Raw genomic sequence first — 57,671 nt, forward strand, 5'->3', positions numbered from 1 at the left:
CAAGTTTGCAGGAAATCGTCCCGGAAGAGAAATTCGGAAGAGTTGCGAGCCTTGATTATTTAGGTTCGTTTGCCTTGCTACCAGTGGGTTATCTGCTGACGGGCTGGTTAGCAGAAGGGGTAGGGGAAATAGAAACATTGGTAAGCTTATGCGCTATTATATTATTAATCTCGGTGGGGTTATTGTTTCATAAGGGGATTAGAGGTTTTAATTAATTAGGAATCCTTTAAAAAGATATCAAAAATGGATAGAGCAACAGCGTGAATCTATAAGCTGTTGCTCTATCCATAAAAAAGCCCTACTTTCCTTTCTTCACTTCATGAAGCCTGTCCGGGAAGTTCGTGAACATTCCGGTGACACCCCAGTCAATAAGCTTCTTCATCGTTTCCTTATCATTGACGGTGTATGGATGGATGGCTAGTCCGTTATTGACTACTTTTTGTACATATTCCTGGTTCAGATACGTATAGTTCGGGCCAACGCCGATTGCATATTGCTTAATGGCAGCAATTTCAGCATCGGTAATCACGGCATTGCTTCTGTAAGAAAGCAATTGAACGAGCTTTATGGATGGATCCAGTTCTTTCGTTTTTAGCAAACTGGCTGAACTGAAAGACTGAACTAACAGCGTCTTTTTATTGACTTTGTATTCATTTACGAGACGTAATAGTTCTTTTTCCATTCCGGGATACACTTCTGGTGACTTCGTTTCGATATAATAATTAGCATTCTTTCCAAACTTCTGAAACACTTCTTCCAGCGTTGGCACTTGTAATCCCACATAGGCTGGATTTGCGTATTGCGGATACTTCTCGTTAAACCAGCTGCCTGCATCCATCTGCTTAATTTGTTGTAAAGTGAAATCTTTTACCCGGCCAGTACCATCTGTTGTCCGATCTACCGTTTCGTCGTGCATGGCAATTAATTTGCCATCCTTCGTCATCTGTAAGTCTACTTCAATATAGTCCCCGTGCATTTTCTCGCCCATTTCATAGGCTGTAATCGTATGTTCCGGAGCATAGCCGGAAGCACCACGATGGGATACATTTACGATATCCTTATGTTTTTGCTTTGCCATTCCAGTTTCCCCACCTGACATCACACCAATTCCGATTACCAGCGCCCCAAGCGCCGACATCCATCTTCTTTTCAATTTACACATCTCCCATCTCTATTAAACTACTTTTCAAGCGTAGCAACGGAATATTAATTTTTATCCCTTCAAAGGTAAAAGTTTAATAGCAAGAATATTACGAGATGGTGAAATAGTTAGTTAGTACTCTAATTTAGTAGGGGCTTTGTACCTGTTTTCTATTCATTTACAGTCTATTTACATTTCTTTCGTTTTTCCTTCATATACCATTATTAGACTTATTTTGATAAAACTATTATTTGGGGAAAGAGGATGAAGATGAAAAGGGTAGGATTAAGAAAACCTCTGGTAATGTTTCTTGCTTTTATTTTAAGTTTTACAGGAATTTTCACACCTGTTGCCTTCCAAAAAAGCGTGTCGGCCGCGGAAAAACAGGGACTGGTGATTACCGAGATTATGCCGAATAATAAGGGGGCAGATGATTACGAGTTTTTTGAAGTACATAACAACAGCGGGCAGCCGCTGAATCTAGCAGATTATAAATACTTTTATACATACAGCGATGGATCGGGATCGAACGTACCGCTTTCCGTCGGGGAACACACCATCGACCAGGGGCAGACTCTTGTATTCTGGTATAACAAAAGCGGTAAAAATAAAGCGGATTTTCTTACTCACTATGGTGCAGATATAAATGCGGAGTCTATTTTAGAATTCAAAGGTACGGGTTTCTCCGGTTTTTATAATGGAGGAAACCGGTCGATTGTCGTTCAGGATAACAGCGGAAACGCGATCAGTGCATCAACCTATCTGGCAGACGATATCGGTGATGGGTTGTCCGCGCATTTTAAGCTGCCTTCATCGGGCCATGACATGGAAACATTCCTGAAGAAATCTGAGCCGACTGTTGGCAAGGTTGATCCGTTACAACTCGTCCAACCAGAACAACCTGCTGATAAAGAAGCACCCGTAATCACACACGAGCCGGTAACGGGAGGGAGTTCTGCAAATGATCTGACGATAACTGCAAAAGTTACCGATAACAATAAAGTGGATAGAGGGACACTCTTTTATAAGCAGGATGAAGAAGGTCCTTACCTGCAAGCACCAATGGCACTTTCTGCTGATGAACAGATATATAAGGCAGTCATCCCTAAAAACGAGCTTTGGTCTGAAACATTTTCCTATTATATAGAAGCAACAGATGGAATCAATACAAGCAAAACCGAAACCTATACCGCTGCAATCGAACAACCGCCTTACGATACACAAAAAGTTCCTCCATTACTTGTCACGGAAGTCGTTCCGGATTCAACCAATGTCGGTAAGCTTGATGGCTATGAGTTTATTGAGGTTTACAATAATAGTGATCAACCTGTAAATTTCAAGGATTACAAGATTCAGTACCGTTACCCGGCAGAGGGTTCGGAGGCAGATTTAGTGTGGCCTTCTGATAAAGAGGATGTCTTGATTCCTTCAAAGAAATCGCTTGTCTTTTGGATCATTAACGCTGATAACGGTTCGAAAACAGTCGCTGATTTTAACAAGCATTTCGGAAGCCAATTGATAGAAAATGAGAATATCGTCCGTATCCACTCCGGAGGCATGGCGAACGGCAGCCACCGTGGGATTGTCATTGCCACAAACACGGGCAAGGAAATATCGAGAGCTTTTTACAATGACCAGCCGAATGTGAACGACTCCGCCGCAAACAAAGGAATCCTTTACCGGTTCCCGACAGAAGGCTCCATCGATATGACCAAAATCAGCAGCGCAAAAGAACAAGCGACACCTGGTAAAGTGGCAGGTATTCAAATACCCAAAGCGCCTGTAAATACAGCTGCAGATTCAGAAAACCCGACGCTTCAACTGATCTCGCCAACACAAGCAGTGAAGGAAGAAAACAATTTGAAAATCAGCTTTGATGCGAAGGATAACCGAGGTGTTAAGACGCTGGCGTTCTATTACCGGACAAATGGTGCTGATGATTATAAGAAAATCTATCTTCGAGAAAATTATGATGATGGGCTTTACCATCATACCGTTTATTCGCCTGAACTGATCGGGAAGGACTGGATTGAATATTATGCAACCGCCTCCGATGGAGCCAACACTGTCTCTACTGAAAAACAAAAAGTAACGATTACAAGAGAAGTGTCATCGACAGGATTGCGGTTAAACGTAAAAGATCATGACCTTTTATCCGGCGAAAAGACAATAAAAGCAACCGATGACAGTGAACAGCCGAAGCTCTTAATCGACAACAAAGAAATCAATCATACCTTCAAATCGATGGAGAACAGGGCGTATTTTGCTTTTGATGTAAAGAAGACGAATCTTTATTTCCAAAATGGTGTGACCATGGGAGATGAGACATTAAAAATCTTTGATGATACCATAAACAGCTTTGAAACGATGTCGGTTCCAATCCCGCCAGATAAAATGCAAATCAATGAAGATACAGTCATCACCGTAAGGTCCGGGACAAAGGTTTCTCCTTTTGATCCGGTTTCAGAAGAGAACCGGGACGATTTTTATATTAAGAATGTCCGCCTTGTTTTGTCCGATGGCACAACGATTTATGATCCGAATTTTAAAGATGCCGACAAAGAACTTCCGATAGGAGACAGCGCCGGTTCGCATGTGTTTCTCGATTTCAGCTTCAACATACCTTCTGACAAATTCAATGCTGTTGCACATAAATGGGATACGAAGCTTGAAAAAGAAGGGGAACATGAAGTAAAGGCGGTTAACAGCGAAGGGAAAGAAACCAAAGCGAAGGTCCTCGTTGATAATACAGCCCCTGAGATTGAAACGAGCGTCTTGGAGGGACAGGAATATAAGGGAGACTTTGAAATAAACGCGACGATCAATGATGCGATCAGCAGCGTTGAAAGCTTTGAAGCCAATCTTGACGGGAAGAAAATCGAACTTCCCTTTAAGACTTCCTCCGCAGATCTGACTGCGGGCAACCATGTCTTTACGGTTACTGCGATTGATAAAGCAGGGAACAAATCCGAAAAGAAAGTAACCTTCTCGGTCGTAGAGGAAATGCCGCGCCAGCCTGAGGTTATTACTCCAAAGGACGGGGAAACAAATGTGAACCCTAACCCGAAGATGTCTGTTCGAGTAACGGATCCGACCAACGACAATATGGATGTTTCCTTTTATCAAGGGTTTAAGTACAATGCCGCAAACAAAGCAAATATGAAAGTCTCGCAGCATGCCTCTGATACAGAACCGCCGAAGGTTATGAAACTGGACGGGGAAAAAGCACTTTCCGAGATAGAGTTGGAGGCCATTAAAAAGCTGGACGGAACATACACGACAACCAGTTCCACCGAACAATTTCCATATCAGCGTTTCGAGATAAAGCTTGATGCCGCTGTGATGGATACAGACCAAATCGAGTTAAAGTGGAACGGGAAATCCCTTTCCGGCCGAAAAGTAACGATGTATGCCTGGAACCATTCTGAAGGAAAATGGATTGCCGTCGATTCAAAAGTAGCCGCTAAGGAAGATTTCCAATTAAAAGGAACCGTCTCAGGACCGGCATTTGTTAAAGACCGTGCTGTCCAGGTGATCGTTCAGGATGAAATAGCCGTTTCAAACAATTACGATTATTCATTCATTTGGATGTCCGACACCCAGTACTATTCTGAAAGCTATCCGCATATTTTTCAGAAAATGACAGACTGGGTCAGTGCGAACAAAACTAAAATGAATATTAAGTATGTGTTCCATACAGGCGACCTTGTTAATATAGCCGAAGATCCGAAGCAATGGAGCTACGCCGACCAATATATGAAGACACTTGAAAACGCAAAGGTCCCTTACGGAGTGCTTGCGGGAAATCATGATGTCGGTCATAAAACCGGAGACTATACGGAATATTATAAATATTTCGGTGAGAATCGCTTTAAAGATCAAGACCATTATGGCGAATCCTACAAGAATAACCGCGGACATTACGATTTGGTTTCTGCTAATGGAAATGATTACATCATGCTCTATATGGGCTGGGGCGTAAATGATGAGGACATCGCATGGATGAATGAAGTTCTCGCCAAGCATCCGGATCGAATGGCAATCCTTGCGTTCCACGAGTATATGCTTGTGTCCGGTAACCGCAGCCCGGTCGGAAATAAGGTTTTTGAAGAAGTGGTGGTTCCAAATAAAAATGTAATCGCAACACTGAGCGGACATTATCATGACAGCGAAACCTTAATCAGTAATCTTGATGATAACGGTGACGGAACACCTGACAGAAAAGTATACCAAATGCTTGCCGATTATCAGGGCGGACCTGAAGGTGGGCAAGGATTTATGAGATTGCTGCAAGTAAATCCAGCAGAAAACAGGATTTATGTGAAAACATATTCACCATATCTGGATAAGTATAATTTCTATGACCCAACCGTATACCCGGGGAAAGATGAATTTGTAATCGAACTTGGAGATCTGCAGCCAAAACAAAAACAAGTAGCCACTGATTATTTCGAAGCAGCCGTGTTCACAGAAAAAGAAATCGGCACAGTGAAAAATGTCGATAGCGGCAAGATTGCCACTCTTAAATGGAAGCAACTCGATAAAGCCAATAGCTACGCTTGGTATGTCAAAGCAACTGATTCCTATAAAGGAAAAGCGGTGTCAGATATTTGGCAGTTTACAATGAAAGGTAAGGCGAAAGAAGAAAGAGAAGAGGAAGGAGAACAAGAAACAGAAGAAAAGAGGGATAGTGAAAAAGAAAAAGATAGAGAAAGAGAAGCCGAGAAAAAAGAAAAAGATAGAGGAAAAGGAACGGAAGCAAGTGATAAAGAGGCAGAGATAGATAAGGAAAAGGCAGCTAAATAATAATGAATAAGACACCTTCCAAATAACCGGAAGGTGTCTTATTTTATATGCTTAGTATAATCTTGTCTAAAGCTGTTGCCTTTTATTTTTCTGAACAGTTGTACTCCTAACAAAACAGTCGTACATGATGCCCCGATGATTAAAAGGCCAACATAAAAGAGCAATAAAAAAGTGGCTAGATAAGAGAAGATGAATACTTCCATTGAATTCACACCTTTTAGTTTAGGGTATGTACAACAGATGAAAGATGGAAGCCTTTTAGGTAAAATTGGATACGAATTTGTCAAAATGTGCGCGGAAGATAGGGAAAGTGATTAAATTTGAAAATGAATTTTTCTTTCGTATCTGATTTGAACATCCGTTTTGTTCGGCTATCATTATCTTTAAAATGTTGATAAACTATGGTTAGTAAGGAGAGGTTTGTAATGAGTTCCATTAAACCTAATCCTAAGAAAATAACATATGCTGAATATTTAACATGGCCAGACGAACCGCGTTATGATAAAGGTTGCAACGGCGCACCGGATCTGATTATTGAAGTTTTATCTCCATCTACGTGGCAAAAAGACCGCATTGAAAAACTGAACATTTACCAAAAACATGGAGTAAAAGAGTATTTATTAATGTACCCCAATGAAAGAGTAGTGGAGCAATATATCCTCACAGAAGAGGACGTATATGGGACACCCTTTATATACAAAGAAGATGTTCTTCGTTCACTTATTCTTCGAGGATTTGAAGTGGACATGATTGATATATTTTCATAAGGGCCACATTTGCATGGGTGAATTTCTTGTGGTTGTATTCTAGTGTGAGTGACATGAAAGAGGATACACTCTTCGGAAATTGTGGAACGAATGCTACTTAGAGGAGAACTATGCCAATCCTAAGATCTTAGTCTGTTAATAAGGTGAATGAACTGTCATAGCCATTTGGTTATAACACGGATTTTTATTCAAAACTGTCAGCTTCTGCTTTTGACTCAAAAAGGATGATTTTACTTGATAACAAAAAATAAAATAACTCATACCCATGTTTCTTCCAATCTTACAGTCTCGGTGTTGGTCCTGGGAATCATATTCGCAGCAGCCAACCTTAGAGCCCCGCTAACAAGTGTTGGACCGATTGTCGATTTGATTAAGACGGAATTGAACATGTCCAATGCATCAGCAGGCATGTTAACAACCATCCCGCTGCTGGCATTTGCGGCCGTTTCCCCACTCGCTCCTAAATTCGCCCGCCGTTTTGGAACAGAGTACACGCTCTTTGGAGCAATGATTTTCTTGGCGGCAGGGATTGCTCTCCGCTATGTTCCCTCTATGGAAACATTATTTTTAGGTACAGCGTTGCTCGGTATAGCTATTGCCGTCTGCAATGTGCTACTGCCCGGTTTAGTTAAACGGGAATTTCCGAATAAAGTCGGTCTTATGACGGGTACATACTCACTTTCTATGAATCTATGGGCGGCGATAGCCTCAGGGATTAGTATTCCCATCTCTCAGGGATTCGGCCAAGGCTGGCGTTTTTCGCTTGTTTGCTGGATTCTTCTTTCCCTGGTTTCCCTTGTATTATGGCTGCCTCAGCTACGTTCAGCAAATATGCCAACGAGTTCTCATGAAAAGGGCGGTTCTGTATGGCAATCCGGCCTTGCCTGGAAAGTTGCTTTGTTTATGGGGTTGCAATCCACAGTCTTTTATACGGTAATAACCTGGTTCCCTTCCATGCTTCATGAACAAGGATTAAGCCATTCAGCAGCTGGCTGGCTTTTGTCATTGGCCCAGTTTGTAAGCCTTCCAGCTTCTTTCTTAATCCCAATTTGGGCAGGGCGTCTTGCTAACCAACGACGTCTGGTAGGTTTCATCGTCCTTTGTTTGCTTCTTACCTATGCAGGGCTGTTGAGCGGAAATCCAACATTTGCCCCATTATGCGCAGTGCTCGTTGGAATTGCCTTAGGAGCAGCATTCAGTTTGGCCACGATGTTTTTTGTTTTGCGGACACAAAACGCTCATCAAGCAGCTGAGTTATCCGGTATGGCCCAATCGATTGGCTATTTATTGGCCGCGATTGGACCGGCGCTTTTTGGGCTTATTCACGATTTCACTCATAGTTGGACGATTCCTATCATTATTCTTTGCGTAGCAGCGATTTTACTATTTATCGTTGGAATGGAAGCCGGCAGCAGTAGATATATAACCATTTCGGAGAATAGAAAAAAGGGAATATAAATGTAAATGAAGACTCTTTTTTGGTATATCATTTCCAAATAAAAAAAGTGCATCAACCCGATACTTGAGCCTCCCGACTTCCCTTATATTCCTTTAACTACGGGAATATAGCTTGAGGCACGTACATAAAATGAAAGGGAAAGGGAGGGGAAGCTCATGATTATTAAGGTCAGCGTTGCCAGTGCTTCAGTTGCCTTTGTTTGTTTGGCCGCTAAATTGATTCAGACACTCGGTGAAACCCAACGCACAATCGCTGAGGTGAGAAACAGCGTCTCTGGCCTGACAGAGGAATCCCAACGGTTGATCCATTCCGCCAACCAGGTCACTGACGATATCAAAGATAAGATCAAATCATTCGACCCCTTGTTAGAATCGGCCCAGGATGTAGGTGAAGTGATCCACAGTGTAACAGATACGGTTAAGCGGTCTGGTATCATTCCAAATAACGAAGCTCCGCCAAGCGAAACCGGTACCACTCATCATCATCCACAAGATGCAGCGAGTACTGTGTCCAGTAAGGACCATCCAGCAAGAACATCCAACTTTAAATCCAGTGAAGATGCCCCTGTAAACACAATCAGGTCCAAACAAAATGGAGGAGTAAAGATTAGGTTAAATTAACGGCTGATCACCACTTCATTGGCAGTATTGATGAGTTACCGGAATTTATCTTTTAGATACATACGAATGCTGCTTCCCGAGCGCAAGGGGATAAGCATTTGTATTTTTTTGTCTTTGGGTGAAAATTGGAATGAAAATCTATAAGGAATATCTTTAGCGCTTGTACATAAATTGGTTAAAAAGGAGGAATTGCTTCTATGCTTATTGAATTCAGTGTTGCTGCCATCGCTATTGCATTCATCTGGCTGGTCGTATTTCTAATCGGGTTGCTTCAAAAAGGAATGGTGACACTGGGAGAAACCAACAAGACCCTTAATGAGGTGAGGAACGCGGTTCAGGACCTGACACAGGAATCCAGGGAGCTGATCCATACAGCCAATCAAATCACGGTTGATGTGAAGCATAAAATGCGGACAGTGGATCCATTGCTGGAATCGGCCCAGGATGTTGGAGAAGTGATCCATAATGTCACAAACTCGGTCAAACAGGCAGCCAACTTCCGCGGAAACGCCATCCCGCCAGATGCCAATACAACTTCATCCAATCCTAAGAGAAATATACGATAACATTTTAAATAATCTCTTGAAAGATTATGACTCTATTTAAAGCCTTATCGCTGGGTTAGTTTTAACCTTGCGATAAGGTTTTTATTTTGCCCGCAAGTGAATTTACATACACGGATGAAAGAGGTATGTTAATATTTGTTTAAAATCCATTCTAGACTATTAAGTAAAGGTACATGACGGGGAGCGGAATATGAATCGATATTATTACATACTGCTAGTTATCTTGACTACTTCGCTTATGGGCTCGTCGTTCGCGGTCGGAAAAATAGGGTTAAATTATGTTTCTCCTATGCTGCTTGTCGGCTTGCGGTTTACGATTGCAGGTTTGATCATGGCAATGCTGGTCATTAAAAAACCACATCCTAAGTTGTCGTCCGATTGGGGAAGAATCCTTCTTATCGGACTCTTCCAGACAGCTGGAGTAATGGCGTGCATTTTTCTGAGTTTAAAAACGATACCGGCTGGAGAATCTTCCATTCTGACTTTCAGCAACCCTCTTATTGTTGTTATCCTGGCCAGTCTTTTCCTTGGCTCTAAATATCACTTTTCCCATTGGACGGGTGTTATCATTGGATTTGTAGGGGTATTTATTACTCTCGGCTTTCATTTACAGCTGAAGGAAGGAACAATGCTTGGAGTGGGCTCCGCTATTTCGTGGTCGATTGCCACAATCCTGATTAAAAAGTGGGGCAGCCGATTTAATATATGGGTGCTGACTGCTTATCAGATGCTGTTCGGTGGATTGGTTTTATTAGTGTTGGGGCTAACCGTTGAAACCCCTAAGCTGATCCTAAACCCGACTTCCGTTTTTATTATTTTTTGGCTTGCGATCATGGCTTCGATTGTCCAGTTTGCGATCTGGTTCTACTTGCTGAATGAAGGCGATGCAGGCAAAACGAGTGCATTTATCTTTCTAGCTCCATTTTTTGGAGTTCTAGCAGGGTGGGTATTATTAGGCGAAGTAATACAGTGGTATGTTTATCTGGGAGGCTTCCTGATTTTCCTTGGAATCTTTCTTGTGAACTGGACTTTTTCAAAAAAAGAGCAAGGCAGGAACCTCACATAAGTCTTTTAGTAGCAGATAAGAAATTATTTGAAAGTTTTCAAAAATGGGAAGGAATGGAATGGGCATATAGAGAAAGTATGATTAAGGAAATTTAAAGTAATAATAAGGAAATTCTTATTTACAAGATACATACGGATAATGTACTATAAATGAACAAACATAAATCTCCAACTTAATGATGGGTGGAAACAAGCTAGGCAATAGAACTAGATGTAAGCCAAAAAGCATGGTCAAAGACCTTCTTTTTGGCTTGTTTTAGTGAATAAAAGAACAGAAAATATTTAGGGTTTTATTCTTTATAAGCATTAAGTAATCATCTTATACTAATCTTAAAGAACTAGAAAATGGATAAAATTATCGAAAAGTAGACATATGCCAAAGGACGAATTATATGAATGTATGGGAAAAAGATCGTGAAAAAGAATTGGGCAGTTATATTGGAAGGCTGCTTCGGGAGAATTTCGGAAGGGGCCCGGAATCGGTTTTTGCAAGTATAAATAAGCCATTTATCACCGTTTATATTACAAACTTCTTATCCCCGATGGAAAAAGCTTTAGTCAATCAGGAACAGAGCATCTATGTTGAAAAAACAAGGGATATGTTAATGGAGACATTAATTGAAGAGATTAAAGCATACATAAAAATACATATAGGAATGGATATTGAGGAATTTTATTACGATTGGAATTTGGATTCGCCTTCTGGCATGTTTGTGGCCATAAGTGCGAAAAACAATCAATCTATTATAGATTCCTACGAGAATCAAGATGAAATTCATAATGAGATTGCTATAGTAAGTAAAGAGGCTGAAAAACAGCCCGATACTATTTATTCGTATTTCATTAATTCCCGTACATTACTTATAATCAGGACCGGCTTCCTTGTTAACATTGAGAAGGAATTAATTAAACTCGGTTTTCAGGATACCTTGAGAGTCACAAAACGAAACCTTGAGAAAAGACTTATCCACGAACATCGCCACAATTTTGAAGCATATTTGGATGCACAGTTAACGGATTTTTTTGTTGACTGGGACTTTGAAAGAGATCGAAGCAGCATCATCTTTATTTTAAAGCCAAATAAAAATATAGGGCGGTAATAAGCTAGGCAAAAGAACTAGATATAAGCCAAAAAGAAGAGTAATCCAGCTTCTTTTTGGCTTTTTTATTGGTAGGGATTAAGATTCGGTAGATTAACCTAAACCGAAAGACTATGAAAATCGACAGTGTTGCGACTGTAAATATGAGCGCGAGAAATAAAAAAAATGGCCTGAATAGTACTGGTCAATTACTAAGGAGTATTTGAATGGCGCATAGAATAATAGTCGATATCCATAAAAATGAGGATATAGCCAGAGGCAAGACGAAAAGGCAGAGAATTATCAAAATCACTTCGTTTTGGAAATGTAAATCAGGTTAGAATCATTACTGCCATTTCTGAACTGGCGCGAAATATAGTTTTGTATGCAGATTATGGACAGATTTCTATAGAACAAATGTTAGTAGAGCATGCGGTGGGCATAAAGGTAATCGCCAAAGATAGTGGCTGGGGAATAGAGGATGTAGCTAAAGTGATGAAGGATGGATATTCAACCTCTAGCGGTCTCGGTTTCGGTCTTCCCGGTGTTAGAAAGTTAATGGATGAATTCAAAATCGAGTCCAGAGTTGGAAAAGGAACAGAAGTTACCGTAATTAAATGGAGGGAAGAATGATGAATTTAAAAGCGAAGTATCGGTTATTGTAGCCCTTTAAACGAGTGAAAAGTTCTTAAACTACCGATAGTGAAATTTTTATAATGATTTGGTTTGGGCATCCATCAGTTATGAAATGAGTAAAGGGACCACTGGAGGAATTACCCACTTTGGCGTGCAGTTGATTGAAGAGGCAGAGAAACTTGGAATGATAATTGATGTTTCCCATTTAAACGATGAAGGATTTTGGAATGTTGTGGAGATTGCAAAGAAACCTATTATCGCTTCACATTCAAACTCTCGGTTATTAGCGGATACAATGCGCAATTTAACGGATGAACAGATAAAAGCTATTGCATCAAAAGGCGGAGTAGTAGGGATTAATGCGGTAAGTATAATCGTTGCCATGGAAGATGAAAACAGTGATTTGGAACATTATTTAAATCATATCGATCATATGGTTGATCTCGTAGGAATTGATCATGTTGGCATTGGATTGGATTTATGCAATGATTTTTTCAAATATATGTCTCCAGATGATTTAGTAAGCATGCCCCGTAAACCTTTTGATGTGATTGATGGACATCAAAACCTTCCGAGATTAATAGAGGGCTTGATTAAAAGAGGCTACAAAGATCAAGAGTTGGAAAAAATATTAGGTGGAAATTTACTCCGGATATTTTAATTTAGCGCGACAGACATCTTCCAGTAATGGGAAGGTGTCTGTCGCCTTTTTAAGTTGAAGGCGATGTTAATTAACTCTGTTGAAATTTGATGGAACGAACAATTCTCAATAGAAGCAGAGTATGACAAATTGAGATTATCAGGATTTACCAATTGAGGAATTGTGGTTTATTCCTTTATAGGAGAAAAAGTTTAGTTAGGGAAATTCAATTAGGGGGATTATATTGAGAAATCATTTAGGAAAAGTTTCGTTAGTCTTACTTATTCTAACGTTCATTTTTATAGCTACAATATATGGTGCTTTGATTAATCATACTCTCATTTATTTAACGGTTTTATTTTTATTTATTCTATCGGTTGTTTCTGCATTATTAAGTCCTAAAGGAATTTGGAAGACTATTTCATTGACAATTTTAACGATTTTATTCGTTTTATTTCTACTATTTTTTTTTAGTGGTTTCTTTCTTTTTTAGATAGAATTTTATCTAACGTGAGCTTTAATAGAATAAGAATGGGAACTTCTATAATCGAATGAAGTTCCCTTATTTGTATATATGAAAATCAACAATAATCTTTAGCAAAGCCCCTTTAAAATACAGAATGAAGACGCCCAGCTAGACACCTTTCAGTTAACCAAAAGGTATCTTTTTATAGTAAATAAATTACTAAATTATAATATTTAATTTTCTTAATAAATCCAAATAAATAGTAAAAAGTGTTAGAAAATTCAAATTATTTATTGAAAGCCCTTTCACTATCTGTTATTATACAAATAATCAAGTAAATAATTTAGTAAATAAAACGAAAATGATGAGAACTGGAAAGTAAAGATTAGTAAAGAGGGTTTTGTGATGGCGACTATCAAAGAAATTGCAGATTTGTCAAATGTGTCTGCTTCCACGGTTTCAAGGGTTTTGAACAATGATGAAACAATCTCCGTACAGACAGAAACACGACAGCGGATATTCCAAGCTGCCAAAGAACTGGGCTATAAGACGATTCAGGAGAGACGGACTGAACAAAGAGATGCACATAAAGAAGATTTACATATAGGAATTGTCCTTTGCCAATCAGTAGAGGAAGAATTAAATGATCCTTATTTCTTATCCATCCGTCAAGGTGTTGAGGCAGAATTATCCAACTTGGGGATTAACACAACAATGTTTCGTATAAATGAGACTGGTACAAACCAACTTATCGATGGACTGAATGGTTTGATTGTCATAGGAAGGCTTAGTCAAGAGGGATTAAAAACGGTAAGCAGTCAAATCGAAAACGTTGTCTATATCAATCATTCTCCAGATGAAGAGAAGTTTGATGCTGTCATCATAGATTTTGAAAAAGCGACAGAGAAGGCGTTAAAACACTTTCTGGAGCTTGGCTATAAACGGATTGGCTATATTGGGGGAATTGAGAAGGAACATTGTAAAAACGTAGTAGTTGAGATTGAGGATCAACGGCTGACAACCTTTGAGAAGTTCATGAAGAAGGAAGGGCTATACCATACTGACTACGTATACGTCGGGGAATACACGATGGCCCAGGGATATGAATTGATGAAAAAGGCGATACAACAGGATGGATATCCTGAAGCCTTCTTCTTGGCGAGTGATCCGATGGCGATTGGTGCATTAAGGGCTTTGCAGGAAGTACAGCTTTCCGTTCCAAATGATATTGCGATCATCAGCTTTGATGACATCGAGGTGGCGAAATTTGCCAGCACTCCTTTATCAACGATAAAGATTCATACTACGGAAATGGGAAGAACAGGGGTGAAGTTGTTGCTTGATCGTATGAGTGGAAGGAAGCTTCCGTTAACGGTAATCGTTCCGACTGAATTGGTGATAAGAGAAAGTTGTAGAGCTGGTAAGTAGCCCATTATCTCAATATTTTAAGGAGGTGATTGACGAAAGAAATTTATCAATTTAATCGTGTAGTCTTCTGGGGTCATTCAAACATAAAGTCTAAAGGTTTAAACGCCTACACCAACCATGTTGGTTAGAGCAGTGACTGGCATCACATAACTCTTTGGGCGAATAAACCTCCAATTCCATCATCGATATAGGAGCTACCACTCATTATATAGTAGCCTCCTAAAACTCTCAACAACGATATTTTTCTCGCTTGGCTTGATATGTAAAAGTCGTTTAATATTGTCCAAAAACAGGAGGCTAAAATATGAGAGGATTATTTAAAGCACTACTACTTGCTGCGGCAGTATCGACTTTCGGGTCAGGATGTTCAAACGATGAGACATCCGGCGGTGGCTCCAACGGAGATAAAGTAACCCTTACCTTATTTTCAACGGTCACAAATGAAAAAGATCAGGAAACACTTAAGAATGTAATAAAGAAATTCGAGCAAGAAAATCCGAATATTGACATTAAAGAAAATTTACCTGCTAACGAATACGAAGGAATGCTCCGAGTAAAAATGGCAGCCAATGATATGCCTGACTTGTTTGATACACACGGATGGGCGATCAATCGCTACGGAGAATACGTGGAAGATTTAAGTGATATGAATTGGGTGAAAGATCTTGATCCGGCATTGAATCAGATTCTAAAAGATGAATCCGGTAAATTATACGCATATCCCCTCAATCAGGCGAAAGATGGTCTTACATACAATGAGACTTTACTTGAAGAATACGGAATTGAGCCGCCAAAAACTTTCGATGAGTTTATGACTGCACTGGAAACGATCAAAAAGAAAGGAAAGGGCAAAGTCACGCCGCTTTGGTTTGCTGGATCGGATAAAGGAGCTTTTGGCCAATACTTCGATCAGTTCGCCACCCCATTGTTAATTACTGATGATAAAAATAATTTTCAAAAGGAACTGTTAGATGGATCGTTCGATTGGTCCAATTATACTTATCTTCCTGAGAAGCTGCTTGAAATGCAGGACAAAGGCTTGCTTAATGAAGACGTATTGACAGCTCAGAATCAACAAATAACCGATTTAATGGCACAGAATAAGATTGGATTCATTGTTGGCGGAGGTATGCTTGGTCCTTCCGTTGAGGAATTAAATCCTAAGGTTAAATTAGGGGTTATTCCAATGCCGGTCATTCATGAAGGGGATGAACCAAGCTGGATCGGCGGAGAACGTCATACGCTAGCAGTGTGGAAGGATTCTAAAATGAAGGAAGAAGCGAAAAAATTCATTGAATTTATCTCTCACCCGGATCTTGTAAAGGAAATCGCCGAAGGAACCTCTTTACCTGCAGGTTTGACGAACACAGAAGCAGAAAACTATTATTCTGATTTCTATGAAAAATATAAGGATGTTAAGGTAGAGCCTTACTTTGATCGTATTTATTTGCCGAGCGGTATGTGGGACCCAATGGGAGCGAGCGGACAGGAATTATTGTCAGGAACCATGTCACCGAAACAGGTTTCGAAAAAAATGGGCGAGGAGTATAAGCGCTTATTAGAGCAGAAGTAAGTATGGTGGATTTAACATTTTGAAGAGGCAGAACCATGTCGTCTGCCTCCTCTCAAAGTAGCCTTTTCATGGGAGGTTTAATGATGTGATTCAAGTTGAAGCTCAAAAACATACCATTCAAAGTGCCAAGAAGACAAAGCGCATAAAGAGAAGAGAATCCTCGCTGTGGTGGATGTACCTTCCAGCTCTATTCATGGTTTCTTTCTTCATCCTTTATCCCTTTGTGAACGGGTTAAAGATCTCTTTCACCAATTGGAACGGGTTTTCTCAGACCTATGATTATGTTGGACTTGATCAATATACCCGAATGCTGAAAGACGCAAATACATGGTTGGTTGTAAAAAACACTTTGTTATACGGACTCGGAAGTACCATCCTCCAAAATGCGATTGGCCTTTTGTATGCTCTATTGTTAAACCAGAACATTAAAATCAGGTCATTTACGAGGACGATCGTTTATCTGCCAGTCATTATAAGTCCTTTAATTATGGGGTATATATGGTACTTTTTCTTTGCCTTCCAAGGCGGTGCATTAAATGATGTCCTCATCTTTTTCGGTCTGGAAAAGATCAATGCGTTAGGCGATCCTTCCATCAACACCTGGATCATCACTTTTGTGAATACATTCCAATTCGTCGGAATTGCGATGATCATTTATTTGGCAGGTTTGCAAAGTATTTCAAAAGACTACTATGAAGCTGCTGAAATTGATGGCGCTTCCTCATTTCAACAATTTAAAAATATCACCTTGCCACTATTGATGCCTTCTATAACTATTAACATGGTCATTAATATCATCGGCGGCTTGAAATTATTTGATGTAATTATCGCACTTACTGGCGGAGGGCCTGGATATTCCTCACAATCTATGTCCACTTTCATGTATGACTTGTATTTTAATAGACAAGATGCCGGTTATGCCGCGACCCAGGGGATTTTAATGGCGCTTATCATTTTAATCTTAAGTCTTTCAGCGTTGATTTACTTTAAACGCAAGGAGGTTGAAGCTTAATGGATTATATGAAAAAGAGTAAAAAGGTGCTCCTGACGATTTTTGCTTTGTTGGTCGCGTTATTTCATTTAATTCCTTTTTATATTTTGATTACGACCGCACTGAAAGAAAGGGGGGATTTTAGTTCAAAATGGATTTTTCCGAAGAAGTGGTCTTTTGAGAATTTTTTGGAAGCCTGGGAAACGGCCAATCTGGGGAATGCGTTTTTCAATACTTCTTTTATTACACTTTTTTCAGCCTTGTTGTTAATTCTGATAGGGTCCATGGCTGCCTATCCGCTTGCAAGACGTCAAACCAGGCTGAACAAGTTTGTGTTCATGTTAATAATCGCGATCATGGTGATTCCACCTTTAGCTGCTTTGGTACCTCTTTATCAGCTGGTGGTGGATATTGGGATGATGAACACCCGTCTAATTGCAATCTTTAATAACGTGGCTGCTTATTTGCCGCTAACGATCTTTTTATACGCAGGCTTCATTCGTTCCACCATCCCGAAAGAACTCGAAGAAGCAGCGCGAATCGATGGGGCAAGTACATTAGGCATCTTTTTCAAGATTGTATTCCCGCTTTTAAAGCCAGTGACTGCATCCATCTTAATCATTTCATGTGTTTATATATGGAATGATTATCAATTCGCGATTTTCTTCCTCCAGTCCGAGGAAGTAAAGACCATTACGGTTGCCCTTTCAGGCTTCTTTGGCGAAAATGCAAACAAGATGAATCTTGTTGCCGCTGCAGCGATCATGGCCGTGCTGCCAATGGTCATCCTGTTTTTACTCTTGCAAAAACACTTTGTCAAAGGATTATCATCCGGTTCTGTAAAAGGCTGATGGTAAACTGTCAAGATAGGTGCACAATTATGAATAACGTACAACCATCTGGATGAGAATCACCGGCTAGTTGACATCATTCATCATATTTCGGGATACATGGCAAAAGAAATCAGCCAGTTGCTGGATCTTTCAATGAGTGCCGTCGAAAGCAGGCTGCGCAGGGCAAAGGAGAAGCTAAAAGAGGAGTTGTTTGCTCAAATGAATGAAGTGACTGGTGAAGAGAAATTAGGAAAAGGTGACGCAAATTAACTTTATAGAAGGTATGCCAGGATCCGGGAATTTGGTTTTAAAGACCCGGATGGGAATTCGCTCTCTATTTGTTATGTGACTTTTTCGGGGTAGGAGTAATAACGGATCCTTACGATTAGCTTGCAGTTGTTGCAGGTAAGGATAACTAAACGAGACATTGGAGGTATAAGCGATGAAAGTTACGATTATTGGAGCGGGCAGTGTGGTTTTCGCAAAAAGACTCATATCAGATATCTTGAGCTTCCCCGAGTTGAAAGAAACAACGTTTGCACTAACCGATATTAACCCTGAACGGTTGCAAACATCGGAGAAGATGGCAAAATCATTAATTGAAAGCAACGGCAACCTAGCCCATGTGAAGGCTTTCCTGGACAGGAAATCAGCTTTAGAAAACGCTGATTATGTAATAAATCTAATACAGGTCGGCATGCATGAAGCAACATTACTAGACTTCGAGATTCCTAAAAGATATGGTTTAAAACAAACCATCGCTGATACGCTTGGAGTCGGAGGCGTGTTTAGAGCACTGCGAACGATCCCGGTTTTATTGGATATATGCAGGGATATGGAGGAGGTTTGTCCAGATGCATGGCTGCTAAACTATACGAATCCGATGGCCATGCTTATTCTGGCCATTCAAAAAGAGACTTCTATCAAATCGGTCGGCCTTTGCCACAGTGTCCAAAATACGGCGGAGGAACTAGCTTCGTATTTGAAGATCCCAGTTCAAGAGCTTGAGTACAAAGTTGCCGGGATTAATCATATGGCCTGGTTTCTGGAACTTAAACGAAATGGAATTGACCTTTACCCGGATTTGTTTTTGGCGATGGAAGATGAAGAAATCTACGCGAAAGATAAAGTTCGCTTCGAAATGATGCGCCGTCTTAATTATTTTATAACCGAATCAAGTGAACATATGTCTGAATATACTCCATATTTCATTAAGCGTGACAGATTGATCAAAGAATTCGACATTCCAATCGACGAATATATAAAAAGAAGTGAGGATAATTTGAATCACTTCAGCGAAACGAAAAGAATGATAGAACGCGGCCAGCCTTTCGAGGTCCAGAAAAGCCATGAATACGGCGCGCCCATTATCCATTCCATCGAAACCGGCGTCAACCGGGAGATATGGGGGAATGTGTTGAATACGAATCTAATTACGAATTTACCCGAAAATGCATGCGTGGAAGTACCTTGCTTAGTCAATAAACAGGGAATTCAACCGATCCATGTCGGAGATCTTCCTCCGCACCTGGCTGCGATGAACATGACAAACATCAATGTACAACAGCTTGTTGTGGAAGCGGCTCTTACAGGTAATATCGATTATGTGTACCAGGCGGTCATGCTTGATCCTCATACAGCATCGGTATTATCACTGGACGAAATCTGGAACATGACCAAAGAGCTGATTGATGCCCACGGAAGCAGCCTGCAGACATTTACTAAAGGACGAAATCTTAGCTTTAAAGGCAAAGTTGCAGCACGTTAATTTGTAACTTTATAGAGTGCTGAGGTAAAAAAAAATTAGGCGGCCCTTAAAAAGTTGTCGCCTATTTTAACTAGCCTTTTTGAGGGAATGTTCTGTTGCTGTCAGAAGAGTCTATTGATCTTTGTAAAATGAACAAGGTGTACACCAAACATCATGGATACATGCTGTCCCATGTTTAAAAGGAAGACACTATAAAATGGTAATAATGCGGCGGAGAAACAGCAAAAATAATGAACTTGCCAGTGGAAAGCTCCGTCTTTGCTGGGCAATGAACGTGAAGTAATAGAAAGACGGAAATCATTTATACTTATTTAATAGAAAGCAAGCCTCCGCTTCAAAGTTTAAGCGTGGGCTTACTGACGATTCAAAGAACGGAGACTATATTCCTCTACATGATTTCAAACCGCGTGTACCTCACATACTTCAAAGCAAAGGCGAACAATCATTAGAGAATGAAGAAATCCTCACTGTTGGAATGAGCGACAAATAGGTTTATTTCCATCCGGCCTATTTTTAATTTGGCTTCAAGCAATGCCTTGTCTTCAATGACTTTTAGAAAAAAATCAAAAGGCTTTTTATTCATCTTCAATAAATTGTTGTTTCAAACAGAAATTCTAGGTATATGTTCTCCTGAGAAGGTAATTTTATGGTGAAAACCAAAACTGAGAAATTCGTTTGTGAAATTAGCATAAAGAGGTTAACGAACTTTTGTTTATTTGCATTTTGCTAAAATAGCACATTTATCTGTGTGCTGACTTCGAAGATAATGAACGATAAGGATAAATTAAAAAGCAAGATTTCACATGCAATCCATTTCAAACTTTGCCATAATAGGGACTAGAAAGAGGGGAGTAATTCATGATTCGACTGTATGGGGCCTTAGTCGGGCTTAGTTTGATTTGGGGATTATCGTTTGTTTTTATGAAGTGGCTGTTGGAGCCTGCGGGGGTATGGGGTATCGTTTTTCTACGCTGCTTGGCCGGGGCCATCATCCTGCTTCCTGTTTTATGGTGGAAGCGAAAGGAGATAAACTGGAAATTACCGTGGAAAGCCTTAGTCCTTGTAGGGGTTTTCAACTGCGGTTTGGCCTGGGGATTGATTCCCCTCAGTGAGACAGTGATCAACAGCACGACCGCTTCCATTATTAACGCAACTACGCCGATTTGGACGGGACTTATTGGATTTATTCTATTTTCATATGTTCTTAGCGGCCGTCAGTGGGGTGGAATTCTTATCGGATTTTTCGGGATACTCGTGCTAATGGATTTTCAATTCGGACAGCTTTTCGGGCAGGATTTCATCGGGATTGGAACGATGTTGTTAGCCGCGATTTGCTATGGGTTTGCCGGTCAATTTACAAAACGTTTCTTAACCGGTACTGGTGTATTAGTCATTACAACATTTACTTTACTGACAGGTGCGGTTATTGGTTTCATCGGTATGTTGCTAACGGAGCCGATAAAGACAGACTTGTTGCTGGAGCCTTTGCCGATTTTGGCTATCATCGGGCTCGGATGCTTTGGGTCAGGACTGGGACAGCTTATTTACTTTTACATTAATACAAAGGGAAGTCCAGAGCTGGCAGCGACCGTTACCTATCTGATTCCTGCGACCGCCATGATTTGGGGCTATGTCCTGCTTGATGAGGCAATCACACCGAATTTAATCATCGGACTGCTTATTATTTTCCTTGGGGTTTATCTTTCTTCGAGGAAGCCGGGGAAAAGCAGGGGAGAAGATGCTTCAAAAAATGGAGACCAGGAAGCGGCTTTGCAGGCAAAATAATTAAGGCAGTCCCCATTTACAACACGGGGACTGTTCTTTTTTCTAGTTACCGTTTGACCGGGTTAGCCTGATACGGATTACAGCCGATGGATTTTCTAATTTCGTTCGTAATTTGAGGTAGTTTGGTAACGCTTTCATTTATCTGTGATAATTGAAACTTAACACTGCCGTCGTAATAAACCGGTTTCTTTTCCACAGGACCCTCTCCTTAGTTTTAATTATACAATTTAATTATAAGTCTTTTGAACTATAAAACAACATAATTCCAAAATTTATAATATTTTTAAATTAAATAGTAATGAAGGGTGTTTGAATGAGAAGATTAGCAAAACGGCTAAGGTATTAATAATAGTGTGGGTTATCATTAAATGATATTTCCTTGAAAATCCATTTTTCTGTGAGTAAGATGGATATAGCAATGGTATTTGGTAAATAAAAAACGAAATAGAAAGACAAAAACTATCTGTTCAACAGGAGTGGAGGATGTTTATGAAGATCGTCATAGCCCCGGATTCTTTTAAAGAAAGCTTGACGTCCATGGAAGTGTGCCATGCTGTCGAGAATGGCTTCCGAAAAATTTTTCCTTCTTCTGACTATGTGAAGATCCCGATTGGTGACGGTGGTGAGGGTACCGTCCAATCCCTTGTTGATGGAACGGACGGCAGACTAGTGAGCTTGTCTGTTACAGGGCCGCTTGGAAATAAAGTAGATGGCTTCTATGGAATTTCAGGAGACGGTCAAACGGCCTTCATTGAAATGGCGGCCGCCTCAGGTCTTCATTTGGTGCCAAAGGAGCAAAGAAATCCGCTGCTTACAACGACGAGGGGGACAGGAGAGTTAATTTTTGATGCTTTAAATCGCGATGTTAAGCAAATTATTTTAGGGCTCGGCGGATCAGCTACAAACGATGGCGGTGTTGGTATGGCAGCCGCTTTAGGAGTGAAGTTTTTCAATAAGGCGGACGAAGAAATCCCGCCACAAGCTGATCATCTAAATGATTTATACCGTATAGATATTTCTAAATTGGATGTACGCTTAAAAGACATAAAAGTTGAAGCCGCCTGTGACGTCACGAATCCGCTTGTAGGTGAAAAGGGAGCTTCTGCCGTTTTTGGTCCCCAAAAAGGGGCAACGGAAAAAATGATAAAAATGCTAGACAAAAATCTACACAACTATGCCGAAGTAGTAGAGAACTGCTTACACGTGTCCATAAAAGATCTACCTGGCGCTGGAGCAGCAGGCGGTTTAGGAGCGGGAGTGCTAGCTTTTCTAAACGGAGAATTGAAAAAGGGAATTGATATTGTATTAGATTTTACGAATTTTGAACAGCTGGTAAACGATGCGGATCTGGTCATAACAGGAGAAGGTCAGATTGATTCGCAAACGATTTATGGCAAAGCTCCTATTGGGGTAGCTAAAAGAGCAAAAAAATATGATATTCCGGTTATCGCGATTGCGGGATCTATCGGTTCCAATTATGAAGCGGTGTATGATCATGGAATTGATGCTGTTTTCAGCATTGTGAATGAGATTACAACGTTGGAGGCTGCACTTGAAAATGGAAAGTTGAATATGGAAAAAACAGCAGAAAACGTGGCAAGGCTGCTTCGCATTAAATGAAGTAATCAACTTGATTATTTGAAATTGTCCAACATAAGATGCCTAAAATAAATGGGTACTGAAGATATCAGCGATTATTATTTTTTTAGCGCTGTTATTTAAATTTAAGAGATATTACAAAAATCTAGCAGTCCAAAATATGTTCTTGAGCGAAAAGGGTTGTGAAGTCTTAAGAAATTCAACGTCTTTCATAAAAAGTGGAGGAAGCAAATGAAACCAAAAGTTTATATTACAAGAAAAATTCCTGAACAGTTCGTAAAGCAAATCACTGAGATCTGTGACGTCCGAATGTGGCAAGAAGAAGAAACGCCCGTACCGTATGAAATCTTGGAAGAAGAAATAAAGGATATGGATGGTTTGCTCTGCCTGATAACCGAAACGATTGATGATTCTTTGATTAAGAAAGCCAAAAATCTTAAGATTATCGCTAATATGGCTGTAGGCTACAATAATATAGATGTAAAAAGCGCGACAGATCATGGCATCATGGTCACGAATACTCCAGGTGTATTAACCGAGACGACAGCTGATCTGACCTTCGCCCTCTTAATGGCAACCGCCCGCCGCCTGGTAGAGGCTTCCGATTATTTAAGAAAAGGGGAATGGAAAACTTGGTCGCCCATGCAGCTGACCGGCCAAGACATTTATGGAGCCACTTTAGGCATTATCGGATTAGGCAGGATTGGAGAGGCATTGGTAAAAAGGGCTAAGGGCTTTGATATGGACGTTCTTTACTTTAACCGAAGCAGAAAATATGAACAAGAGAATGAATTAGGCATAATATATAGCTCGCTTGAAAACCTGTTAAAAGTCTCCGATTTTGTATGTATTATGGTTCCGTATAGTCCGGAGACTCAAAATTTAATTGACGCTGAACAGCTTTCTTTGATGAAGGAGACGGCTGTGCTGATTAATACGGCAAGGGGCGGGATTGTTAATGAAATTGCATTATATGAAGCCTTAAAAAACAAGAAAATTTGGGGAGCGGGTTTAGATGTCTTTGAAAATGAGCCTGTCTCTTTAGATCATCCTCTTCTGACCTTGCCGAATGTCGTTACTCTTCCGCATATCGGGAGCGCTAGTATAGCAACAAGATTGAAAATGGCGGACCTTGCCGTAACGAATTTAATTGCTGGTTTGCAGAATAGGAAGTCTAAAAACCTGGTAAATGATATAGGGGTTAAGAACTAGATATACTATTTCTTTTAATAAATGTATTTAAACAACCGCTGAGCACTATTGTAGCGGTTTTTTGTTTACAGCTTTAGAATCTATCAACTCCTTTAATTATTAGAAAAATTGAGATATCTCTCATATATTTGGAAGTTATGCTAACATATTTATATGGATATGTTACTATCCAATTCAGTCGTAAAGAGGGGGAATCAAAGTGCCTGAACTTCAAGTTGATAAAAATATAAAGGAAACAGCAGTTCGAATCGGTTTTTCAGGTGTGGTTGCTGTAAAAGTCAAAAATGAAATAATCTTCAATTCAGCTTATGGCTATTCCAACAGAGCAGAAGAAATATGGAATACAACTTATACTCGTTTCGGCATTGCGTCGGGTTGTAAGCTGTTCACAGCCATAGCCATTTGCCAATTGGTTGAAAAAGGAACGATTTCTTTTGAGACTAAAATTAAGGACTGTCTAGAGATTGATTTTCCTCATTTTGATGAAGATATAACGGTACATCATCTATTGACACATACTTCTGGAATTGCAGACTATTTTGATGAAGACGTAATGGATGATTTTGAAGAACTATGGAAGGAAAGACCGATGTATTTATTAAAGAATCCATCTGATTTTCTGCCAATGATTCAAGATAACAAGATGAAATTCTCACCCGGGAAAAAATTCCATTATAATAATGCAGGGTTCATTTTATTAGGGTTAATCATCGAACAGGCAACGGGCGAAAGTTTTACTGCTTATGTTGAACATAATATTTTCAGACCTTGCAATATGAAGGAGTCCGGTTATTTTTCATCGGATAACCTTCCAAAGAATACGGCTTATGGCTATATCGAGAATGAACATGAAGGAACGTGGCGAACGAATGTTTATAGCATTCCGATTAAAGGCGGAGCGGATGGCGGGGCATACATAACAGCATCAGATATGCTGAAACTATGGGAAGGGTTACTTTCCAATAAGTTATTAAATTTTGAGTATACACAAATACTTTTGAAACCTCATATTTGTGTAAAAGATGAGCAGTTCTATGGGTACGGCATATGGGTCAAGAAACGAAACAATGATATTTTCAAGTACCATGTGATGGGATATGATCCAGGTGTTAGTTTTAATTCATCTTTCTACCCTGGTTCTGAAAGTGTTCTCGTAGTAACGTCAAATAAAGGGGAAGGCCCTTTCGAAATGATGAGTGCGATAGAAAACAGTCTGATCACAGATTAATTATATTTGGACTTGAGATTTATAACTGGATTATGAGATATATGATCGAGTTTTGATATTTGCTCGAAATCTGAGATATATGATCGAAATCTAAAATATATGACCGATACTGGATATATCACCAAAAGTCGAGAAATATCAACGAAATCGGTGATATATCATCGGAATCTCAGATATATCACCGAGATCTAAGCTGACAAATGAATTCTACCAGAAACGATGCTGTCTTAATCCAGCCGCTGATGATTCAGCGGTTGTTTTCTTTATCCCGCACGTCCTGATCTTCAGCAAATTCTGTCCCATAAGCCAGTTTACGGTTAAGGCTGCCTTGCTTTCTTTCGTTCGCTGTAATTTCCGGTGAACTGCTGAGCAAATAACGATGCACAAGAACTTCCACAGCCGTAATCAAGGTTGCTGATATAATGCTTCCCCAGGCAATTTGCAAATAGTTATCGAGAAGGATAGCGCCGAAGATCCACACGCTCACATAAATTAAAAGAAAATCAATTGCAGTCGCTGCTCTCTGTCCGAAATGAGGCAATACGATCCGGTCTCCAACCATATAAGAAACAATGGTGGCAAAAAGACTAAAGGAAAGAATATCTACAATTGTCGCATCAAAGAATAGATCCAATCCAATCGCGAAAGCAATTACACAGGTAATAAATTTTATAAACAATACGGTTACATATTTCAAGATCAGAACCTCCGTTTTTCTATGTAGTTTGTATCAAAACATTGATTTATAAACTTTAATTGCCCAAATATCTTGATAAAGAAATATGAAACTTTTCTAAAGTATTAGCAGTCCCATTATTTTTTCTACCATTATTTCTCGCTTTAAAAATTTTTATAAATGTTTATAAAAGGAAATGGAGCAATTTTGTCGAAATTCTTAAAGACAATATAATAAGGGGCTAATGCGTATGCGATCCATAAATATTATTGATGAAATGGACCTGTTATTGTTAGAGCATATCCCTGCAGTAACAGCTGTTATAAATGAATTCGGTGAAATTATCTACCTAAATAAAAAGGCTGTTGACTTCTTTGCTATAAAAAATATGGATTATCAAGGGTTTCCTTTTGTAAATGAAGCGGACGAGGAATATTTGCTCGCAACCATTCGAACTGAAAAAGAGACAGAAAGTAACTCAAAAGGAATTCAAATCAAAGTAAACGGCGAAATGAAATGGGTAACTTTTCAACATTCTTCTCTTAAACTAAAGCAACATGACAATTGCCATATACTTACTTTCTTTGACATTACGGCTTATAAAAAAACTGATTCGTTCTTGAACATAAAGAAAAAAATAACAAAAATGATTTTAAAGGGTGCGTCATTGCCCTACGTTTTAAACAAGCTGTCGCTCTTCGTTGAAGAACTGCTGCATAAGGAGTTCCATACCGGGGTTTTATTCCTGGATGAGTCGAAAGAGCATTTGCATGTTGCCGCTTCTCCGACACTCCCGCAGGCATTTATTAATCGTATTAATGGAATTAAGGTGTCACCCACTCTCGGTTCATGCGGACCCGCGATTATTAAGAAAAAGATGTTTGTTTGTTCAGACGTTGCAACCGATCCAAATTGGGAAGAGTTTAAGGATGTAGCACTTGAACTTGGTATCCGCTCCTCCTGGTCTTTTCCAATCATATTGGATAATGAGGTGATTGGGGCATTTACCATGTATCATTCTAAATCATATTCTCCAACAGAGTTTGAGGAGAAAGTGTTAGAAATGTGCTCCTATTTAATTGGACTTGCGGTGGAAAGGGATAAAGGCAGAAAGGCTATCGAATCCTTTGCTGAACAATCGCTGCTGACCCTGGCTAATTCGATACAGGATATTGTAATTTTCAAGGATCGAAAAGGAAATTGGGTTGAAACAAACGATTCACTCAAAGAAATTTTGAAGGTCGATAAAAATTGTCATGCCGGTAAAAACGATGAAGAAATCATGAATGTTTTTCCTGAAAATGAGTCATTTTTCCATGAAATTAAAACATTAACCGAGAACACGCTTGAATATAATCAACCGTGCCAAAAAGAGGTTACGATTAGGGATCATGGAAGTATGCGAATTTATGACATTAAGACAGCCATATTACAAGATACAAAAGGTGTTTTGCTTATCGGCAGGGACGTTACCGAAAAGGCAAGAATCAACGATGAGTTAATGATTACTAAAATGGAGCTGGAAAACACATTAAAACTCCAAAAAGCAATCATTTGCAAGTTCGTAAAAAGTGGAAACACGTTTAAAATTACAATGGCAAAAGGAGACGGGTTGCGTAGCATTGACTTGGATGAAAGCAAAATACTGGGCAGCACGCTTGAAGAGTTTTATCCTCCGGAACAGCTTGCACGAAAAATGGAGTATCTTGAAAGGGCATGGAGCGGTGAAGAAGTTTTATACGAGGATCAATTATTTGGCAATTATTTTCTTTCATCCCTTAAACCAATTTACAAGAATATGAAGACTAAAGAAATCATCATGACAGCGATGGATATCACCGGCTTCAAAGCCATGGAACAAAAGCTTAAAGAGAGTGAAAGGCGCTACCATTCGCTTGTGAAAAACAGTCCGGATGCGATTTACTATCAAAATACGGACGGTGTAATAGTAGAAGCCAACAAGGCCGTAGAAAATATAACCGGTTACAAAGTAAAGGAAATCATGAACCGGCCCTATCAGGATATTATCGATGCGGATTATTACGACCATACCACTTTTTATTTCAGACAAGTGCTTGATGGAGTTCCACAGCGCTATGAATCCTCTCTTATAACTAAAACCGGTGAGAAATCTTACGTTTCCGTGACATCGATTCCTGTTTTTGAAAACAAAAATGTAGTCGGTGTATTTGGTATGGCAAAGGATATCACTCACGAAAAAAAGATCGTCGAAGAACTGAGAAATACGAAAGAACAATTAGAATCATTCATCGAGAACACATCTGATTCGATTATTATTATGGATTTAAACGGGATTATCCTAAGCGTAAACAAGGCATTTGAAAGAATGTTGGGATGGAGTAAATCAGAAGTCAAAGGCAAAGATATTGTAATCATTCAGCGCGAACGAAAGCATGAATTTTATAAGTATGTTAAGGATATGAAAGAAGGAATCAGTATAAGTGATTTCGAAACTATACGGTACCATAAAGACGGACATGCCCTTGACATAAGTTTGACAGTTGGTGCGATTCGAGACAAGAAGGGTAATCTTATTGCTGTCTCCTCAATAATCAGGGACATTACTGACCGAAAGAAAACGGAAGATTTATTGCGGACAGCTGAACAACTCGCAGTGATCGGCCAGCTTGCTGCGGGGGTTGCACACGAAATCCGGAATCCATTGACATCTCTCAACGGGTTTCTCCAGCTTATCAGTGAAATGATCGATAAAAAAGAGTACATTCACGTCATGCGAGACGAATTGAAACGAATTGAATTCATTACGAGTGAATTCCTATCCCTTGCGAAGCCACATGTAAAGGTATTTCGGAAAAAAGACATCTCACAAATCGTGGATGGAGTCGTTAAAATCGCAGAGATACAAGGGGTGTTAAAAAATGTCGTCATCTTTGCCGAACTTGATGCGAACTTACCTCTCATTGAATGCGACGAAAACCAGCTTAAACAAGTATTCCTGAATATCTTAAAAAATGCGATTGAATCGATGGATGATGGTGGAGAGATATCCATTACTGCAAGAGAAATAAATGGGTTTGTTCATATTGATTTCACAGATACCGGCTGCGGGATTCCTAAGGAAAGAATCAAGCGTATAGGAGAACCCTTTTACAGTACCAAGGAAAAAGGAACGGGACTCGGACTAATGATCAGCAAAAAAATCATCAACGAACATAAGGGGCAATTATTGATAGATAGCAGGGAAGGTGCAGGGACAACAATTTCTATTCTGTTGCCGATCATTTCATAGTCGAAGTATAAAGTCGATTCTTTTAGGATCGGCTTTATACATTTATTAGATATATTATTACAAGTTTTATGTTAAATATGTCACAAAGTATTTACATTTATTCAATAATTAAGATAATTATTCATATATAATAAAAGTGTGAGATATTCCAGTATTTTCTGAAAGGATGAGAACAAATGGCAAAAGTATTATATGTCAAAGCAAATCCAAAGGCAGATGAATATTCTTTTTCTTCAAGATTGGCGAATGCCTTCTTAGAGGAATATCAAAAACACCATCCAGAAGATGAAATTGAAAAGTTGGATCTTTATAAAGCGGCAATCCCGTTCCTCGATGTGGATGTCTTCAGTGCGTGGGGTAAATTTGCTTCCCATGATGAACTTTCAGAGATAGAGAAAGAGAAAGCTGAGCATATGGACAAGTTGACAACTCAATTTTTGGAAGCTGACAGAGTCATATTTTCAGCACCATTTTGGAATCTTAGCTATCCTCCCATGCTGAAGGCTTATATAGATACGATTTGCATTGCAGGTAAAACCTTCGAATACACTGAAAAAGGGCCGGTCGGACTCGTACCGGACAAGCCGGTACTTTTAATAGAAGCTAGGGGCGGTATTTATTCGAAAGGCCCTGGCGCAGAAATGGAATATTCCCAAAGGTACTTGAAGACGATCATGAACTTCATGGGAATACAGAACTTCACACCATTCATTATTGAAGGGTTGCATCTTGATCCGAGCAAGGCTGAAGATATTTATCAGGAAGCTGAGCAAAGAGTGAAAAAATTAGCGCTCAATTAAAGTGTGGGATAGAAGAATTCTTTAAGTTGAATCAAATAATAATATTATGTTAACTAATAAGTGAAGAATCATTTAAAACTCACTATTCAGCCCAACTGCCAACTTAAATGGAAGTAGAAATTAATGATAGTATCCCAGTAAAATCTAAACACCAAAACCGATTTTCCTTTTGAAAAGGGAAATCGGTTTTTTATTAATTTAGCTGGATTTTAGGGGTGGATCCGTATTTGGAGCGGATTTATCAAGTCGTGTCATTTGACTAATAAACAGGGAAGGGTGTAATAATGTGTATATCCCTTTTCTAAGTCGTGAATTACAGGGAACCACAAATAGAAAGGAAGTTATCAATGCCTACATTATTAGATTCATTTGAAATCAAAGGACTGCAATTAAAAAACCGAATTGTTATGCCTCCAATGTGTCAGTATTCGGTTGAGGCGAAGGATGGGATACCAAATGATTGGCACTATACACATTATACGAGCCGGGCTGTCGGAGGTACCGGTTTAATCATTATCGAGATGACAGATGTAGAGCCTGATGGCAGAATTACTGACAATGATCTTGGGCTCTGGTCAGACGATCATATTCCGGCTTTCAAAAGAATTATTCAATCATGCCAAAGCTATGGAGCGAAGGTTGGCATTCAAATTGCCCATGCCGGCCGGAAAGCGGAAGATGCTGAAGTACCAGTATCTTCGTCTGCCATTCAATTCTCCGATCAATACAAAAAACCGCGGGAGTTGACTACTGAAGAAGTCAAGGAGATGGTGGGCAAGTACGAAGCAACTTTTAAACGGGCGATTCAAGCGGGAGTTGACACGCTTGAAATCCATGGAGCCCATGGTTATTTAATTCAACAATTCCAATCTCCTTTAACCAATAAGCGCAACGATATCTATGGTGAAGATAAAAGCCGCTTCGGTGTTGAAATTATCGAAGCTGCACGTCGCGTCATGCCAGAATCAATGCCGTTGATCATGAGAATTTCCGCAGTAGAATACGCGGAAGGAGGCTATGATTTGGATTACTCGATTGACCTTGCAAAACGCTACAAAAAAGCGGGCGTTGACATGTTCCACGTTTCTTCCGGCGGGGAAGGAACGAAAGGCCCGGCGTCTGCAGGCCCGGCTTATCAACTCGACTTTGCCAAGGCCATTAGAGAATCAGTTAACATCCCGACAATTGCCGTCGGCCGGATGGAAGATTATCATTTGAGTGATGAAGCCATTCGCGAAGGAAAAGCAGACCTTGTTGCGGTAGGAAGAGGAATGTTGCGCAACCCATTCTGGGCAAATGAAGCTTCGGTAGCACTTGGCGGAGAACCTCTTACACCAAAGCAATATGAGAGAGGCTATGGGCTTAGATAATCAAATGGGAAAGTTTATACTTTTTTACCTCCCCAAAAAAGACTATGATAAAATGTAATTAATACGGTAAAAAGCTAGCATTTATATGCTGGCTTTTTATTAGGGAAGGTTTTCATTGAAGAGTTACTGGTTAAATAATATCCATTAAAGCTTTGTACCTAAATTTGAGGTGAGACACATGGAGTTAACAAATATTTTACATAAATTAAAAAGCCATACACCTACTATATTGGGAAGCAGAAGCTTTTCAAAGTACGCTGTCTTATTGCCGCTCATCCAAAAAGAAAATGGCATTCATGTCTTATTTGAAGTCCGTTCGCTTGAACTAAGGAGACAGCCTGGAGAAATCTGTTTTCCGGGAGGAAGAATTGATTCAGTGGACAGCGACGAAAAAGAAGCTGCCATTCGGGAGACAATCGAAGAATTAGGAATAAAAAGAGACAATATTACCGGTGTGCTTCCTATTGATTATCTGATTTCCCCGTTTGGAATGATCGTTTATCCGTATGTAGGATATATTGACTGTCCTGACAGCATCCAACCGAATCCTGCGGAAGTCGGGGAAACTTTCACGGTACCGCTCTCGTATTTTTTAACCAATGAACCGGAAGTACATCATGTCAAATTTAACGCGGAACCTGCGGAAAACTTTCCATTTGAATTATTGGTTGGCGGAGAGAATTATAATTGGCAAGCCCGGCAAATGGATGAGTTTTTTTATGTATATGAGAACAGGGTAATTTGGGGATTAACGGCAAGAATCCTTAGCCACTTTATTGAAATTCTGAAGGATTGATGAATTTTATATATCATTTTCATTATCGGGAAAGTTCTATTATAAAAAAGCGGTAACCTTGCCCCGGTTTTTTTATCAACCAGAAACAAGATATATATTTTATTTTGGAACGGGTAACCATGTCACATAGGGCTAGAGACTTTATATGAGCCTGTTATTCCTCTTAGATTGTATGAAGTTATACAGATGACCTTACAATGTCTGATCCCGTCAGTCCTTAAATATTTTTTCTAATATAGGAATCCAAGTTACGTATGAAGGTCGCGGGTCTTCAATAAGAAGGATCGTCTTTTTCTCTTTTTTGGGAATTGTACAATTATTCGTGTGCAATTAAAGCGGGTATTGTGATGGGTTGTCCTAAATGGTTGTATTACCTAAAAAGGTATATGGGGGAGGAATATAGTTGCAGTCTGCACAAACTTTAGGCAAGCAAATTGTAGAGCAACAGTTGGAGTTATCGCAGAAAATTAGTGTTCGCTTGAGTGAAAAGTATAATAATTTCCTTCAGGAAAGCAACTTAGAGGACGAGGCTATTGTTCATTGGCGGGCGAAATTAATCGGCTATATTGGAAGTGCATTAATTTATTTCCATACAGATGATGTTTGGAGTGATGTGACAGACTGGGCAGCGCAAACGGGGAGAGGAGCCGTTCAGTATGGTGTGGCGATCGATGAATTGCTAAACACCAATAAAGTATATCGCAGTATCATTTGGGAATTCCTTCAAGAAAAGATAGACAGAGAAAACACAACCATTGAATCGATTTTGAAGATTAACAATATCATTGATACGATCATGGACCAGACCGCCTACATTTTCAGTGTTTCTTTTGTGGAGTACCACAAAAAAACACTAGGAATAGCCAGGAAAGCATTTATGGAGGTTTCTACTCCGGTTGTAGCTTTATCGGATGAAATCGCCATCCTACCATTGATCGGTGAATTAGATACAGACCGGGTAACCATCTTAATAGAAACTTCATTAGAAAGATGCGCAGCGCTCGGAAATACGGAGTTAATCATTGACTTATCGGGTGTGCCCATGATTGATACAATGGTAGCATTTGAATTATTCCGGGTCGCCAATGCTCTTACCTTGCTTGGAGTGAGACCAACTTTCACAGGGCTGCGACCTGAAATCGCCCAAGCCGTCGTGAACCTTGGCATTGACTTTAAAAAGATTCAAATCATGAGCAGCTTAAAACAGGCTATCGCGACAATTAATAAGATGTAACGAACAAACAGTCAGCACCTTAGCTGGCTGTTTTATTATGAAGGCTTAATTTTGTGGTAAATCCAAAACAAAAGCGCCTATGAGGAAAGACGCTTCTCCATCATTTATAAAAAGTTTCAAAAGGTTGCGAAACAAATGATTCCAATAATAATTAGTAAAATGAATAAAACAATAATCAATAAAAAACCGGAGTCAATCCCGCCTTCGCCCATGCAGCAATACACCTCCTTGAAACAGGGGTAATGTAGTGTATGATTATTAGAAGGACTTGTATAGGTTGAATTCTCCAGATAGTATAAAAAAACATTAACCTTCAGAGCCCAAAATCATAGTTGTCAGACTAGGAATGATCACAGGTTCTGACGGCGGCCGGGTCGAAGTTACCCATACATTCCTTACAGTGAATTCTGTACAGTTTGGTGGTGGCACCGTCATTGTGACTGACAGATTGAATATAATTATTTATTAGTTTGATAAAATGTTGACCCTGTCTCTAGCGAGATTTGTGAGGTTACTTCTGTAATGTGATTATGAAATCCAACCATCTTCTCAAACATATAGATGGCGATGTTAGGAAAAGGATACTATACAAAAGTATGCATAAGTTGAAATATTTTCTGCTAGATACAATGCTCGAAAGAAGGGAAATAATCATGATCGAGTTAATTCTGCAATATAAATGGACATTTTTTATTATCGGTGAAATCGTCTTTTGGGGAAGTATAACGGGCTTTGTATTGTTGAGATATCTTTTTGGCCTAGATAAGTTAAGTAAGTATTTTATCTACATTTGGTTGCTTAGCGATTTATGGCTTTTATTCATCGGTATTTTAGATTACACTCACACAGGTAAATTTGATACATTTCAAATGATCATTATCGTGTTTCTTATTTATGCACTTACGTTTGGCAAAAAAGACTTTAAAAGATTGGATCGGTTTATCAAGAGAAACGTAAGGAAATGGAAGGGAGAAGAGCCAGAGGCAGAAGAACAAGCTGAAAAAATATACGGTATGCCATTTTTTATAAATGAGCTAAAAGGCTTAGCTATCCATGTCGGAGTTTACGGAGTGGTTCTTATTACACTAGCTTTTTTATTAGACCTTCAAGATTATGTAGATATTGTTATATTAGGAGATTTGAATAATACAATCAAAAATATAACGGAGAAAGGTCTTTTTATGGATCCTGCTGTGGGAAAGGCAACCGGGATATGGACCCTTGTTCTCATCATCGACGCAATCATTACTTTTTCCTATTTAATTTTTCCTAAAAAGAAATAGCAAAATTGCAGTGAAATTTAAGCAAATCAGATAGCAATCCACAAAAGATGACAGGTTCTCTATATATATTAACTATTCATCAAGACCTCTTTTAGTTGACCGTACTTCTTTGGATTGTTATAATCGTTTTATTATTTTCTTATAGCAAGCGATGAACGTTATGGGTAACACTATAACGGGAGCAGCTTCTGGAGAGACCGCGGAATGCGGCGCCGAAGGATTCACAATCTCAGGCAAAAGGACAGAAGAGTAACTTATGGAGCATATTATAGGTTATTCTATTTCCTTTCGAGATTGGAGCTATTCCAATCTTTTTTTTATTTTCCAAAAACATATGAGGAGATGGATTGATGAGACGAGCAGTCGTGAGTGTTGTCGGCAAAGATCAAGTGGGAATTATCGCTAAGGTGACCACTGTTTTATCAGATAACGAAATCAATATATTGGATATCAGCCAGACAATTTTACAAGACTTTTTTACCATGATGATGATTGTCGATGTAACAGAGGTTGAAAATCTAGATAACTTGCAAGAAAGGTTAGGAAATACAGGGGAAGAACTCTCTTTAAAAATAAACATCCAGCTTGAAGAAATTTTTCAGGCGATGCATCGCGTCTGAACAGGAGGATGAAACATGACAATCGCACTTGATGAAATGATGGAAACGATACGGATGATCCAGATGGAGAACTTGGACATCCGCACGGTAACCATGGGGATTAGCCTGCATGACTGCGCTGATTCAGATTTCGAAAAACTGAATACGAAGGTATATGACAAAATCGTAAGCTATGCCGGCCGGTTAAAGGAAGTCGCGGAAGATGTTGAAAAAGAATACGGCATTCCAATCATAAATAAACGGATTTCGATTACACCTGTCGCTGACATACTCGGGAATGCAACGAAAGAGCAGGCAATCGAACTGGCTAAAACGTTGGATAGAGCAGCCATTGACCTTGGCATCGATTTTATCGGCGGATATTCCGCTCTCGTACATAAAGGAATCACCAAAGGAGAGCAGACCTTGCTTGACGCTTTACCGGAAGCGTTGAGTGTTACGGAAAGAGTATGTGCATCCGTTTCTGTCGCTACGACAAGAAGCGGTATTAATATGGATGCTGTCCGCCAAATGGGCTTGATCATCAAAGAAGCGGCTGAAAGGACAAAAGACCAAAATGGAATGGCGTGCGCCAAGCTTGTTGTCTTTTGTAATCCTGTAGAAGACAATCCCTTTATGGCGGGTGCTTTTCATGGAGCCGGTGAAGGAGAGGTTGTCCTGAATGTCGGAGTAAGCGGGCCAGGTGTTGTCTTAAGCGCCCTTAAGCGCCATCCCGAGGCTGATCTTGGGGAAGTGTCAGATGTTATTAAAAAAACGGCTTTTAAAATCACTCGTGCAGGTGAATTAATTGGACGGATTGTAGCAGAGCGCCTTGATGTTCCATTCGGAATTATGGACTTATCACTGGCCCCGACGAATGCAATGAATGACAGTGTTGCTGAAATCCTCGAGGAAATCGGGCTCGAACGGGTTGGAACACATGGCACGATTGCCGCTCTTGCTCTTATGAATGATGCCGTGAAAAAAGGTGGAGCGATGGCAAGTTCATATGTGGGCGGATTAAGCGGTGCGTTTATCCCTGTCAGTGAAGACAATGGAATGATTCGTGGCATTATGGATAATTCCCTGACCTTGCCTAAACTAGAAGCTATGACGTGCGTCTGCTCAGTCGGACTTGACATGATTGCACTGACAGGAGACGTTACACCAGCGACGCTGTCAGCCCTTATTGCCGATGAAGCAGCGATCGGGATGATTAACAAGAAGACCACAGCTGTCCGTGTTATTCCTGTGCCGGGGAAGGAAGAAGGAGAGATGGTTGAGTTTGGAGGCTTGCTTGGACGTGCGCCGGTAATGGGTGTAAATCCGTATAGCTCGGAAAAAATGATCCGACGCGGCGGGAGGATTCCTGCTCCTCTTCAGGCGTTGATAAATTAATAACAGAATTTGCTTTGACGAACAGACTTACCTATTGAGGTAGGTCTGTTTTTGTTTACAGGCTAATGCTTTGAAAAAAAGAATAAACCGAACTGAGTATTAAGGCGTTTTTTAGGATAAGAAGAAAAGCGGCCGGTTAAGTAGACCTATTTTAAAATTAAAGGGCTTTTTCAAATTTAATAGAATATTTTTAAATAGAGAGGATAATATCAAAACGATTTAAGTTCATTTTTACGTTGTTCCTTCGTAACAGGCTCTTATGTTAAACATCTCATCGAGCAGAAATTCGGATAATCGAGCAGAAATCTGCATAATCGAGCACAAATCCTGATAATCGAGCACAAATTGGAATAATCGAGCACAAATTCAGATAATCGAGCAGAAATCGAAATAACGTGGATGAATATAAACTGGAAGTATTAAGGATAGATTTGCTTTCACTCATATTACGGAAAAGCCTGGTTGCTAATTGTAAAATCATAATGATTATTAACCACAACAGCAATATAGAAGTGAAATAATAAGTTGTTGTCTAACAATTATTGAAACTTGTCTCTTATTACGAACGTATCAGTATTAAGGAAAGGAGAGATTTTATGGCACACTGTAATAATTGTAACTATAAATGAAAAGCCAAAGAAATTTGGTCACTCGGATTTTCAAAAAATGGGAAAGAATGTCCCCGCTGTGAAAAGAAACAATATATCTCTTCTGATACACAGAGAATATTCCTTTTAGGGAATATAAGTCTTGTTTTTATTATTATTTTCCCTTTCATTATCAAGTTGAGCGATAACGAAGAATCATTATGGTGACTATAGAACGGAACACCGAAAGAGATTACTTATCTAAGTAGTCTCTTTTATTTTATTTATTAACCTTAAACAAGTTCATTCGATAAATGCAGTACAATAAGTTCTAAAAATATTGAACTTAAATTCCGAAAGGTTTAAACTAATAATAAATAATCTATTAATAAACAGGAGGACAGTCTCACTTTGAATCTACTCAATACGTCTTACACACCTAACTCATATGACCTTGAAATAAAACATTCAATATTATTCGAATGCGCCTTAGGGATTGCCATGATTACTTACCCAAAGCTTCACGAAAAATTGGAAAAGCCTAAACAAAGTCTTGATGCTCTTAGAAATAGCGTCTCAGAAAAACTGGAGGCAGACTTACAATATTGCCAGGAGCATAATACATGGAAGATGCTGCTTCAATTGCTTCATGTCCAAGACTTTGAAAACACACATAGCTTTGTGGACTATATCAACGGTCTTGAAGACCAAACGTTAATCTACCTTGTCCTCCCCTTTTTAGATGAATCTCAGCAGCAAAACCGTATGTTAGCTTCAAAAGGGGACAAGCGTGCAGCAGAAGAAATGATTCTAGCTTCAAAAGGACATCAATACTTCCCGCAAATGATTCACTTTATCTCTGAAATCGAACCAGCCATATTAAAGAAGCATCTTGTCCATTTAATGACAGGCTGGTATAACGAGATTTTGCTAGAGGAAAAGCAAGAAACGGAAGAGATATTAAAGCGTGATTACGAAAAAAAAATAAATAAAAGGGCTACCATTAGCAACCAAGAATTAGTTCAACTTGCAACAGGGATTGAATACAAACCCGAATCCAATATCGCCAAAGTTATTTTGGTACCTCATATCAGCTACCGCCCATGGACGATCGAGGCTAACTTAGAAGGCACAAAGATTTTTTATTATCCAGTAAGCAACGAAAGCTTAATCGAACATGTTGATATAAATCAGCCTCCGCCAGACTTAGTACAGCTTTTTAAGGCATTGGGCGACGAAAAGAGATTAACAATCATGAGATATTTGTCGCAAAAAGAAAGATCTTTAAAAGAGCTTACTGAACTATTGGACATCGGAAAGACTACCGTTCATCATCACTTAACGATTTTACGGACCGCCCATATCGTCGGTGTGAAGGGCTCGGTTTATTCAATAAAAATGGAATCAATACTTAAACATGAACAAGAATTAATTGAATACTTGGAGCGGAGGGAGGACTAAGTGAATTCGAAGAAAGTGATGGATAATGATAGTCATTTATTGTTACTAAATCAGTTGATTTCTACATTCGCAAGCACAACTGGAACATTCATTCTATCTTGGATGGTCTATGATCTTACCGGTTCCAAAATGGCAATGGGCGGGCTTTGGTTAGTAAATATTTTCGGCCAGATGATCGTTCAATTTCTGGCTGGCCCCGTTATTGATCGCTGGAAAAGAACAACGATGATGCAGTTTTCTGAGATGTTCCGCTTTTTTTCTTATTCTATTGTTTTACTATTAATTTTTCTCGGCGAGACAAGGGTAGAAATCTTGTATGCAGCATCATTTTTAACTTCTATCGTTGTCTATGATTCTGCAGCAAATGCATTAATTCCAAAAATAGTAGACAAAGATAAGTTAGTAAAAGTGAATGCAAGGATTTCGGGGCTTGTTCAACTGATCAGATTACTCGCATTGCCAATCGCGGGCATTATGATCTCTACATGGGGACAGCGAGCTTCATTGATGATGGTTGTCGGTTTATTCTTCATGTCGATCCTGATGATTAGGTATATAAATGAACCAGCAATTAACGCAGTGAAAAAACAAACGTGGTCCTCACAATTTAAAAAAGGGTTCCAAATATACAAGCAGCATCCCATTCTTTTATATCTCGGATTATTTATCGCAACGACGAGCTTTGGTGTTTTTGCGACACAGGCCATGTACATCCCATATGTAAAAGAAATTTTAGGTGGTTCTTCTTTTGAATTCGGTCTGTTTTCCGCTGCTTTTCCATTTGGTTATATCATTGGTACATATATTGTAGGAAAACTGAAAGAACCCAAAAAACATTTATATCATACGATGGTTGCCGCATTATTTGCTGGAGGTTTGACATACATTTCTCTTGGATTCACAAAGAACATAGGAATTGCTTTGTTCATAGAGACAATGGCAGGTATCACGATGCCCTTTTGGAATGTTTATAGCACGACATTATATCAGCGTTTAGTTCCGGAGTCTTTGTTGGGACAAGTGTTTTCTGTTCGTTTTCTATTGACGAAAATTGTTACACCACTGGGCATTCTTTACGGCACTTTTTGTGCGACCGTCTTTAGCATACCGACGTTATTCTTCTCCGTTGGCATAATCATTTGCTTAGTGTCAGGAATCGGACTTATGTTTATGTCGGCATTTATAGCTAAATCAAACGTTATTTCTGTTGAGCGTAACGCAAATGCCAAAAAAGTGTGATAACATCACAGTTAATAAAATCTAGTTACCGAAATGAGAGGATCTCCATGAATATTAGCCAGACCACAGACCATGAATTGATTGCTAAATTAAATAAACCGGTTCAAGATTTGCACGCAAAATGGTATCCTCACACATTTAAGGAATATAATTTTGAAGCAATCAAGGACACCTTTAAAAACCTGATAAACAATGAAGCTCTTATTTTTCTGCTTTTAGAAGATAATCAACAAGCCATTGGATATGCATGGATAGAGATTAGGAACTATCCGGAAAACGCCTTTCGAAAACCATATAAGTCGGTTTTTGTCCATCAGATTAGTTTAGTAGAAACGGAAAGGAAAAAAGGGTATGGCACAAAATTAATGGATCACATTTATGAAATCGCCAGAAACAAAGAAATCGATTTAGTAGAATTAGACTATTGGTTTCATAATGATAGTGCAAAAGGTTTCTATGAAAAACACGGCTATACCAAAAATAGAGAGTTTGTCTATAAAAATTTATAAACAAAGGTTTGTATGGTGACACTTTGTATTTATTGTCCATATAGGAATCATTCTAAATAACTAATAGAATAGATTGGTTCATTAATCTATTTTTTCAACTTCATACTTTGCTCTTAATTCCTTCAAATCCTCAACGATTTGCTCGCCAATCTTAGGGGCAAGCTCCTCATAAACCGGGTCCATTTCCTGCTTCCATTGTTGTTCTTGTGCTTCGGTTAGTTCATGGATCTCAATTGAGGAGTTTTGTTTAATTAGCTTGAGCTGGTCATCATTCATTTTGATGGCGTGACTGTTGTTCCACTCCGTCGTTTCCGCCATTGCTTGCTGGATAATTTTTTTCGTTTTATCACTTTGCTTATCCCAGGTTTTCTGATCCATCATCACGGCATAGCCTAGATAGCCGTGATTGGTCATTGTCAAATGCTTTTGTACGTTATAAAATCTTTTAGAGTAGATATTGGAAATCGTGTTTTCTTCACCAACCACTTTGCCTTCTTCGAGCAATTGATAGGTTGAGTTGAATGATTCCTGAAGGGCCTTCACATGCAATTTTTCGAATTGAGCTTGGATGATATCGCTTTGCATAATACGGAAAGATTGACCTTTGATGTCTTCAGGTTCATAAATGGGTCCTTTGTTTGAAGTGATTTGCTTAAATCCATTTGACCAATGGGCGAGCCCTATTATTCCATCCTTTTGTAAAGAGTTGAGCAATTGTTGACCGATTTTCCCGTTGAGGCCTTCTTGGACAGCTTCGTGATTTGGAAAAGCATATGGCAGATCCAGCACGCCCCACTCTGATGAAAGCATCCCCAGTTTTGAAGTAGAAGGGGCGATAAAATGAACTTGTCCTTCCTGCAATGCATTGATTTCTTCTATATCCGAATAGAGGCTGCCATTCGGAAAGACCTCTATCTTTATAGTTCCATTTGATTTTTCATAGACCAGTTCAGCAAATTTGTTCGCTGCCAGCCCTTTCGGTGTATTTTCAGCTACCACATGACTAAATTTAAAAACAATCTGGTCTCCCAGGCCTTCCTGATCGTCGTCATATGTAAGTTCCGTTTTCGGTAATAGATAGTGGTAGCCAACAAATATAGCGATAGAAAGCCCAACGCCTAAAAGGAGCATAAAAGTGTGTTTGCTTTTCATACGTTGCCTCCTCTTGAATGGTTATAGTAAGCATACTCAGAAGGATTCTGTTCGTAAAGATGATTTTCTAAAAAAGAGGAGACAACAATGAAACAATTGCCTATCAGATGGAAAATTATGGTCTTGTCTTATGTGGTAGTCGTTTTTTCTTTATTAATCGGCGGAATCGTGATTATCGCGAATATTCAAGATAAAGAGGAAAGAGAATTAAGAATCCGTTCGATGAATACGGCAAGAACTGTAGCAGAACTATCGGATGTGAAGAAGGCTGTAGAGGAGCGAAACGGCTGGAATACTGTCAATCCAATCGTCGAAGAAATAAGGATTATTAATGAAGCAGATTATATTGTTGTGATGAACATGGAGCGCATTCGCTATTCACATCCAGTAAAAGAACTGCTTGGAAAACCTTCACAAGGAGACGATGAAGAACCTGCATTCGCGGAGCATATTTATTTTTCTAACGCTCAAGGAGAGATTGGTACCGTTATCCGAGCATTTATTCCGATTAAAGATCAAGATTTAAATCAAATCGGTGTTGTTGTCGTCGGTAACAAAGTGCCAACGTTTCTGGAAATTATGGATGAACTAAAGGGCGAGATTCTTCTTATTGTTATTTTAACATTGATATTTGGTTTAGTAGGTTCATTGATGCTTGCCAATCATATTAAAAAACAGATGTTTCACCTCGAGCCCTATGAAATAAAGAGAATGTTTGAAGAAAGGACAGCAACCTTTCATTCGATTAATGAGGGTGTTATCGCGATCGATAATCATGATATCATTACGATATTCAATGAGAAAGCGAAGAAGATTTTTAATGTAAACGGAGATTTTGTTGGACAACCGATTCGCTCTGTCCTTAAGGATACAAGGCTTCCGGAAATAGTTGAAAAAAATCAGGCAGTATATAATGAAGAAATAAAAGTGAGCGGCAAAGTGATTTTAAGTAACCGTATTCCAATTCAGAAAGATAATGAACTAATCGGCGCTGTGGCAATCTTTCAGGATCGTACAGAGTTTGCAAAGCTTGCAGAAGAGTTAACAGGGGTCAAAAACTTTGTAGAAGCACTCAGGGTCCAAAACCATGAACATATGAATAAGCTTCATACAATTGCCGGTTTAATTCAATTGGGCAAATCAGAAAAAGCACTGCAGCTTGCTTTTAATGTGTCAGAAGAGCAGGAAAGTCTAACAAACTCGTTAAATAAAAAAATTAAAAATGATGCTGTTGCCGGTCTTCTTTTAAGCAAAGTAAGACGGGGAAAAGAATTGGGTATTCAGGTAGTACTTGATGAAAATAGCCATCTTGCGGCCTTTCCTAATCAATTGGACCAACATGATTTTGTCGTATTACTAGGCAATCTCATTGAAAATGCTTTTGGATCGTATGAACAAACAGATATTGAGAATAGAAGAATTGATATCAGTATTGAACAGTCTGAGGACTTATGTGCGATATTGATAGAAGATAACGGCAGTGGTATTAAAGAAGAATATCTCCCAAGATTATATGATAAAGGGTTTACAGTGAACAAATCTGATGGGACAGGTTACGGGTTATTTTTAGTCAAACAAATTGTCGAAAAAGGCAGGGGTGAAATCCAGGTCTCGTCAGAACAAGGGAAAGGGACTTCTTTTATCATTACTTTACCGATGGAAGCGGAGGAGAGATTGAATGGCAGCTAAAGAGGAAATCAAGGTATTGCTGATCGAAGATGATCCAATGGTCCAGGAAGTTAATAAAGAATTTATTACCAGCGTAGAAGGATTTCAGGTAGTGGCGATTGCCAGTAACGGTGAAGAAGGAATTGCTCTTGTTCGACAACTGAATCCGGATTTGGTGGTTTTAGATATTTTTATGCCTAAGAAGGATGGTATTAAGACACTACAGGAGTTGAGAAAGCAAAAACTCGAATCGGATGTGATTGTGGTATCCGCTGCTAAAGACACGGAAACGATTAAGCTTATGCTTCAAAATGGAGCTGTGGATTATATCATCAAACCTTTTAAACTGGAAAGGATCCAACAGGCTTTGGAGAAATATCGCCAATACAGAAAAAAATTGCAGGAATCTGCGGTGCTTTCACAAGAACAGCTTGATTTATTGCTCTATACGGAACAATCACAGAAAACAACAGATAGCCTTCCGAAAGGGTTAAATGAATTCACTCTGAACGAAATTATCGGCTATTTAAAAAAAGAACGCAAGCCTTATTCCGCAGAAGAAGTAGCGGCTGCAATCGGCATTGCGAGAGTGACTGCGCGGCGTTATTTGGATTTTCTCGAAAAGGCAGGCGTTATCAGCCTTGCTGTTCAATATGGAGGGGTAGGAAGACCGATAAATCGGTACGTATACACTGACATAAAAAAATAAAGACCAAAATGAACAAAATATCCGATATGACCATAAACTTCTCACTTTTATTTGAAAGCGTTATCATTTCTATAAATAATAGAATGGCTTCAATTAGAAGGAGGAGAACATATGAAGGCAAAAAAGTTACTTACAAATTTAACTTTTCAGGTATTAATGGCGATTTTGATCGGTGTGTTGGTTGGACTTATTTGGCCAAATATCGGTAAAGAAATGAAGCCGATCGGCGATACGTTTATAAACGCTGTAAAAATGGTTATTGCTCCGATTATTTTTTTAACGATTGTACTTGGCATCGCCAAAATGGGTGATATGAAAAAAGTTGGCAAAGTGGGCGGCAAAGCTTTCATTTATTTTGAAGTTGTCACAACGTTGGCACTCGTTATCGGTTTAATCGTTGTGAATATTATCAAGCCAGGTGCCGGGCTTAACTACGACGAACTGGAAAAAGGCGACGTGTCGCAATATACGCAAAATGGCGGAGAGGGAATTAATTGGGTCGAGTTTATCACTCATATCGTTCCTTCCAATATGGTTGATGCATTTGCCAAAGGTGATATTTTACAAGTATTGTTCTTCTCGATTCTATTTGGTGTCGGGCTTGCAGCTCTTGGTGAAAAAGGAAAATCGGTTATCGACTTCCTGGATAAATTGTCCCTTGTATTCTTTAAAATCATCGGATATGTTATGAAGGCTGCACCAATTGGCGCATTCGCGGCGATGGCGTATACAATAGGTCATTTCGGGCTTTCTTCATTAGTACCGCTAGGGAAATTGATGATATCCGTGTATGTAACCATGTTTTTATTCATCTTTGTCGTATTGAATATCATTTGTAAAATGTATGGCTTTAGCTTATGGAATTATTTAAAGTTCATCAAGGACGAAATACTTATCGTACTTGGAACGAGTTCTTCAGAGTCTGTTCTACCTAGAATGATGGACAAGATGGAACGTTATGGCGCTTCAAAATCTGTTGTCGGACTTGTCATCCCAACTGGTTACTCTTTTAACCTGGATGGTACATCCATCTATCTTTCCATGGCCGTTGTATTCCTTGCACAGGTATTTGGTGTCGATCTTTCAATCGGACAGCAAATTACAATCATTCTTGTGCTGATGCTCACTTCCAAAGGGGCGGCAGGTGTTACAGGTAGTGGATTTATTGTTCTTGCTTCAACGTTGGCTGCCTTGCAGGTTATTCCGCTGGAAGGATTAGCGTTACTTCTCGGTGTGGATCGCTTCATGAGTGAAGGCAGGGCCATCGTGAATCTGATCGGAAACGGAATCGCTACAATCGTAGTAGCAAAGAGTGAAAACGAATTTGATGAAACAAAAAGTACGGAAGCCATTTCGGAAATGAAGATCAGGAAGAAATCGGCTCAAGCCGTAATGAATACGACCCTGAAATAGAATCGTGGGTATGAAAAAGAAGGTGCGGAAATTATCGCACCTTCTTTTCATTTTAAACGTTTTTAAATGACCCCTTGTGCCATCATTGCATCCGCAACTTTAATGAATCCTGCGATGTTAGCCCCAACTACGAGATTGCCGGGATATCCATACTCGTCTGCAGCCTTCACACTATTACGATAAATGTTTTTCATAATTTCGTGCAGATTGGCATCCACTTCTTCAAATGTCCAAGGCAATCTCATGCTATTTTGCGCCATTTCCAACGCAGAAACAGCTACTCCGCCTGCATTAGCAGCTTTCGCCGGACCGAAGAGAATATTGTTTTTTAGGAATATATCAATGGCTCCTAATGTGGATGGCATGTTTGCGCCTTCACCTATCGCCTTAACCCCATTGTTAACTAGCATCTCCGCTGATTCCGCATCAATTTCATTCTGGGTGGCACACGGGAGAGCGATATCACAAGGAATCGACCAAATTCCGGAAAACCCTTCATAATATTCTGCTTCAGGATGTTCATTGACATAATCCGCAATTCTTACTCTCTCGACTTCTTTTATTCTTTTTACCGTGTCAAGGTTAATCCCGTTTTTGTCATAAATATAGCCGTTAGAATCACTGCAGGCGACAACTGTCGCTCCTAATTGAGTCGCTTTTTCAATAGCGTAAATGGAAACATTACCAGAACCGGATACTACTACCGTGCTGCCATTAAAGCTGAGTCCTTTGTCTTGTAGCATTTCTTCTACAAAGTAGACAGTTCCATAACCGGTAGCCTCTGTTCTGGCCAAACTGCCGCCGTATCCAGGGCCTTTTCCAGTTAATACGCCTGCCTCATAGCCGCCGCGAATTCGTTTATATTGTCCGAACATGAATCCGATTTCCCTTGCACCAACACCGATATCACCAGCTGGCACATCAACGTCAGGCCCGATGTATTTGCAAAGTTCGGTCATGAAGCTTTGCGTAAATCTCATAATCTCACCATCGGATTTGCCTTTAGGATCAAAATCGGAGCCGCCTTTGCCTCCGCCGATAGGTTGTCCTGTTAAAGAGTTCTTAAAGATTTGTTCAAAACCTAAGAATTTAATGATGCTGGCGTTCACGGAAGGGTGGAATCTTAAACCGCCTTTGTATGGTCCGATACTGCTATTAAATTGTACTCTGAAGCCTCGGTTCACTCTAACTTTCCCTTGATCATCAACCCAGGGTACTCTAAATGTAATGATTCTTTCCGGTTCAGAAATCCTTTCAAGTATACCTTGTTCCATGTATTTAGGGTGCGTTGCAAATACGGGAATCAGGGACTCAAATATCTCTTTAACGGCTTGATGAAACTCGCTTTCATGAGGATTGCGCTGTTCTACCGCTTCATACACTTCTGTAACATAATTTTTCGCAATTTGCAGTGATTCTTGTTGTACTTCATTTAATGTAGCCATTCTGCTGTTTATCTCTCCTCGTTGTAAGATTCACCTTTTGGTAGCCATTGAAATTCATGACCTAAATGATAACCATTGTTAATGTATTCACAGGTGTAAGATGTATTTTATAGTTTATAACAAATCAACGCAAAGAATAAATATTTTGATAAACTTTAATTCACTAGAAAAATTTTCGGACCACTTCAAAGGAGACTTTTATGCAAATAAGAAAACTAAATGTTAATGAGAAACCGCCTATGAACTTGTTATTGTTGGCTGATCCCTCTCAAGAGCTTGTTGAAGAATATATAAGGCGGGGAGAGTGTTTTGTAGCTGAAGTTCGAGATCAAGTGATTGGTGTTTATGTATTACTGCCTACAAGACCTTATACAGTGGAATTAGTGAATATTGCGGTTGCGGAGAGCCAACATGGAAAAGGAATCGGGAAGCAGTTAGTAACAGATGCTGTTCAAACGGCCAAGTCAAAGGGCTATAAGACAATTGAGGTTGGGACTGGCAATTCGAGTATTGGGCAGTTAGCTCTCTATCAAAAATGCGGCTTTCGAATGGTGGGAATTGATTCTGATTTCTTCGTAAGGCACTACGATGAAGAAATCTATGAGAATGGAATACAGTGCCGGGATATGGTGCGTTTGGCACTGGATTTAGAATCTTAATTTTGACAAAGGGGAAAGACAATGAATCAAACCACAATAGCATACATAAAGATAGGGTTAGCTATGGCGATAGTTGGAAGCTCCATAGTAGCTGGTAAACTTATTATTTCAATTTTTCCTGTTTTCTTAGCATCTGAGTTAAGATTTCTCGTTGCCACGATTATTCTGATTCCAATGCTGTTATTGAAAGAAAAGCGTTTTCCTTCAATAACAGCAAAACAGCTAATTGTTCTGTTTCTTCAAGCATTTACAGGGGTATTTTTATTTAATATTTTTATGCTTTACGGCTTAAAGTTGACTACAGCTATTGAAGCTGGAATCATTACGAGCACTCTCCCAGCGGTGGTAGGTTTCATTTCATTTTTATTCCTAAAAGAAAAATTGTCAGTATCTTCAAAGCCGTCAGAGTCAATTATATGATTAAAAATCAAGAGGCTCTAGGAAGGTTTTTATTTTTTCTTAATAAGCAACTAAATTAATCCATCCCTCTGAAAGGATGTATAGTTGTTTGGAAAGTGTGTGTAAATCATGAATACATTTTTAATTTGTATGGCGTAAATGAAATCACCTCATAATATAATGGAATGAGGTGATTGGCGTGTTTTTTTGGAAACGTAAAGAACGAGGGCCAACGTTTAAGTTGCTTGATAAGAGAGTATTATATGCAGATGACAAAGAGGTTTTGGAAATATCACTAGTTAAGTCTAATCAACGTATTCCCCCTGCAACATATGGCGTGTCCATTTTCGATGGCCACAAATTTAGAGATGTCCCTTAAGAAGGGGCATTTTTTTATTGCCAACTGAAAATATATCATGCAAAATTAAAAAGTAATAAGATTACTGTTATGAGCAGAGGGGTAATTATAATAATGAAACTAAGAGCTTGGATATTAGCGGGAATACTATTTTTTGTTTCTCAAATGGCAGCTATTACAATACAAGAATCATATGTTTTGGCTAATATACTTTGGGCTCCATTTTCCGCAATTACTAATTGGTCCCTTCCTGCTGAGACAGACCCGTACTATAAATTTATTTCACTTATACGTTTCGATATCATCCTGTTTGTGTATGCTGTCCTGATTACTTCTATTGTGATTGTGTTTAAGGCATTATTTATAAATAAGAAAAGTCAGCCATACGAATTTGAACAGGAACTGGCTACAGCGTTAGAAGCAGCTTATGATGATTCATTGCCGACGGATACAGTTAGACGAGAGGTTCGTCACTTGTTCGATCAAATTAAGAAACAGATTACGAACTTCGTAGGTGTTAATGAAAACAATGTTCGGGCTGTGATGGTGTATCAGACTCCTGGTATGGCAAGTCCAATGTTTTCAAAAATGACCTGGGGATCGCCAATTACGCAAGAACAGAAGCAATTGGATGATTTGGCCTTCAAATTGTTACTTCAAGGAGGCAGATCGCATACCCTTTGGCCTGATGCTAAACCACAACTACCCAACGGAGATGCCGAATCCTATCTTTTAGTTCGAAATGTTGGGGATTATCGCTTAGGATTTCTGTTTGCCTTTAAGGCTAAGTTAAGTCTTTCTGAGGAGAAATTGGATAAGCTGAAAGTAGAGGTAGCACCTATAACTTTATTAGGGCATATAGACAAAATCCTTAATGTCATAGTAAACTATCGGTAGGGAGGGATATCCTATGTTTACTAAAAAGAGGAAGAAAAGCTCACCAGTCGTAATACGTAAGATTGTGTTATCGGATAGTCCTAGACGACAAACCGCTACATTTGGTTCAGCTGTAATCGATAGCTCGGTTGAAATCACTGCGGTAAGCCCTGAAATCAAAAGAACACTTGAAGCTGCAAAAATTAAAAAATTAAACATTTAATATTATATTATTAGTGAATCCGCTCGAAACTGGAGCGGATTTTGTGTTCTACTGTTAATTGTATAACGAAGAAGATATAATTTCTAAAGAAGTAAAATTTAATGTTAATAATATGTATGGAATTGGAAATTAGATTTACAATCAGAAAGGGGCTAAGCAATGGATTTACGTTACCCAATCGGAGAATTTAACCACGAGGGTACCATCACCCTTGAGTCAATAAACGAATGGATTAAAGAAATCGAAAACGCTCCCGGAGAATTAAAGGAAGCCGTTAAAGGCCTGGAAGACGAACAGCTTGATACACCATACCGGCCGGATGGATGGACAGTTCGGCAAGTGGTTCATCACCTTGCCGATAGCCATATGAATGCCTATGTTCGTTTCAAGTTAGCTTTGACCGAAAATAATCCGACGATTAAACCTTATCAGGAATCGGAATGGGCCGAACTTCCTGATTCCAGGATGTCTGTAGAGGTTTCACTTACTTTGCTGGAAGCCTTGCATGCCAGATGGGTAACTCTATTGCGTTCATTAAATTCAACTCAACTTGAACAGACTTTTCAGCATCCAGATTCAGGAATAGTGCAAGTCGGTTATAATATAGGACTCTATGCATGGCATGGCCGTCATCATATTGCTCACATTACAATATTACGAAAAAGGTTAGGGTGGTAAGATACTCTATTGAACTTTCGGATTATTGAAATATTTTCCTCAAATACCTCAATTCATTTATGGTAAAAAGGAAACAGAAACAAGTAATCTGTAATTTCAAATAGAAGGTTGGGAATTAAATCTATGTCATTTTTGGATTTTATATTCGGTTTTTTCACTGGAGGATTTGGACTTAGCAATACTTTAAACACAGAAAAGATAGATAATCATATACAGCAACTTAACCAATACGATTGGTTTAAGGTCATATATGAAGATGAAAAATATCATAGGCTGTTTTTTGTGAATAAACACGTTAGAAAGTATCTGCAAAGCCGAATCAGGGTGAATAATATGATCAGAAGCAAGGAGGCCCAGAGAAAGTTTTTCATATTCCTTACTAAGCAACTATATAAGTTGAATTAATGATTTAATTTTGGCTCAATCATGTGAAACCAGAGTTTCACATGCCTTTCAGCAAAGCTGAAAGGTTGCTCCGACAGGATAGGCCGGGGAGAAAGCTCGCTTTCTCCCCGGCCTATCCTGTTGGAGCTTAAATGAGCCAAAAATTTATTAATGCGTAATCTTTAGTTCAACTTATATAGATTCATAAATTCTGTTGAATCTATGAATCTTTACTCTCTGAAAAGGTCTAAAAATAGCCTTACAAATATACTTGGACGTCATATTTTCTGCCTTAGTATTTGTCAAAGTTTCAAAGCGAAGCATACAACTCTATATCACTTATGAGGCGATCTAAAGATTTTTGCCAGAACGATGGCTTCGATAGATTAATACCAAAGTGCTTCAGCACTAATTTTTCTACTGATGAAGTACCGGTTTCCCTAAGGAAGTTTTGAAACGCAATTGAAAAATGCGCTTGCTCTTTTGCGAGTTCTAACAGTCCCAGACTCAATAAAAAGCCGAACGTATACGGGTAATTATAAAAAGGTATGTCTGTTTGATAAAACTGGTCGTATTTCAACCAAACATAAGGTTCATAGGAGCTTAAGCTTTCACCGTAAGCCTCTTTTTTGGATTGCAGAGATAACGCTTCAATCTCATCTGCATTTAATGGGCCAACCTTTCTTGCTTCATTGAAACGTTTTTCAAATAAATAAGCTCCCCTAATAGACATGACATAATTAAGGCTGCGTTCTATTTTCCAACCAACCAGTGATTTTTTTAAAGCCAAGTCATTAGTTCTCTGGATCATGAAATCAATATATACCGTTTCAAAGAAAATCGAAGAAGTCTCTGCAACAGTCATTTCGAATCTGTCCTCTAAGAACGAGAGTGAAGGCTTATTGTTTAATTGTAGATAATGCCATGCATGTCCTAGTTCATGGGCAAGTATTCTGGCACTATCGAAACTTTCATCGTAATATAGTGTTATCCGTGATTGTTTATCGGTAAGAAAAGGGATACACATACCTCCTCGTGGCTTTGATTCACGAGGTAGTGCATCAACCCAGCCATTGCTAATTGCTTTAATGATAAACTTTGAAATCTCTGGATCGATTTTTTCAAGCGCATCGATTATTCCAACTGCGGCTTCGGAAAAGCCAATATTGTGAGAAATGTCTTGAGATGGTGACATTAATTCATGCCAAGTTAACCGGTCTTTATTTGATTCTTGCACTTTCTTTTCAAGGAACTTTGTCAAAAGCGGAAGGTTCTCGTCAACGACGCTCCACATTGTATGAAATGATTCAAGGGAAAGGCCATTATTTTTTATGGATTCTTCTAAACAATCTCCCAATCCGGTTAATTCCATCGATTTTTGTCTTAGTCCGATCATTTGATTATAAACGGAGGCAAACAGATTAGATTGTTTTTTTAACGTTTCATTTAATGAATGAAATACCTTATTTCTAATTTCAGAGTCAGAATGTTTCATAGCGATATGATTCGCTTCACTAAAAGAAAGTTCTTTTTCTTCTACTTTAATTTGTAGTTGGCTGTGCAGTTGAAGATAAATATCTTCGTAACCTCTTAGTGCTTCCATAGTCAAACTCGAAATTTGGATCTCGTTGGAGTTTTGAAGCGAGTTTTTCTCTTTTGATATGTATGTAATTATAATTCTTACATCTGCTTTAAGCGAAGTAATATCTAAAAGGATGGTCGTTAAAAAAGAGGGGTCCATGCTTTCGGCAGATAGACAATAGTAAAAAGATTCCGCTTTTTCAATTCTTGTTACTAGCCCGGAGAGTATCGTAATCTCTTTATCGCTAAAGTTAATTGGTTCAACTTTTTTCAATTTAGCCAAGTTTACTTTTATATTTTCCAATTCGATAAGAAGCGATTCTTTACCGGATCCCTCATAAAAATCATTTAAATCCCAACGAGGTGGTGTATTCATAGACTCTATAATAGTAAGCGCCTCCAATTCTATAAATGTAATATAATCCTTTGTATATATTATCTTCTCAATTTCCTGAAATTTCAATCGCTGAGGTGTTCTGAATGTTTTTAGACTTAAAGGGAGAACCAAACATGAAGCCCATAATTGGTATGCTTTACTCTATGGTCGCATCTAATTATGAGCGGCTTAAGACAATTGTCGCTGATATAACACAAGAAGAATTGGATTATAAAGGTCCAAATCAGAAATATAACAGCATTGCACAATTAATTAGACATTTAGCATATGTAGATTTAAATTGGGTGTTTAGAATAAAAGGGGATTCAATGCCAAAGTCTCTCGAAGAGAAATATGGACCGATGTTGGATGAAAAAAATGAACTGCCTTTTGTTGCTGGCATCACCTCGGAGACACTCTTAACCGAATATGATAAAGTGTTCCGGATGCTCACGGCTGTCTGCTTTCAGTTAACTGACAATCATCTGAATAACAAAGTTGAGTACGAAGACGGGAAAGAAGCAACGGTCAGATGGGGCATATGGCATATGGCGGATCATAATAGATACCATCAAGCCCATATTAATCAGCTTCGCAAGTTGTATAAGGAAGAGACGTAAAGGAATTTTTAGCTTTGAGTTTTTTAAAAAAAGAAAATAACATTCGTCTTATTCAAACCAAATTAACAGAGAAGGAAGTGTGTGTTATCAAAGCTATTATTTTTGATTTCGATGGAACCATCGCCGATACGTTGCCAATTTGTTATTATGCTTTTCAAAGTGTTTTCAAAGAGTTTGACAATAAAGAGTTGTCCTCTGATGAAATCAAAGAGATGTTCGGGCCTTCCGAGACAGGAATTATTAGAGAGAATCTTGCCAATGAAAACAAGGATGAGGCGATTGAACTCTTTTATAAGAAGTATTTAGAGAGTCATAGCTTAGTTAAACAGAATGAAGAAATGGATGAGTTGCTGCAGCTTTTAAAAGACGAGGGGATAAAATTAGGGATTGTTACAGGAAAATCAAGGAGGAGTTTGGATATTTCGTTACAGGCTCTAAAGCTGGAAGGATTTTTTGATGTAATGATAACGGGAGACGATGTCGTTAGCCCAAAACCAGACCCGGAGGGCGTGAACAAAGCACTAACCCGATTAGGTATTCAAAAAGACGAAGCGATATTTATTGGCGATAGCGATGCGGATATACATGCTGGTCTTCAAGCGAACGTTTATACAATCGGTGTACAATGGTTGCCTGAATATCAAACTGCAGAATTTACAGTTCAACCGAATTTTACTTTTACATCTATTGCTGATTTTATTAAGTACCTTAAAGCGAATGCTCTCCGTTAAGTTATAAGAGGATGGAGCGGGCCGGGGCAACCAAGCATAGTCTCATATAGGATTAGATTCTTTAATCGAAGTTTATGATTATTGGAGTAAGTACCAACAATTAATGAAGAGGTGACATATGAACTCAATTGAACTGATTTTATTAAATTTTGAAGAAAATAGAAGGCGCAGCATAAAGGTCTGGAATCAGATTCCGACTGATAAATGGAGCTGGAAACCAGATCAAGAAGCGATGACCTGTTATGAAATGATCATTCATTTATTATCTGGAGAATATGCATACTGCCATATTGTTAACAACGGAGGCAGCTTAGAAAACTTTCTAGACCCGTATGAAACAAGAGAATTTAGCAATATGGAGGAGCTTTTCGCATTTTCGGTGCCATACAGACAAGAATTCATAAATACGATAAAATCATTTTCAGAAGAGGATCTCCAAAATATCAAAATTGATCGCTCTTACTTAGAATCAGGTTATATTCGGCAGTTAGGGGACATGTTGCTAAGGATAGCCTATCATGAATCCGTACATACAGGGCAACTACTGGATTATATGAGAACAATGGGTGTTGAGCGGCCTCATATTTGGGACTAAATAAAAATACATGATGGTAAGTGATAATTATTGCGGTGACTACTCTGGGAAGATAGCGAAGTAAAAGGAGTACACCTTTACAAAGGTCACCACAGAGAATCGCGCCGGGAATATGAGTGCAGTTGCAAGAGTAATCGTGAAAAAAACGAAATAAAAAATTAAAGACTGAAAAATATATGAAGAAGGAAGATGCCGTTTTATTTTCAATGCATCTTCTTTCTTTTTTTCATCCGCATACTGGGTCCTTATTACTGCAACTTGTTTAAATTTTTTTCGTCCAGGGTAATACCTATACATCTAAAGGATGAGGTGAAAATAATGACGGTGACGAATAGTTATTTGTTTACAAAGGAAGACATGGTCAACCCGGATTTAGTACCTGAGTGGGTATTAAAGGAGTATGAAAATTATCGTAAAGTCGTGACAGATCGGACATTCCCTTGTTATTTTGGGATGTCAGCGGAGAAGAAGGGAGAGCTTCGTTATTCCTATATCAGCCATGATGACTGGACTCAGCTTCCGCAAACGATTGAAGAGTTTATTTCACTGTTTGACGAATCGAAACCTCTTGTGCGACACGGGTTCTTTCTTTTCGTGCAACCGGAGAAAGAAGAAAAATCCGTGGAATATTACAGGGAGTATTTCTGGAATATTCTTCAGTATTTGCATGAAAAGGATGCTAAGGCTTGGCCAGCGGATTATCCGCAAGATCCCGACCATCACCTGTGGGCATTTTCCTTTGCCGGGGAGCCATTCTTCACTTTTGGAAACGCTCCGGCTTATAAGCAGCGGAAAACGAGGGATTTAGGGAACAGTCTGGTGTTAGGATTCCAACCAAGAAGAATCTTTGAGGGCCTGGAAGGAACATCCAAAGGCGGCTTTATGTCGCGTGAAAAGGTCAGGGAGCGTGTGGAAAAATGGGATGGCCTTCCGAAGCATCCGAATATCAGCCATTACGGAGATCCTGAGCACCGGGAATGGAAGCAATACTTTATTGGGGATGACATAAAACCGATCGAAGGAAAATGTCCGTTTCATCATAAATAAGTGATATGTAAAGGGAGCATTGCATCGATAGTGATGATGCTCCTTTTGTCGTTCCGTTAAATTTTGTATAATAAAATGAGAACTGATGATTTTGGTAGATAAATAGGCAAGATTACAAACGCAATTCCTTTATAATCGAGGTTGTACAACAGTTTCAAAAGAGGAGTTTTATTATGGTACATAATTCAGTAAGTCAAATGTGGGAAAATTATTTAATAACACTGGAAAACAAATTAAAAAATGCTGAGTATTCATCCTGGCATTTTTCAGCCAATAAAGAAGATGCGAACGAGTTAGCCGCTTTAGTCAGAAATAACGTTAAAACGGCCACATCGTCTTTACATATGTTATATGAGATGGAAGGCGTAAAACGTCCTCAAAAAGGTGAACTCAATATTATTACAGACTGGGATGGAGTCGCTCAAGCTATAACGGAAACCGTAAATGTATCGATCATTCCTTTTAAAGAAGTGAGTGAAGATTTCGCTCGAAAAGAAGGAGAGGGAGATAGAACTTTGCACTATTGGAGAACGGTGCATATAGATTTCTTTACGAAAGAACTTATGAATATGAATATAGCATTTTCCGAGGATATGTTGGTTGTTTGTGAGGAGTTGAGACTCATTTATAAATAAAAAATCTAGAGCTTGATTTTAAGGGTCGAGGGAAAATAAAAAGCACTCGTTTAAAACAAGCGCTAGTTTAGGTTCCCGAATTTATAACTATGAATCTACCTGGTATCTATTCAACTGGTGTAAGTTCTGAAAGATTAACTAATTTAATAACATTATCTTTCTTGATTTCGCAATACCCGCTATCATAAATCCAATGAATGGTATAAATTTCTGACTCATACAAAACTTTGCTACCTTTGGTTAACAGAAAAACGCCCCCTGATTTAGAAGGAAACCTAATTTACAGTATAAGCATAAAGCCCTATATGGTTCAACGGTAATAAAAGCCCTGTAGACCATAAATTGTTAACGTCTCATTTTTTATATTGCTAATTCCGTGAACTTAATAGATAATTCCGTAAAAATCACACTTAATTCCGTAAACTTAGTTGGTATTACCATAAAAGTCACCCTTAATTCCGCAAAACGGATCCCGAACAGCCTAGATTTGACAAATATGTGAAACGATTCACAACTCGATGAGAATTGTGACGTACATCACACTCGTTATTAAGCTTAACTTTTAAAATTAGGACATAAACAAGAAATCCTTAATTTCATATTTTTTGTGAAATATCGAGCAAAGTGGAGGGATCTATATGAAAAAGCAAAAGCTAGTTATGATTGGAAATGGCATGGCCGGGGTACGTGCGATTGAGGAAATCCTCAAAATAAATCGGGCAGCCTACGAAATAACGATCTTCGGAAAAGAACCGCATCCCAATTATAATCGCATTCAATTGTCAAACGTCTTGCAAGGAGACACAACGATTGATGAGATTATTATGAATGATTGGGACTGGTATCGCGCCAACCATATTCAATTGCATACAGGTGAAGCCGTCACGAAAATCGATACAGCAACAAAAACGTTGTTGACTGAAAAGGGACTCTCCGTGGAATATGATAAATTGATTATTGCAACAGGGTCACTTCCGTTTATCCTTCCTATTCCGGGAGTTGATAAAGAAGGTGTCGTCGGTTTTCGTGATATCCAAGATTGTGAAATGATGATCAAGATGTCAAAAAAATATAAGAAAGCTGTTGTTATTGGCGGTGGCTTGCTTGGATTAGAGGCAGCAAAAGGTTTATTGAATCTCGGCATGCAAGTTGATGTTATCCACCTTATGGAACACCTGATGGAAAAACAACTCGATCCGACTGCTTCTGAAATGCTGCAAAAAGAATTGGCAGCGCA

The 57,671-nt window shown here is 39.1% G+C and carries 51 protein-coding genes, 1 pseudogene and 1 riboswitch (2 of these 53 running past the window's edge); of the genes and pseudogenes, 45 read left to right on the forward strand and 7 right to left on the reverse strand.

All coding sequences use genetic code 11. The features are described from left to right. A protein-coding gene (locus LQ216_RS00760) for an MFS transporter (RefSeq protein ID WP_230126223.1) crosses the window boundary here: on the forward strand, window positions 1-215 show its 3' end. 1,045 nt of this gene lie to the left of the window's left edge; only the last 215 of its 1,260 coding nucleotides appear in the window; its start codon lies off the left edge, out of view; its stop codon occupies window positions 213-215. A gap of 83 nt (window positions 216-298) precedes the next feature. Here the strand turns inward: LQ216_RS00760 and LQ216_RS00765 are convergent, their stop codons facing one another. After that, window positions 299-1,153, reverse strand: coding sequence for a glycerophosphodiester phosphodiesterase (locus LQ216_RS00765; protein WP_230126224.1), 855 nt, complete (start codon window positions 1,151-1,153; stop codon window positions 299-301). 258 nt (window positions 1,154-1,411) lie between these two features. Between LQ216_RS00765 and LQ216_RS00770 the strand changes: the two genes are divergently transcribed. The 16 genes and pseudogenes from LQ216_RS00770 (at window position 1,412) to LQ216_RS00845 (ending at window position 21,623) form a co-directional block, all read left to right on the forward strand. Then, window positions 1,412-5,947, forward strand: coding sequence for a lamin tail domain-containing protein (locus tag LQ216_RS00770; protein WP_230126225.1), 4,536 nt, complete (start codon window positions 1,412-1,414; stop codon window positions 5,945-5,947). A 425-nt stretch (window positions 5,948-6,372) separates the two neighbouring features. Then, window positions 6,373-6,714: a Uma2 family endonuclease gene (locus LQ216_RS00775; RefSeq protein ID WP_230126226.1), complete on the forward strand. Its 342-nt coding sequence runs from the start codon at window positions 6,373-6,375 to the stop codon at window positions 6,712-6,714. A gap of 234 nt (window positions 6,715-6,948) precedes the next feature. After that, the gene (locus tag LQ216_RS00780) at window positions 6,949-8,172 is read left to right on the forward strand and encodes an MFS transporter (RefSeq protein ID WP_230126227.1); all 1,224 of its coding nucleotides are present in this window, start codon (window positions 6,949-6,951) and stop codon (window positions 8,170-8,172) included. 156 nt (window positions 8,173-8,328) lie between these two features. After that, the gene (locus LQ216_RS00785; RefSeq protein ID WP_230126228.1) at window positions 8,329-8,793 is read left to right on the forward strand and encodes a DUF948 domain-containing protein; all 465 of its coding nucleotides are present in this window, start codon (window positions 8,329-8,331) and stop codon (window positions 8,791-8,793) included. 197 nt (window positions 8,794-8,990) lie between these two features. Further along, on the forward strand, window positions 8,991-9,359 hold the full coding sequence (locus tag LQ216_RS00790) for a DUF948 domain-containing protein (protein WP_230126229.1): 369 nt from the start codon (window positions 8,991-8,993) through the stop codon (window positions 9,357-9,359). A gap of 190 nt (window positions 9,360-9,549) precedes the next feature. Beyond that, window positions 9,550-10,425: a DMT family transporter gene (locus tag LQ216_RS00795; RefSeq protein ID WP_230126230.1), complete on the forward strand. Its 876-nt coding sequence runs from the start codon at window positions 9,550-9,552 to the stop codon at window positions 10,423-10,425. A gap of 391 nt (window positions 10,426-10,816) precedes the next feature. Then, window positions 10,817-11,524, forward strand: a complete 708-nt coding sequence (locus LQ216_RS00800; RefSeq protein WP_230126231.1) for a Na-translocating system protein MpsC family protein — start codon at window positions 10,817-10,819, stop codon at window positions 11,522-11,524. A 258-nt stretch (window positions 11,525-11,782) separates the two neighbouring features. After that, window positions 11,783-12,136: pseudogene (locus LQ216_RS00805) on the forward strand (anti-sigma regulatory factor); the annotation flags it as partial. Between the two features lie 88 nt (window positions 12,137-12,224). Continuing rightward, window positions 12,225-12,800: a membrane dipeptidase gene (locus LQ216_RS00810; RefSeq protein ID WP_290369203.1), complete on the forward strand. Its 576-nt coding sequence runs from the start codon at window positions 12,225-12,227 to the stop codon at window positions 12,798-12,800. Window positions 12,801-13,650: 850 nt separating this feature from the next. Then, a complete protein-coding gene (locus LQ216_RS00815) occupies window positions 13,651-14,673 on the forward strand; it encodes a LacI family DNA-binding transcriptional regulator (RefSeq protein ID WP_230126233.1) in 1,023 nt (340 codons plus the stop codon). A gap of 304 nt (window positions 14,674-14,977) precedes the next feature. Next, complete coding sequence (locus tag LQ216_RS00820; RefSeq protein WP_230126234.1) at window positions 14,978-16,246, forward strand: ABC transporter substrate-binding protein; 1,269 nt, start codon at window positions 14,978-14,980, stop codon at window positions 16,244-16,246. Window positions 16,247-16,418: 172 nt separating this feature from the next. Then, entirely contained in the window at window positions 16,419-17,258 is an 840-nt protein-coding gene (locus LQ216_RS00825; RefSeq protein ID WP_230126430.1) for a sugar ABC transporter permease, read from the forward strand. Then, window positions 17,258-18,088: a carbohydrate ABC transporter permease gene (locus LQ216_RS00830; RefSeq protein ID WP_230126235.1), complete on the forward strand. Its 831-nt coding sequence runs from the start codon at window positions 17,258-17,260 to the stop codon at window positions 18,086-18,088. The genes LQ216_RS00825 and LQ216_RS00830 overlap by 1 nt, the downstream gene beginning before the upstream one ends. Window positions 18,089-18,175: 87 nt before the next feature. Further along, window positions 18,176-18,340, forward strand: a complete 165-nt coding sequence (locus LQ216_RS00835) for a sigma factor-like helix-turn-helix DNA-binding protein (protein ID WP_290369210.1) — start codon at window positions 18,176-18,178, stop codon at window positions 18,338-18,340. A 172-nt stretch (window positions 18,341-18,512) separates the two neighbouring features. Beyond that, the gene (locus tag LQ216_RS00840) at window positions 18,513-19,838 is read left to right on the forward strand and encodes an alpha-glucosidase/alpha-galactosidase (RefSeq protein WP_230126237.1); all 1,326 of its coding nucleotides are present in this window, start codon (window positions 18,513-18,515) and stop codon (window positions 19,836-19,838) included. An 858-nt stretch (window positions 19,839-20,696) separates the two neighbouring features. Then, window positions 20,697-21,623 carry an EamA family transporter gene (locus LQ216_RS00845; RefSeq protein ID WP_230126238.1) on the forward strand — a complete coding sequence of 309 codons (927 nt, stop codon included), beginning with the start codon at window positions 20,697-20,699 and terminating at the stop codon, window positions 21,621-21,623. A gap of 46 nt (window positions 21,624-21,669) precedes the next feature. Here the strand turns inward: LQ216_RS00845 and LQ216_RS00850 are convergent, their stop codons facing one another. Then, window positions 21,670-21,819, reverse strand: coding sequence for a hypothetical protein (locus LQ216_RS00850; RefSeq protein ID WP_174234278.1), 150 nt, complete (start codon window positions 21,817-21,819; stop codon window positions 21,670-21,672). A gap of 293 nt (window positions 21,820-22,112) precedes the next feature. Here LQ216_RS00850 and LQ216_RS00855 point away from each other — a divergent pair, with 293 nt between their 5' ends. The 3 genes from LQ216_RS00855 (at window position 22,113) to LQ216_RS00865 (ending at window position 25,662) form a co-directional block, all read left to right on the forward strand. Then, window positions 22,113-23,243, forward strand: coding sequence for a glycerate kinase (locus LQ216_RS00855; RefSeq protein WP_230126239.1), 1,131 nt, complete (start codon window positions 22,113-22,115; stop codon window positions 23,241-23,243). 210 nt (window positions 23,244-23,453) lie between these two features. Continuing rightward, on the forward strand, window positions 23,454-24,434 hold the full coding sequence (locus LQ216_RS00860) for a D-glycerate dehydrogenase (protein ID WP_230126240.1): 981 nt from the start codon (window positions 23,454-23,456) through the stop codon (window positions 24,432-24,434). Window positions 24,435-24,627: 193 nt separating this feature from the next. Beyond that, a complete protein-coding gene (locus LQ216_RS00865) occupies window positions 24,628-25,662 on the forward strand; it encodes a serine hydrolase (RefSeq protein ID WP_230126431.1) in 1,035 nt (344 codons plus the stop codon). A 247-nt stretch (window positions 25,663-25,909) separates the two neighbouring features. Here the strand turns inward: LQ216_RS00865 and LQ216_RS00870 are convergent, their stop codons facing one another. After that, entirely contained in the window at window positions 25,910-26,359 is a 450-nt protein-coding gene (locus tag LQ216_RS00870) for a YndM family protein (protein ID WP_230126241.1), read from the reverse strand. A 229-nt stretch (window positions 26,360-26,588) separates the two neighbouring features. Between LQ216_RS00870 and LQ216_RS00875 the strand changes: the two genes are divergently transcribed. From LQ216_RS00875 to LQ216_RS00895, 5 genes are all read left to right on the forward strand, one after another. Beyond that, window positions 26,589-29,609, forward strand: coding sequence for a PAS domain S-box protein (locus LQ216_RS00875; protein ID WP_230126242.1), 3,021 nt, complete (start codon window positions 26,589-26,591; stop codon window positions 29,607-29,609). Between the two features lie 176 nt (window positions 29,610-29,785). Then, window positions 29,786-30,409 carry an FMN-dependent NADH-azoreductase gene (locus LQ216_RS00880; protein WP_230126243.1) on the forward strand — a complete coding sequence of 208 codons (624 nt, stop codon included), beginning with the start codon at window positions 29,786-29,788 and terminating at the stop codon, window positions 30,407-30,409. Between the two features lie 347 nt (window positions 30,410-30,756). Further along, a complete protein-coding gene (locus LQ216_RS00885; protein ID WP_230126244.1) occupies window positions 30,757-31,779 on the forward strand; it encodes an NADH:flavin oxidoreductase/NADH oxidase in 1,023 nt (340 codons plus the stop codon). A 178-nt stretch (window positions 31,780-31,957) separates the two neighbouring features. Next, on the forward strand, window positions 31,958-32,575 hold the full coding sequence (locus tag LQ216_RS00890; protein ID WP_230126245.1) for a CoA pyrophosphatase: 618 nt from the start codon (window positions 31,958-31,960) through the stop codon (window positions 32,573-32,575). 403 nt (window positions 32,576-32,978) lie between these two features. Then, window positions 32,979-33,809, forward strand: coding sequence for an STAS domain-containing protein (locus LQ216_RS00895; protein ID WP_230126246.1), 831 nt, complete (start codon window positions 32,979-32,981; stop codon window positions 33,807-33,809). Between the two features lie 116 nt (window positions 33,810-33,925). Here LQ216_RS00895 and LQ216_RS00900 read toward each other — a convergent pair whose 3' ends face one another. Then, window positions 33,926-34,021 (reverse strand): YjcZ family sporulation protein, encoded by a 96-nt coding sequence (locus LQ216_RS00900; RefSeq protein ID WP_230126247.1) that lies wholly within the window; start codon window positions 34,019-34,021, stop codon window positions 33,926-33,928. 441 nt (window positions 34,022-34,462) lie between these two features. Here LQ216_RS00900 and LQ216_RS00905 point away from each other — a divergent pair, with 441 nt between their 5' ends. The 6 genes from LQ216_RS00905 (at window position 34,463) to LQ216_RS00930 (ending at window position 40,885) form a co-directional block, all read left to right on the forward strand. Continuing rightward, on the forward strand, window positions 34,463-35,092 hold the full coding sequence (locus LQ216_RS00905) for a hypothetical protein (protein WP_230126248.1): 630 nt from the start codon (window positions 34,463-34,465) through the stop codon (window positions 35,090-35,092). Window positions 35,093-35,270: 178 nt separating this feature from the next. Then, window positions 35,271-35,347, forward strand: a riboswitch (glycine riboswitch). 95 nt (window positions 35,348-35,442) lie between these two features. Further along, a complete protein-coding gene (locus LQ216_RS00910) occupies window positions 35,443-35,712 on the forward strand; it encodes an ACT domain-containing protein (RefSeq protein ID WP_230126249.1) in 270 nt (89 codons plus the stop codon). Between the two features lie 15 nt (window positions 35,713-35,727). Then, a complete protein-coding gene (locus LQ216_RS00915; RefSeq protein WP_230126250.1) occupies window positions 35,728-37,089 on the forward strand; it encodes a PFL family protein in 1,362 nt (453 codons plus the stop codon). Window positions 37,090-38,087: 998 nt separating this feature from the next. Then, window positions 38,088-39,137, forward strand: coding sequence for a metalloregulator ArsR/SmtB family transcription factor (locus tag LQ216_RS00920; protein ID WP_230126251.1), 1,050 nt, complete (start codon window positions 38,088-38,090; stop codon window positions 39,135-39,137). Beyond that, the gene (locus LQ216_RS00925) at window positions 39,138-40,376 is read left to right on the forward strand and encodes an MFS transporter (RefSeq protein WP_230126252.1); all 1,239 of its coding nucleotides are present in this window, start codon (window positions 39,138-39,140) and stop codon (window positions 40,374-40,376) included. Window positions 40,377-40,423: 47 nt separating this feature from the next. Further along, the gene (locus LQ216_RS00930) at window positions 40,424-40,885 is read left to right on the forward strand and encodes a GNAT family N-acetyltransferase (RefSeq protein WP_230126253.1); all 462 of its coding nucleotides are present in this window, start codon (window positions 40,424-40,426) and stop codon (window positions 40,883-40,885) included. An 81-nt stretch (window positions 40,886-40,966) separates the two neighbouring features. Here the strand turns inward: LQ216_RS00930 and LQ216_RS00935 are convergent, their stop codons facing one another. After that, the gene (locus LQ216_RS00935; RefSeq protein WP_230126254.1) at window positions 40,967-42,037 is read right to left on the reverse strand and encodes a TRAP transporter substrate-binding protein; all 1,071 of its coding nucleotides are present in this window, start codon (window positions 42,035-42,037) and stop codon (window positions 40,967-40,969) included. A gap of 87 nt (window positions 42,038-42,124) precedes the next feature. On the opposite strand from LQ216_RS00935, the gene LQ216_RS00940 reads away from it, so the two are divergent. The 3 genes from LQ216_RS00940 to dctP all read left to right on the forward strand — a co-directional run bounded on the left by LQ216_RS00940 (window position 42,125) and on the right by dctP (window position 45,827). Further along, entirely contained in the window at window positions 42,125-43,726 is a 1,602-nt protein-coding gene (locus LQ216_RS00940) for a sensor histidine kinase (RefSeq protein ID WP_230126255.1), read from the forward strand. Beyond that, window positions 43,716-44,414, forward strand: coding sequence for a response regulator (locus tag LQ216_RS00945; protein ID WP_230126256.1), 699 nt, complete (start codon window positions 43,716-43,718; stop codon window positions 44,412-44,414). The genes LQ216_RS00940 and LQ216_RS00945 overlap by 11 nt, the downstream gene beginning before the upstream one ends. A gap of 111 nt (window positions 44,415-44,525) precedes the next feature. Continuing rightward, complete coding sequence (gene dctP, locus LQ216_RS00950) at window positions 44,526-45,827, forward strand: C4-dicarboxylate transporter DctP (protein WP_230126257.1); 1,302 nt, start codon at window positions 44,526-44,528, stop codon at window positions 45,825-45,827. Window positions 45,828-45,889: 62 nt separating this feature from the next. Here dctP and gdhA read toward each other — a convergent pair whose 3' ends face one another. Then, window positions 45,890-47,272 carry an NADP-specific glutamate dehydrogenase gene (gdhA, locus tag LQ216_RS00955; protein WP_230126258.1) on the reverse strand — a complete coding sequence of 461 codons (1,383 nt, stop codon included), beginning with the start codon at window positions 47,270-47,272 and terminating at the stop codon, window positions 45,890-45,892. Between the two features lie 200 nt (window positions 47,273-47,472). Here gdhA and LQ216_RS00960 point away from each other — a divergent pair, with 200 nt between their 5' ends. From LQ216_RS00960 to LQ216_RS00980, 5 genes are all read left to right on the forward strand, one after another. After that, the gene (locus LQ216_RS00960; RefSeq protein WP_230126259.1) at window positions 47,473-47,931 is read left to right on the forward strand and encodes a GNAT family N-acetyltransferase; all 459 of its coding nucleotides are present in this window, start codon (window positions 47,473-47,475) and stop codon (window positions 47,929-47,931) included. A 21-nt stretch (window positions 47,932-47,952) separates the two neighbouring features. After that, a complete protein-coding gene (locus tag LQ216_RS00965) occupies window positions 47,953-48,351 on the forward strand; it encodes a DMT family transporter (protein WP_230126260.1) in 399 nt (132 codons plus the stop codon). A 451-nt stretch (window positions 48,352-48,802) separates the two neighbouring features. After that, window positions 48,803-49,585, forward strand: a complete 783-nt coding sequence (locus tag LQ216_RS00970) for a hypothetical protein (protein ID WP_230126261.1) — start codon at window positions 48,803-48,805, stop codon at window positions 49,583-49,585. A gap of 13 nt (window positions 49,586-49,598) precedes the next feature. Then, window positions 49,599-49,787 (forward strand): hypothetical protein, encoded by a 189-nt coding sequence (locus LQ216_RS00975; RefSeq protein ID WP_230126262.1) that lies wholly within the window; start codon window positions 49,599-49,601, stop codon window positions 49,785-49,787. 159 nt (window positions 49,788-49,946) lie between these two features. After that, entirely contained in the window at window positions 49,947-50,465 is a 519-nt protein-coding gene (locus LQ216_RS00980) for a YfiT family bacillithiol transferase (protein ID WP_230126263.1), read from the forward strand. A 694-nt stretch (window positions 50,466-51,159) separates the two neighbouring features. Here the strand turns inward: LQ216_RS00980 and LQ216_RS00985 are convergent. Beyond that, complete coding sequence (locus tag LQ216_RS00985) at window positions 51,160-52,938, reverse strand: M3 family metallopeptidase (protein ID WP_230126264.1); 1,779 nt, start codon at window positions 52,936-52,938, stop codon at window positions 51,160-51,162. 2 nt (window positions 52,939-52,940) lie between these two features. Between LQ216_RS00985 and LQ216_RS00990 the strand changes: the two genes are divergently transcribed. The 6 genes from LQ216_RS00990 to nirB form a co-directional block, all read left to right on the forward strand. Continuing rightward, entirely contained in the window at window positions 52,941-53,426 is a 486-nt protein-coding gene (locus LQ216_RS00990) for a DinB family protein (protein WP_230126265.1), read from the forward strand. An 86-nt stretch (window positions 53,427-53,512) separates the two neighbouring features. Next, window positions 53,513-54,157 carry an HAD family hydrolase gene (locus LQ216_RS00995; RefSeq protein WP_230126432.1) on the forward strand — a complete coding sequence of 215 codons (645 nt, stop codon included), beginning with the start codon at window positions 53,513-53,515 and terminating at the stop codon, window positions 54,155-54,157. A 118-nt stretch (window positions 54,158-54,275) separates the two neighbouring features. Continuing rightward, entirely contained in the window at window positions 54,276-54,752 is a 477-nt protein-coding gene (locus tag LQ216_RS01000; RefSeq protein ID WP_230126266.1) for a DinB family protein, read from the forward strand. Window positions 54,753-55,070: 318 nt separating this feature from the next. Further along, window positions 55,071-55,799, forward strand: coding sequence for a YqcI/YcgG family protein (locus LQ216_RS01005; protein ID WP_230126267.1), 729 nt, complete (start codon window positions 55,071-55,073; stop codon window positions 55,797-55,799). Between the two features lie 173 nt (window positions 55,800-55,972). Then, window positions 55,973-56,434, forward strand: coding sequence for an ASCH domain-containing protein (locus LQ216_RS01010; protein WP_230126268.1), 462 nt, complete (start codon window positions 55,973-55,975; stop codon window positions 56,432-56,434). 638 nt (window positions 56,435-57,072) lie between these two features. Then, window positions 57,073-57,671, forward strand: the start of a protein-coding gene (nirB, locus tag LQ216_RS01015; RefSeq protein WP_230126269.1) for a nitrite reductase large subunit NirB. It continues 1,825 nt past the right edge of the window; only the first 599 of its 2,424 coding nucleotides appear in the window; it begins with the start codon at window positions 57,073-57,075; its stop codon lies off the right edge, out of view.

Origin of the sequence: Bacillus sp. CECT 9360, assembly GCF_918741275.1 — a bacterium.
GTDB lineage: Bacteria > Bacillota > Bacilli > Bacillales > DSM-1321 > Peribacillus.

Coding starts and splice junctions, on each gene's coding strand:
- LQ216_RS00770 (WP_230126225.1), top strand. CDS start 1,412: ATGAAAAGGGTAGGATTAAGAAAACCTCTGGTAATGTTTCTTGCTTTT.
- LQ216_RS00775 (WP_230126226.1), top strand. CDS start 6,373: ATGAGTTCCATTAAACCTAATCCTAAGAAAATAACATATGCTGAATAT.
- LQ216_RS00785 (WP_230126228.1), top strand. CDS start 8,329: ATGATTATTAAGGTCAGCGTTGCCAGTGCTTCAGTTGCCTTTGTTTGT.
- LQ216_RS00790 (WP_230126229.1), top strand. CDS start 8,991: ATGCTTATTGAATTCAGTGTTGCTGCCATCGCTATTGCATTCATCTGG.
- LQ216_RS00795 (WP_230126230.1), top strand. CDS start 9,550: ATGAATCGATATTATTACATACTGCTAGTTATCTTGACTACTTCGCTT.
- LQ216_RS00800 (WP_230126231.1), top strand. CDS start 10,817: ATGAATGTATGGGAAAAAGATCGTGAAAAAGAATTGGGCAGTTATATT.
- LQ216_RS00815 (WP_230126233.1), top strand. CDS start 13,651: ATGGCGACTATCAAAGAAATTGCAGATTTGTCAAATGTGTCTGCTTCC.
- LQ216_RS00820 (WP_230126234.1), top strand. CDS start 14,978: ATGAGAGGATTATTTAAAGCACTACTACTTGCTGCGGCAGTATCGACT.
- LQ216_RS00825 (WP_230126430.1), top strand. CDS start 16,419: ATGTACCTTCCAGCTCTATTCATGGTTTCTTTCTTCATCCTTTATCCC.
- LQ216_RS00830 (WP_230126235.1), top strand. CDS start 17,258: ATGGATTATATGAAAAAGAGTAAAAAGGTGCTCCTGACGATTTTTGCT.
- LQ216_RS00840 (WP_230126237.1), top strand. CDS start 18,513: ATGAAAGTTACGATTATTGGAGCGGGCAGTGTGGTTTTCGCAAAAAGA.
- LQ216_RS00845 (WP_230126238.1), top strand. CDS start 20,697: ATGATTCGACTGTATGGGGCCTTAGTCGGGCTTAGTTTGATTTGGGGA.
- LQ216_RS00855 (WP_230126239.1), top strand. CDS start 22,113: ATGAAGATCGTCATAGCCCCGGATTCTTTTAAAGAAAGCTTGACGTCC.
- LQ216_RS00860 (WP_230126240.1), top strand. CDS start 23,454: ATGAAACCAAAAGTTTATATTACAAGAAAAATTCCTGAACAGTTCGTA.
- LQ216_RS00875 (WP_230126242.1), top strand. CDS start 26,589: ATGCGATCCATAAATATTATTGATGAAATGGACCTGTTATTGTTAGAG.
- LQ216_RS00880 (WP_230126243.1), top strand. CDS start 29,786: ATGGCAAAAGTATTATATGTCAAAGCAAATCCAAAGGCAGATGAATAT.
- LQ216_RS00885 (WP_230126244.1), top strand. CDS start 30,757: ATGCCTACATTATTAGATTCATTTGAAATCAAAGGACTGCAATTAAAA.
- LQ216_RS00890 (WP_230126245.1), top strand. CDS start 31,958: ATGGAGTTAACAAATATTTTACATAAATTAAAAAGCCATACACCTACT.
- LQ216_RS00900 (WP_230126247.1), bottom strand. CDS start 34,021: ATGGGCGAAGGCGGGATTGACTCCGGTTTTTTATTGATTATTGTTTTA.
- LQ216_RS00905 (WP_230126248.1), top strand. CDS start 34,463: ATGATCGAGTTAATTCTGCAATATAAATGGACATTTTTTATTATCGGT.
- LQ216_RS00910 (WP_230126249.1), top strand. CDS start 35,443: ATGAGACGAGCAGTCGTGAGTGTTGTCGGCAAAGATCAAGTGGGAATT.
- LQ216_RS00915 (WP_230126250.1), top strand. CDS start 35,728: ATGACAATCGCACTTGATGAAATGATGGAAACGATACGGATGATCCAG.
- LQ216_RS00930 (WP_230126253.1), top strand. CDS start 40,424: ATGAATATTAGCCAGACCACAGACCATGAATTGATTGCTAAATTAAAT.
- LQ216_RS00935 (WP_230126254.1), bottom strand. CDS start 42,037: ATGAAAAGCAAACACACTTTTATGCTCCTTTTAGGCGTTGGGCTTTCT.
- LQ216_RS00940 (WP_230126255.1), top strand. CDS start 42,125: ATGAAACAATTGCCTATCAGATGGAAAATTATGGTCTTGTCTTATGTG.
- LQ216_RS00945 (WP_230126256.1), top strand. CDS start 43,716: ATGGCAGCTAAAGAGGAAATCAAGGTATTGCTGATCGAAGATGATCCA.
- dctP (WP_230126257.1), top strand. CDS start 44,526: ATGAAGGCAAAAAAGTTACTTACAAATTTAACTTTTCAGGTATTAATG.
- gdhA (WP_230126258.1), bottom strand. CDS start 47,272: ATGGCTACATTAAATGAAGTACAACAAGAATCACTGCAAATTGCGAAA.
- LQ216_RS00960 (WP_230126259.1), top strand. CDS start 47,473: ATGCAAATAAGAAAACTAAATGTTAATGAGAAACCGCCTATGAACTTG.
- LQ216_RS00965 (WP_230126260.1), top strand. CDS start 47,953: ATGAATCAAACCACAATAGCATACATAAAGATAGGGTTAGCTATGGCG.
- LQ216_RS00970 (WP_230126261.1), top strand. CDS start 48,803: ATGAAACTAAGAGCTTGGATATTAGCGGGAATACTATTTTTTGTTTCT.
- LQ216_RS00975 (WP_230126262.1), top strand. CDS start 49,599: ATGTTTACTAAAAAGAGGAAGAAAAGCTCACCAGTCGTAATACGTAAG.
- LQ216_RS00980 (WP_230126263.1), top strand. CDS start 49,947: ATGGATTTACGTTACCCAATCGGAGAATTTAACCACGAGGGTACCATC.
- LQ216_RS00990 (WP_230126265.1), top strand. CDS start 52,941: ATGAAGCCCATAATTGGTATGCTTTACTCTATGGTCGCATCTAATTAT.
- LQ216_RS01000 (WP_230126266.1), top strand. CDS start 54,276: ATGAACTCAATTGAACTGATTTTATTAAATTTTGAAGAAAATAGAAGG.
- LQ216_RS01005 (WP_230126267.1), top strand. CDS start 55,071: ATGACGGTGACGAATAGTTATTTGTTTACAAAGGAAGACATGGTCAAC.
- LQ216_RS01010 (WP_230126268.1), top strand. CDS start 55,973: ATGGTACATAATTCAGTAAGTCAAATGTGGGAAAATTATTTAATAACA.